Source organism: Streptomyces sp. NPDC049541 (assembly GCF_044465725.1).
Classification (GTDB): Bacteria; Actinomycetota; Actinomycetes; order Streptomycetales; family Streptomycetaceae; genus Streptomyces.
The window spans coordinates 291535-348453 of the sequence record NZ_JBITLY010000010.1; the positions used below are offsets into that span (position 1 = coordinate 291535).

Here is a 56919-nt window from a genome sequence, read left to right on the forward strand (position 1 = left end):
GCCCCCGGCCCCAGCCGCCCGTCAGCCCGCCGACCTCGGCCGCCGTCAGCCCGATGCGCCGGCGGTCCTCGGGCAGCCACTGAGCCAGCGGTGTCGTCACCACCCACGCCCCGCCGGGCGCCAACAGTCCGCGCACGCGCTCGGCGGCCGCCTCCTTGTCCGCCATGAACGCGAAGACCAGCCGCATCGTCACCAGGTCGAACGCCGCACGCGGCAGGCGCGCCGTCGCGTCCTCGAAGTCCAGCCGCGCGACCTCCAGCCGGGGCTCCAGGTCCGCGTACCGGTCCCGCGTCGCCGCCACCGCCGCATCGGCCCAGTCGACGGCGAGCGTGCGGTAGCCGAGGCCGGCGAGTGCGGCGGCGTAGGCGCCCAGGCCGCAGCCGACGTCCAGGGCCCGGGCCCCGTGGCGGGATCGCAGCGCCTCGCCGAGCAGGCGTATCTCGCGGGCGTCGGGGCGGTGGAATCCGTTGCCCGCCGCGAAGTGGTGCTCCCAGTGACCGCGGCCGGCGGGCATCACGGCATCCTGAGGAGCCGGTTCGCGGCCCGCCCGAAGACGTACCGGGCCGCCCGCAGCAGGAGCGGGTCGAAGAAGCCCGGCAGCAGCCGGACCCCGAGCTCTTCCCGCCAGAGCACCCGGCTGCGGCCCCCGGGACCCGGCCGCACCTCGATCTCCGCCCACCCCGTCACCACCCGGCCCCGTTTCTCCAGCCGGCAACGGCCGGGTGCGTCGTCCGTCGGCGGCTGCCACACCGTGACCTCCATCCGGTCGTCGAAGGCGAGCGGCCCGAGTCCCGAACGGGCCACGACGACCGTGCCCTCGTGCGTCGGCGGGGGAGTGGTCACCGTGACGCGGGTCAGCGGGACCACCTGGCCGTGCCGGGGCCATTCGGTCAGGCGGCGCCACGCCTCGTCGAGGGGGAGCGGGGCCGTGCGTTGGACGAGGAAGTTGACCACGTGACGAATCGTAGGGAATCCGGGCTGCTCAGCGGGGTGTTCATCCGCACGCCACGCGCGTGGCCCAGCGGCGCGGCCGCCGGCCGCCGGTTGCACGGCGAGCGCGGAAGCCCTACCGCACTCGCACACCCGTGCGGCACGATGGGCCCGACCCCGCACCACCGCCGGCCGGGAGGGTGTCCCGTGGACCGTGAACTGCACGGCAGACTCGACCAGTTGCAACGCGACCCCTACCCGTACTACGAACGAGCGCGGCGGGCGGAGGGCCTGACCCACGTCGCCGAACTGGACGCCTGGCTGGTCGCCCGGGATGCCGACGTACGGGAAGTCCTGCGCCGGCCCGAGGACTTCTCGTCCGCGAACGCGCTGACTCCCGACGTGCTGCCCGGACCCGCCGCACTCGCCGTCCTCGGCGGCGGATTCGGCGGGCGGCCCGTCGTCGTCACCGCCGACGGCGCAGACCACCAGCGGTTACGGGCGCCGATCGTCCGCGGGCTGTCACCGGCGCGCGTCGCGGCCGTACTGCCGTACGCGGCCGAGCGGGCCGCCGCCCTGGTGGACGGGTTCGTGAAGGACGGGCACGTCGAGCTGATGTCGGCGTACGCCGGCAAGCTTCCCGGCGAGGTCATCGGCTGTGTCGTCGGCCTCGACCCCGCCGACGTGCCCCCCGTCGTGCGCGGCGGCCATCGCGCCGAGGAGCTCCTGTTCCGCCCCCTGCCGGAGGACGAGCAGATCGCCGCGGCCGAGGACGTGGTCGCGATGCAGCGCCTCCTCGACCGGTACGCACGGGAGCGGCACGCCGCGCCCCGCGAGGACCTGTGCACGGAACTCGTCACCTCGGTCGTCGGCGAGGGCGAGCTCACGCTGGAACACCGGCACGAACTCGTCGCCCATCTCCAGAACCTGCTGATCGCCGGGCATCTGACGACGACCGCGCTCATCGGCACGACCGTCCTGCACCTGCTTCGGCACCCCCGCCAGTGGGAGCTGCTGTGTGCCGAACCCGACAGGATCCCGGCGGCCGTCGAGGAGGCCGCCCGCCATGACACCGCCCTGCAGGGGTTCCGCCGTGTCACCACCGGCCCGGTCACCCTCGCGGGCACCGAACTCCCGCCCGGCGCCACGGTGTTCGTGGCCTTCGGCGCGGCCAACCGGGACCCCTCACGGCATTCCCGCCCCGACGAGTTCGACATCACCCGCCCGCCGGAGCGCCACCTCGCCTTCGGCTTCGGCGTGCACGGCTGCCCCGGCTCCCAGCTGGCCCGCGAGCAAATCCGCCTCACCCTGGAGGAGTTGACCCGCAGGCTGCCGGGACTGCGACTGGCGGACGACCGTCCGGTCACCATGCGGCCGACGATGATCCACCGGTCACCGGAGAGCCTGCACCTGACTTGGTGACGCGGGACCGTCCAGCACGCGCGGGCGGCGTCGTGTTCACCCTGGGCCGTGAGTGCGACGGCCGCACCGAACCCGGGCCGGGACCGCCCGCGACCGCATGACAGCCCGTCGACTACCTTGATCGGCCTCTACGTCCACGCCGACGCCCGAGGATCCGTCGTACCGGCCGCCGAGGTGCGGGAAGCAGGAACACCGTATGCCGCTCATCTGCCTCGTCCGCCACGGCCAGGCCTCCTTCGGCACGCAGGACTACGAGGCGCTGCCGGCCCTCGGCCGCGAACAGAGCACTGCGGTCGGCCGGGAACTGGCCCGCCGCGGCCTGCGCGACCCGCAGGTCGTCTCCGGCACGCAGGACTACGAGGCGCTGTCGGCCCTCGGCCGCGAACAGAGCACCGCCGTCGGCCGGGAACTGGCCCGCCGCGGCCTGCGCGACCCGCAGGTCGTCTCCGGCGCGCAGGACTACGAGGCGCTGTCGGCCCTCGGCCGCGAACAGAGCACCGCCGTCGGCCGGGAACTGGCCCGCCGCGGCCTGCGCGACCCGCAGGTCGTCTCCGGCACGCTGATCCGCCAGCGCGACACCGCGAAGCTCCTCGCCGACCCGGCCGGTTTCGACAAGCCCTCACCCGAGGATCCGCGCTGGAACGAGTACGACCACACCGCCCTGATGTCCCGCTACCCCCAGCACCCGGGACCCGAGGACCGGTCGGACTCCCGCGCGGTGCAGGTGGTCCTCGACCAGGCCCTGGAACGGTGGATCGAGGACACCGCCGAGACCGGCCCCACCGGCTGGACGGCGTTCGCGGGCGGCGCGAGGGCGGCACCGGCCGAGTTGACCACCTCCCTCGGCCAGGGCCGCGACGCGGTCGTGGTCACCTCGGGCGGCGTCCGCGCCGCGCTCTGCGGCGCCCTGCTGTCGCTGCCGCCCGCCTCGGTGGTCTCCCTCAACCGCGTCGTCGTGAACGCCTCCGTCACCACCCTCGTCGTGGGCGTCTCCGGGACCAGCCTGCTCACCTTCAACGACCACGCCCACTTCACCGGCGACGGCCCCCGACTGCTCACCTACCGCTGAACTCCCGCCTGCCGGGCCGCTGCTCAGTGACGTGGCGCGGTGCGGTAGAGGTGGTCCAGCACCGAGATGGTCTTGGCCGCGCTGCCCAGCAGCATCGGCGTGGTGCGGTAGCGTCCGGCCACGACCACGGTGGGCATCTCGTTCACCTGGTAGCGCTCACGCAGTGCGGGGGCGGCCTTGACGGCGTCGTCGACCTCCTTCGACGTGTACGCGTGCTTTACCGCCGCCACGTCGAGCCCCTGCCTGACCGCCCACCGCACGACGTTCCGCTCGGTGGTCAGGTCCTTGCCCTCGTCCCGTACGGCCTGGAAGACCGGGATCGCCTCCTTCTCCGCGAGGCCGAGCCGGTCCAGCGTGTAGTAGAGGCGGGCGTAGGCGACCATGTCGGGCTGGTCCTCCCAGGTGGCCGGGATCCGCACCACCTTCACCGGGGGGCTCTGCTGTGCCGCCCACTCCTCCAGCGGCTTCTCCAGCTCGTAGGAGTGCGGGCAGTCGTACCAGAACAGCTCCGCCACCTCCCGCGCGGGCACACCGCTGACCGGGTGCTTGAGACGGAAGTACTCCGTCCCCTCCTTCGGTTCGCCGGAGGCGGCACCGAGCAGGCAGGTCAGGACGGTCGACAGCGCGAACAAGCGCATGATCTTCTTCTTCATGGCGGACACCTTGGCGCTCTGCGTCCCGGCGTACCCCGCTGACACACGCAATGTCCCTCGTTCGGACCGCCCGAGTGCCCGGAACCGTCCTGGAAGAACCTTGGAAGGGGAGAGCGTTGACCGCTGCCGTGGGAACAGGGGAGACAGCCCGCCTCTGGTCGCACCCGGAACTCGGGCTGCACGCCTTCGTGGACGCCGCCGGCTCGGTCAGACTGGGCACCTCCGACCAGGCATGGGCCGTCCTCGTCCCCCTCGTCGAGGTCACCGCCACCGGCCACGGACGGCTGTGGTCGGGCGAGCGCTTCATCGAGACGGCCATCGGCGACCGCCTGGCCTACCGCGGCCACGAGACGGCAAAGGACGCCGGCCGCGAGCGCACCACGATCCGGCTGGCGGACCCGGTGACCGAACTGGCCGCCGACCTCGTCCTGGAGACGGCTCCGGGCGCCGGTTTCCTGCGCGCCCGGGTGCGCCTGGTCAACGAGGGCGGCGCACCGCTCCGGCTGGAGAGCGTGACCACCCTGACCCTCGGCGGCATCACCGGCGCCGACGGCGGCCCGGACGGCCTGACCCTGCACTGGGCCGACAACGACTGGCTCGCCGAATGCCGCTGGCGGCAGGCCGCCTTCCGCAACCAGGCCGTTCCGCTCAGCCGGTCCGCCCACGGACACGAGGGGCGCGGCTGCTTCGAGCGCTCCTCGCAGGGCAGTTGGTCCACCGGCCGCCATCTCCCCGTCGGGGCGCTCACGGACCAGGGCGGTGGCGCCTGGCTGTGGCAGATCGAGTCCAGCGCGGGCTGGCGCTTCGAGAGCGGCGAACGCGAAGGCGCGGCCTACGTCGCCCTGTTCGGCCCCGACGACGCCCACCACCAGTGGCACCACACCCTCGCGCCCGGCGAGGAGTTCCACACCGTGCCCGCCGCCCTCGTCCGGGTCGAGGAGGGCGGTCTGGACGCCGCCTTCGGCCGACTCACCGACCACCGCCGCGCTCTGCGCCGCGACCACCCCGACCACCGCACCCTCCCGGTGATCTACAACGACTACATGAACACCCTCATGGGCGACCCCACCACCGAGAAGCTCATGCCGCTCATCGAGGCGGCGGGCGCGGCCGGCGCCGAGGTCTTCGTCATCGACGCGGGGTGGTACGACGACGACGCCCAGGGCTGGTGGGACGCCGTCGGCGCCTGGCAGCCCGCCCGGGGGCGCTTCCCCGGCGGCATCAAGGAGGTCCTGGACGCCGTGCGGGCCCACGGCATGACACCGGGGCTGTGGCTGGAACCCGAAGTCGTCGGCGTGCGCAGCCCCTTGGCCCACACCCTGCCGCCCGAGGCGTTCTTCCGGCGCGGCGGCGTCCGCGTCACCGAACACGGCCGGCACCACCTGGATCTGCGGCACCCCGCGGCCCGCGCCCATCTCGACGCGGTCGTGGACCGGCTGGCCGGCGAGTGGGGCGTCGGCTACCTCAAGCTCGACTACAACATCAACATCGGCCCCGGTACGGAGAACGGCACCGAGAGCCCGGGCGCCGGACTGCTCGGGCACCACCGCGCCCACCTCGACTGGATGGCCGCCGTCCTCGACCGGCACCCCGGCCTGGTCCTGGAGAACTGCGGCTCGGGCGGGCTGCGCATGGACTACGCCCAACTGGCCGTGGCCCAGCTGCAGTCCACCAGCGACCAGCAGGACCCGCTGCGCTGCCCGCCCATCGCCGCCGCGGCCGCCACCGCCGTCACCCCCGAACAGGCGGCCGTCTGGGCCTACCCGCAGCCCCACCACACCCTCGACGAGATCGCCTTCACCCTCGCCGGGGCACTGCTCGGCAGGATCCACCTCTCCGGCTTCCTCGACCGCATGAACGCCGACCAGTTCGCCCTCGTACGCTCGGCACTCGACGTCTACAAGGACATCCGGCCGGAGATCGCCGAGGCGCACCCCTTCTGGCCGCTGGGCCTGCCGGGCTGGGACGACAGCTGGATCGCCCAGGGACTGCGCGGCCGGCAGTCCACATTCGTCACGGTGTGGCGCAGGGGCTCCGCCGACGGCACGAGCCGCGAGCTCACCATCACGCACCTGCGCGGCGCACAGCTCCAGCCGTCCCTGCTCCACCCCACCGCCTTCGACGGCACCGCGCAGTGGAAAGCGGCGGAAGGAAAACTCACCGTCTCGCTGCCCCGCCCCGACACAGCCGTCCTCCTCCGGCTCAGATGAAGGCCACCTCGGCGCTCGCAGGCCGGGCCTCGCGGGTGGTGGCGATGTGCAGCTGTGCCTGCCCGGCGGAGGGCGTGCGGGAGAGGCGGGCATGGGCTTGATTTCTCAGGTCGGCGCGGCTGTCGGGAAGGTCCCCGCAGTCAGTCGCAGATGAGCGGCCGTGGCCCGCAGTTCCCTCACGCAGGCGCGCACGACGGCGGATCCGGCCAGTTCGGAGGTGGTGACACAGCCGACCCGGCGTGTCGGACGCCGGGGGCCGAGGTCGGCGATCCCGAGCGTGTCCGGTGCTCCGAGCAGCGAGAGCGCGGGCATGATCGCCATTCCGTGGCCTCCGCTCACCAGGGAGAGCACCGCTCCGTCGTCCTCGGCCTCGACGGTCGCCTTCGGGATCCAGTCCTGTGCGGCCCACCAGTCGCGGGTGTACGAGCCGCAGTTCTCGGCCCAGTCGACCAGCGGCAGTGCACGCGGGGCGGCCTGTCCCGCCGCGTGCACCAGGGCGTACGGCTCCTCGAAGAGCCCGCTCGCGACCAGACCCGGCGGCAGCGGTACGGAGCCGCCCAGTGTGGCGATGGCGAGGTCGGCCTTCCCGTCGGCCACTTCGCCCGCGGTGCCGCGTCCCACCTCGCGCACGATCCGCACCCGCGGTTCGATCCCGGGATGCCGGGCGCGCAGCCGCTCGAGGACGGGCGGCAGCAGATGCAGAGCCGCGCTGCGGAAGGCCACGATCCGCAGCGGCCCGACCGCAGCCTGGGACCGGGCCGCACCGCGCGCCTCGGCGGTCAGGACGTCCAGCAGCCGCAGGACACGGCGGGCGTGCGCCACGGCCTTCTCTCCGGCGGGGGTGGGGCGGGCGCCGCCGCGGCCGCGGTCGAAGAGCACGGCACCGATCTTCCGTTCGCTGCCGCGCACCGAGTGGGAGACCGCGGACTGCGTGAGCCCGAGTGCCCGGGCCGCGGCCGAGAAGCCCCCGGTGTCCGCGACCGCCACCAGAACGCGCAGTTCGTGCGGGGCGAGATCGGAGTCGGTCGTACGAGCCACGGGGCGCTCACCTCAACGTATGAGAACTGCTCATGGAACGGGCCGTCGCATGAGCCCAACCGGCTGCCCGCCAGGCGCATTCCCGCCCTACGGTCCGGTCATGAACGAGACCGCGCTCACCGTGCACCAGACCGCCCGCCCGCACGGCTTCCCCACCGCCGAACACTTCGCTTTCGTGGAATCCGCGCGTCCCGAACCCACCCCCGGCAGCGCACTGGTGGAGAACCTCTACTGGTCCGTCGACCCCTACCACCGCGAGATGATGGACGACGTGCCCGGTGGCTTCGCGCTCCACGCACCACTGGAGGGCCGTGCCCTCGGCCGGGTCATCGCCTCGCGCACGCCCCGGCTGGCCGAGGGCGAGATCGTGTTCCACCGGCAGGGCTGGCGCACCCACGCGGTGGTCACGCCCGAGGAGATCCGGCGGCTGCCCAGATTCGACGGCGTGCCCCTTACCGCGTACCTGAGCATCCTCGGCGGCACCGGTCTGACGGCCTATGCGGGCCTGACCCGGATCGCCCGGCTGAAGGAGGGCGAGGACCTGTTCGTGTCGGCCGCGGCGGGCGGGGTCGGCACCGCGACCGGACGGTTCGCCCGGCTGCTCGGCGCCGGACGGCTCGTGGGCAGCGCGGGCTCGGCCGCGAAGGCCGGCCACCTCACGCGGGAGGTCGGCTACGACGCCGTCTTCGACTACCACGACGGGCCCGCCGCAGACCTGCTCGCCGAGGCCGCACCGGACGGCATCGACGTCTTCGTCGACAACGTCGGAGGCGAGCAACTGGCCGCCGCCGTAGGGGCGTTGCGCGAGTTCGGGCGCATCGTCCGCGTCGGCACGATCAGCCAGTACAACACCCCCGACGCGCCTCCACCGCGTTTCGACCACGCGGACCTCGTGGAGAAGAGCCTGCGCATGGAGGGCTTCCTGGTCAGCAACCACCGCGATCTGCAGGAGGAGTTGTACCAGTTCGCCGTACCGCATCTGCAGAGCGGCCGGCTCGCTCTGGACGAGACGGTGGTCGACGGGTTCGAACACATCGTGGACGCGTTCCTGGGGATGCTACGGGGCCGGAACACCGGCAAGATCATCGTGCGGGCGGGTGCGCATCCGGGGCACGGTGCCGTAGCGGCGGGTGCGGAGTGCGTACTGCTCGATCGCCCGCCACAGGTCGCGGCGGTCCGTGTCGGGCCAGCAGGTGTCGAGGAAGAGCAGTTCGGCGTAGGTGGCCTGCCAGGGCAGGAAGTTGGAGGTGCGCTGGTCTCCCCCGGTGCGCAGGAGCAGGTCGACGTCGGGTAGTTCGGGGACGTGCAGATAGCGGGCGAAGGCGTGCTCGGAGACCGCGGCCGGGTCGATTCTCCCGGCCGTGGCGTCGTGGGCGAGTTGCGCCGCGGCGGCGGTGATCTCGGCGCGGCCGCCGTAGTTCACACACGCCGTGACGGTCAGCCCGCTGCAGTCGCGGGTCGCCTGCTCGGCCTCGACCAGGGTGTCGACGACATCCGCGGGCAGCCGGGACCGCTGCCCGGCCCACCGCAGGCGCACGTTCAGGGGTCGACAGTCGTCCAGCAGACGGCGCAGGAACTTCGGGATCTCGTACATCAGTGAGTGCAGTTCGCCGGCGGGACGTTTCCAGTTCTCGGTGGAGAACATGTACACGCTCAGGTACTCGAGGCCGATTTCCAGAGCACCGTGAACGACATCGACCAGAGCGTCGGCGCCGGCGCGGTGGCCGTCGGTTCGGGGCAGGCCGCGCGCGGTGGCCCAGCGGCCGTTGCCGTCCATCACGATCGCGACGTGGCGTGGCATCGCCTGGGCGGGCACCTCCGGTGGACGGGCCCCGGACGGGTGAGGCGTCGGCGCGATGACCGGCCGCCGGGCGGCAGACGGCGTCCTCTCTTCGGCCGGAGCAACGGCCGGGCCGGTCAGCAGCGGCGCGGAGGCGGTCGCCGAGCCCGTCACGACGGTGAAGGGGTACAGGCCGCAGGCCAGTGCGGCGCGTGCGCGGGCGAGCGGCAGCAGCCGCAGGCGGGCGGGCCGGGGCAGGGCGGGCCTGCGGTGCAGCAGCGCGGCGGGATCGCGGGCGAGGGTGGCCAGCCGTACCCGGTACAGGTCGGTGTAGGCGCCGAGTGCGAGGCCGACGGCCGGGTGCAGCACGGGCGGGACGGGGGTGCGGTCGAACCAGCCGCGGGCCCGGTCCGCCAGATCGCGCACCATGCGTTCGTAGGCCGGGGTGCCGTGCCGCTTCAGCAGGTCCGCGCGCCGCACGCCGGCTTCGTCCAAGGCCTCCTGGGGCAGCGGCACATGGCCACGGTCGAGGTCGTCAGCGAGGTCGACGAGCGCGTCGGTGAGGTAGACGGCGTCGACGGCGGTCTGCCAGGCCGCGGCCGCGCCGGGTACGGCGGCGGCCAGGGCTTCGGGTTCGGCGGGCAGGCCCGCGGCCCGCAGCAGCAACGAGCCGGTCCGCAGCACGAGCGGGGTGTTGACGAGGCCGTTGTAACGCCTCCATTCACCCCAGGTGTCGAAGTGCCGGCCGTGGACGTCCTGGCGCAGTGCCTCGAACAGGGTGTGCAGGAACTCCGGCGGCAGATTCCAGGTCAGCATGGTGTCGATCAGGGCGAGCCGGACCGGGTCGCTGCCGGCGCCCTCCCGCAGGTCCGCGTCGAACGCCGCGATCCATGCCTCCAATCGCTCGGCCCGCCCCACGCCGGCGGCAGCCCCCTCGGTCTCGGCGTCGACCGTGTCGACCAGGTCGTCGACGGCTCTCACGGCGCCGTACAGCGCCCAGACGGCGAGCCGCAGCGGCGGGGGCAGCAACAGCGAGACGGCGTACTCGATCTCCCCGGTGGAGCGCGTGGCGCGTCGGCACATGTCGTACCCGTGGCGCAGGGCGGGATCGTGCACACCGCCGCGGCGGTAGACCGATCCCCAACGGGCCCGCGGCGTGGCGGACGGGCTCATCTCACGCCTCCTCTTCCTCGGCGGCGGGCTGCTGCGGGACCCAGGCCAGGGCCAGAGCGCTGCCCACAGCGGTGAGCAGGAAGCCGACCAGGAGGCCGCCTAGATTGGCGGCCATGAGGCTGACCAGGGACAGGACAGCGGACAGTACTCCGGCGAAGTAGCGCAGCGGCGGGTTCTGCCAGGTCGTCAGCCCGGCCACGGCGAACAACGCACCCAAGGTCCACGACGCGGCGCCCGCAGTGCCGGTCAACCGCAGGAACCCCAGACCGCTCCAGGAGACGCAGATCATCTCCAGCCCGCCCAGAGTCAGCAACAGCCCCGCGGCGAACGGGCGGCCGCCTCGCCATTCCCGCCACCTCGACCATCGGTGCGTGACGACTGCGGCGGTCACCGGTGCCCCTCCCGCGCGCAGCCGCCCTCGCCCTGGTGAAGGTCGATGGTGACTCCACTGGCTGCGATCGTCCCGGCGGTGAAGGCCCGTGGCTCGGTGCTGACTTCGCGGCCGCTGACCTTGCGCGCGCCGATGCTGAACAGACCCGTGGGCCGGGCCGGGGACACCTGCGGGGTGCTGAACTCGGCGCCGGAGACGGACACGGTTCGCGCGGTGGCTTTGCCCGCCTCCACGGTCAGCCCCGTGGCCGAGGCGCGGTCGATGTGGACGACTGCCGTCACCGCTCCGACGAGGGGCAGTCGCGCGGTGGACGTGACACAGGCGTCCTCCACCCGAGCGTGTTCCAGCCGTGTCGCCAGTGCCGGCAGCAGCCCGCCACGGCCGGATCCCGCAGGGGAGGCCGTCAGGTCGGAACCGGAGACCCGCGCCGCGTGCACGGTGACCGGTACCTGGCCCGCGAAGGCCACCGATACGGCACCTTGCGCGCTCCCGGCCAGCAGGGCGGTGCCGCCGACGGACAGGGGCGTAAGGGCCAGGGCGAATCGGAGCTTGCTCGTGCGCCCCGTCATTCTGGTCGGACGATCGACATTTCTGATCACGTCCTGCCCCAACGATCACGGCGCTACCAGGTGGCGCCCATCGGATTGATCGGACCATCACACGGGCCGCGGCTTCGTCGTCCGCGCAACAACACCGGGCTGTCTTCCTCCTCCTCGGTGACGGACCGGGACCGGCATCGTTGGAGGGGCATGCATGGAGGTCAGGGCAACTGGCGCCCGGTGCGCAGGGGTTGGAAGGAAGGCGCCGCCACCGGTCCGTCGCCGGTCGCCGTCGTCACCGGAGCGGCACGCGGGGTGGGGTACGCCATCGCCGGGCGGCTCGCGGGCGACGGCTACCGGCTCGTGCTCGGCGACGTCGACGGACAGCGGCTGCACCGAGCCGCGGCCGAACTCGGCGGAGAACCAGTCCTGATGGAGGCGGACATCGCCCGTGCGGAAGCCGCGGAGCAACTCGCCGGAGCCGCCGAGGCACACTTCGGGCGGCTCGATGTGTGGGTGAACAACGCCGGGGTCGTGCCCCTGGGGCGGCTGGACGCTCAGGAAGCCGGTCTGCTGGCCCATGCCTGCCTGGTCAACCTCACCGGAACCGTGCACGGTTGCCGCGCCGCCGCGCTGCGGATGCTTCCCCAGGGGGGGCGGCCACATCGTGAACATCGCCAGTGTGCTCGCCGTCAAGCCACTGCCCGGCTTCGCGGCCTACAGCGCGACCAAGGCCGGCGTGCTGGCCCTCTCCCGGAGTCTGCACCGCGAACTGCGCGTCGACGGCATCCACGTCACCGCCATCCTGCCGTACATGGTGCAGACCGCTGCCGCCGCCGGTATCCGCCCCCGTGTACTGCCCGCCCTGCGGCCCGAGCAGGTGGCCGACGCGGTCGCCGGTGCCCTCCGACGACCTCGCCCGCAGGTGTTCGTACCGAGCGCGGCACGGCTGCTGTCCCTCACCGCCCTGCTGCCCCGGTGGGCCGACGACATGATCGACGCGCTGCTGGGCACGGATGCCATCGCCCGGGACGCGGACGCCGCCGTCCGCGGCCCGTACGAGAACGAACTGCGGGACAGGGGGACGAGATGACGCCGGCACCGCACGCAATTCCCCCCTCTCCGTGGCACCTGACCGGCGACATGATCAGCTCGGTGTGGCAGGTCCCGCAGGCCGAGCTGCCGTCCTGGCCGCTCCCGCGCGGGGTCCGGCCGTGGGTGGCCGGCAAGCGCTGCACGCTGCTCACCTTCTGGGTCGACTACCAGCCGGGCGGCGTCCTCGCCTACCGGGAGTTCCTCATCGCCCTGGCCGTCCGGCACGGGCGCCGCCTGGCCGCCAGCACGGTCGCCGCCTGGGTCGACGACGAACGGGCCCTGGTCGGCGGACGCACCCTGTGGGGAATCCCCAAGCAGATGGGCACCATCACTCTGGAAAGGGAAGCGGACAGCACCCGTTCCGAACTGACCGGCACCGGGACCACGGCTGCGGTGCGCGCCGTGCACCGTGACATGCTCCGTCTCCCCTTTCGCCTGCCGGCCCGCGCGCAGCTGGTCCAGGAGTTGCCTGACGGAACCACCTGCCGTGTCCCCTTGCGCATCCGGGGCCGGCCGGCGGTGACCCGCACCCGGGTGGAGACCGCGCCGACACCCGCCCTGTCCTTCCTCACCCACCGCCGGCCCCTGCTGTCGCTGGCCGTCCGGGGCTTTCACGGCACGGTCGGACACTCGTAAGCCCTCCGCCTGCTGCCGCTGGGGAGCACGTGAGACTTGCGGACAGCAGGTGTCCGCAAGCACGGCTAGCGTGCGGGGCATGACGAAGACGACAGCGACAGCTCCGGTGCTCGGTACCCGCGCGCTCAACCGCGCGACCCTGGAACGGCAGCTGCTCCTGCGCCGGTCCCCGCTCCCGGCCAAGGCCGCCGTCGAGCATCTCCTCGGGCTGCAGGCGCAGAACGTCAAGCCGCCGTACTACGCGCTCGCCGCCCGCCTCGACGGCTTCACCCCCGAGGAGCTGTCCGGGCTGATGGCGGACCGCGAGGTCGTCCGTATCGTCACCATGCGCTCGACCATCCACACCCACACCGCCGCCGACGCCCTCACCCTGCGTCCACTCGTCCAGCCGGCCCGGGACCGTGAACTCACCACCTTCCGCAAGGGGCTTGTGGGCGTGGACCTCGACCGGCTCGCCGCCCTCGCCCGCGAGCTCGTCGAGGCCGAGCCGCGCACCATGAAGCAGCTGCGCGAGGCCCTGCAGACCGAGTGGCCGGACGCCGACCCGCAGGCCCTTGCCATCGCAGCCCGCTGCAAGCTCCCCCTCGTCCAGGTCACCCCACGCGGCCTGTGGGGCAAGAGCGGCCAGGTCGCCCTGACCACAGCGGAACACTGGCTGCGCGGCGCCCCGGCACCCCGCCCGACGCCACCGGCCACGAGCGCGCCAAGCGCTGCAGCGCCGGGGGCGGCTTCGCCGAGCGGGACGTCGACGGCTGCCGCTGCGCCTGGGGCGGTTGCCCCCGCCGCGACTGCACATGGCTCGGCTTCCTCGGCTGCGGCTTCGCCGAGCGCGGCAGCACCGGGCGCGGGTTTGCCGTCTGCGACTGCCCCGGCCGCGGGTGCGCCCGCCGCGTCTGCAGACGGTGCGGCTTCGTCGAGTGTGTCCGCACGGGGCGCGTCTTCGTCGACCGCGGCTGCGGGTCGCTCGGCTTCGCACGCCGCCGCGCCGGGCGTGACTCCGGTGAGTGCGACCGCCCCGAGCGTGGCCTCGTCGGACGGTCCGGCCTCGGCCTCCGCCGAAACCGCCCCGTCCCCCGACGCCACCGTCCTGCGCTACCTCGCCGCCTTCGGGCCCGCGTCCGTCAAGGACATGCAGACCTGGGCCGGGCTGACCCGGTTGCGTGAGGTCTTCGAGCGGCTTCGGCCGCAGCTCGTCACCTTTCGGGACGAGGGTGGGGTCGAGCTCTTCGATCTGCCGGACGCGCCGCGGCCCGACGCGGAGACTCCGGCGCCGCCCCGTTTCCTGCCCGAGTTCGACAACCTGCTCCTCTCCCATGCCGACCGCACCCGGGTCGTCCCGGCCGAGTACTGGGGCCGTAGCTGGGTGGGCAATCAGGTCTACTGCACGTTCCTCGTCGACGGCTTCCTGGCGGGGGTGTGGAGGCTGGGGGAGGGCGCGCTCGTCGTCGAGCCGTTCGGCACCCTCGGCAAGGCGCAGCGTGCGGAACTGGAGGAACAAGCGGTGCGGATGCTCGACACCATGCACCCGGGGACGTCGTACGACATCCGGTTCGGGACCGTGATGCCGTGAGCCTCAGTCCGCGTGGTCCACGAGCACGCGGCCGATGACGAACAGCGCGCCGGCCGCCCGCCCGGCCCCTCTAGAGTCGGCCCATGGAACTGCGGCAGCTCACCTATTTCGTGACCGTCGCCGAGGAACTGCACTTCGGGCGGGCGGCCGAACGGCTGCACATCGTGCAGTCCGCGGTGAGCATGCAGATACAGCGCCTGGAGCGGGAACTCGGCGCCGAGCTGTTCGACCGGACGCCGCGCCGGGTGCGGCTCACGGCGGCGGGGGAGCGGCTGCTGCCCGAGGCGCGCGAGGTACTGGCGGCGGCCGACCGGGCGCGTGCCGCCGTCGCCCCGCCGCCCGGCCTGCGGATCGGCACCAGCACGGGCCTGGGTACGCATCTCGACCGGGTGCTCGCCGCGTTCGCGCGCCGCGCGCCGGACGTGCCCGTCGAACTGTTCTCGCTGCCGGTCGCCGAACGCCTGGCCCGGGTCGCGGGCGGCCAGTTGGACGCCGCGTTCGTACGGGCCGTCGAGCCGGTGCCCGGCGTACGCGTGCTGCCCCTGTGGCCCGACCCGTTGGTGGCTGCCCTCCCCGCCGCGCACCCCCTGGCCGGCCGCGCGGAGATCGGTATCGAGGAGCTGGCCGAGGTGCCCCTCGCCCTGACCGAGCGCCGTAACAACCCCGCCCTGGTCGACCTGGTCGTCGGCGCCTGCCACGAGGCCGGGTTCGAGCCGCTGCCCGGACCGTCGAGCGGCTCCCTCCAGGACACCCTCGCCACCATCGGCAGCCGCCCGGTGTGGACCGTCGTGTACGCGTCCCACGCGCGCGTGTTGCACAGCCCCCGCGTCGCCTTCGTACCGTTCCGCGCGCCGGGCCTCGCCCTGTCCACGGGCCTCGCCGTGCCCGTCAGTGCCCCGCCCCCGCACCTGGACACCCTGCTGCTGGCCTGCGGCGATCACGAGAACTGATCGCTGCGGTCGCACTCTGCCTGTTGGTCGCGGGCGTCCGAGGCGATGGACTGTACGCACCGAAAGGGGCCGCATCCGGCCCCGACAGGCAGCGCATTCAAGGGAGTTCAGTCATGCCGATCGTCACCGTCCAGCAGGGTCCCCGCGACACCGAGCTCAAGCGGGACCTCGTCAAGCGCATCACCGACGCCTTCGTCGACGCGTACAAGGTCCCGGCCGAGACCGTTCAGGTGTGGATCCACGAGGTGCCGGCGGACAGCTGGGGCGCGGCGGGCAGGCTCACCGCCGACAAGTAGCGCCGCACACGCGACAGGCAGCGCATGGAAAGGGGGCGCTGCGAGCTGCTCGTGGTAGCCCGCAACGCCCCCTTGTCTCTCACCTGAGGGGTGCTCAGGAGGTCTTCTGGAGCACTCGTCCTACGAGTTGACCTGTGCGGTCACCAGGCTGGAGAAGGTGGTCAGCCGGGTGTAGACACCCGGGTACCCCGCCTCCGCACAGCCGTTGCCCCAAGAAGTGATCCCTGCCAGGACGCCCCCGATGAGCAGGGGACCGCCGCTGTCGCCCTGGCAGGTGTCTACGCCGCCGGATGTGTATCCGGCGCAAACCATGTCGGTCTGTACGAAGTCAGAACCGTAGGAGCTCTTGCAGCTGGCGTCGGCCACGATCGGCACGGTCGCGGTCCGCAGCTGGTTGGAGGAGCTGCCGTTCTCCGAGGTGGTGCCCCATCCGAGGATGCGGGCGGTGGTGCCGGCCGCGTACACCGACGTGTCCGAGGACTTCACGTACGACGCCGTCGTGTACGGCATCGACGTCGCCAGCGTCAGTACCGCCACGTCGTCGCCGTTGGTGGCGTCCGTGTAGTTCGGGTTGATCCAGATCTTGCTGACCTTGCTGACCGTGCCGTTGGTGCCGTTCAGATAGGTGCGGCCGCCGACGACTCTGACGCCGGCGGTGCTCTCCCCGACCATGCAGTGAGCGGCGGTGATCACCTTGGTGGCCGAGACGAGGGTGCCGCCGCAGAACTGGTTCTGCGACGCGTCCGTGATCTGCATGACGAACGGGTAGGCCGTGGTCGTGGTAGTGGTGCCGCCCACGATGGGCTGGGGCGCGGCTGCCGCGGAGGGCGCGCCGAGCAGTGCGGTGGCGGCCGCTGCAGCGGCCGCCGTGAGTACCGCGGCGGTCTTCCTGGCACGGTTGGACCCGAACATGAGTCTCCTCAGTGGGGGTTGCCGGTGGGGGGTCGCGCGGGTGTGGGGGGTTGAGCACGGGGGTCGCGGGACCGACCCCCGTATGCCCGGGCGAGCGGCACGTCCTCAAGCTAGGACGCGGAACCCCCGGCTCCCAATGAGGGAACCCCCTAGGGGGTTGTGTAAGGGAAAACCCTCGGTCGGGTTCAGTTAACCTGGCGCGCCGTCACTTCGCTCGCCGTGCCGCCGCCAAACGGACGATATCCACGCGCGAGCGGATCCCCAGCTTGCGGTAGACCCGGGTCAGTGTTGCCTCGACCGTCTTCACGCTGATGAACAGCCGCGCGGCGATCTCCCGGTTGGTCGCGCCCTCCATGACGAGCGCGGCGACCTGGCGTTCCATCGCGGCCAGCCCTTCCAGGCCCTCCGACGTGGCAGAGGGGGCGATCGGTTCCACCGGGCTCGCCACGGCCGCCGCCTCCACCTGGCGCAGCCAGGGCAGCGCCCGGCAACGGCGGAACAGCCGGGCCGCCTCGTCGTAGGACGCGCGCCCCGTACGGCCGGGACGCAGCGACGCCAGCGCGAACGCGGCGCGTGCCTCCTCCAGGCCGTAACCCAGCTTGGCGAGCCGGTGCTGGGCCGACGTCAGCTGGGCGAGCGCGGCCTCGTGCTCGCCGCGTGCGGCCCGTACCAGCGCCTCGGCCCTGTCCAGCACGGCCAGCACGCCCTCGCGCCCGAGCCGCACGGCGTGTTCGCGCGCCACGTCGAGGAGTTGCTGCGCCTCGTCCGTCTCGCCGATGCGGACGAGGGCCTCGGCGAGGTCGCCGTGCCAGCGGCCGCGCGCGGGGTCGGTGATGCCCAGCCCGTTCTCCAGGTCCCGCACCCGGCGCAGCGAGCGGACCGCGCCCTCGGCGTCCCCGGCGACCAGTTGGGCGTGCCCGAGCGCCGTCAGCCCCCGCGAGATGTACATCTGGTCGCCGGCCCGCTCGGCCAGCTCCACCGCCTCGCGGCCCAGCGTCAGCGCCCGCTCCACGTCCCCGCCGGAGGCCTCCGCGAGGGAGGCGAGCACGGCGGAGGACGCCTCGCCGATCCCCGAGTCACGGGCCAGCCGCATGCTCTCCCGGGCCAGGTCGAGGGCCCGGCCGCAGTGCCCGGAGCGCAGTTCGGTCTCGGCGAGCAGACGCACGAAGTGCACCTCGCTCTCGACCATGCCGCGCCGGCGCGCCTCGCGCAGCAGCGAGCTGACGGTGGAGCGGGCCTCGGGCAGCTGGTCGCTCATGATCAGCCATCGGTAGCGGGTCGCGCCCGCCCCGTTGTGGTGGCAGGCCACGTCGGGGAGCTGAGGTTCCTTCAGCGCACGTTTGATGGTCGCGGGGGCGTCCGGATGGCCCATCAGGGTCTCGGTGGTCGCCTGGAAGGCCAGCGCGAGGAGTTCGGTGCGCCGGTCGCCGGCCCGGGCGGCGAGCTCGGCGGCGTGCGCGGCCTCCTCCCGGCCGATGGCGAAGTCGCCCTCCACGACCAGTCCGCGCCAGGCCAGCTGGTAGTGGACCTGGGCCAGCAGCCCCGGGTCGTCGCCGGCGTCGGCCAGGGCCTGCGGGTAGACGGTGTCGACCTCGCCGAGGGCCTGCCCGGCGGCCTCGATGACCACCATCCAGGCCCGCACCCGGTCCGCGGGCTCGGCGGCCCGGGTCAGCACGTCGCGGGCGATGTCCCGGGCGAGGTCCACCTCGCCGGCGGTGATCGCGTCCTCGGCGGCCTGCAGCCGGTGCTCGTCCGGGCCCGGCTCGCCGTCGGCCGGGGTGTGCCGGGCGGCGAGCAGTCCGAGCGAGGCGGCGACCGAGGGTGCTCCGCGGTCCCGGGCCGTGGCGGCGGCCTCGGCGAGCCGGGCCGCGGCCTCCGGGTCGGTGCCGGTGGTCGCGAGGGCGAGGTGGCGGGCCCGCTCGATCGGGTCGGAGGCCGCCGTGGACAGGGCGGCGTGCGCGGCCCGCCGGTCCTGCGCGGGCGCCTCCGCGTACAGCGCGGCCGAGATCAGCGGGTGCGCGAAGCGTACGGCGGGGCCCTCCGGCTCGGTCGCCAGCAGCCCGAGTTCGGCCGCCTGCGCGGTCTCGGCCTCGGCGTTGTCCCGGCCCGCGTCGTGCAGCAGGGACAGGGTGGGGCGGGCGCCGACACTGGCCACCAGCAGGGTGCGGCGGGCCTCGACGGAGAGCATGTCGAGCCGGTTCAGGACGAGGGCGCGCAGCGAGGTGGGCACCGGCAGCGGCTCGCCCGGCCGCGGCGGGGTCGGGCTCTCGGCCAGGGCGCGGCCCAGTTCGAGGGCGAAGAACGGGTTGCCGCCGCTGGTGCGGTGGATGTCCCGGACGGTGGACCGCGGCAGGCCGGTGTAGCCGCGGTGGTCGAGCAGCGCGGACACCTGGGCGCGGGAGAGCCCGCCGAGCCGCACGGCCAGGGTGTCGGGCGGGGAGGCGCTGAGGTGGCGGTCGTACTCCTGGCCCTCGGTGCGGACCGCGCACAGCAGCTGCACCGGGGTGTCGCCCAGGCGGCGGGCGGCGAAGCCGAGGAGTTCCGAGCTCGCCGGGTCCAGCCACTGCAGGTCGTCCGCCACGACGAGGACGGGACCCTGCTCGGCGAGCGCGCGCAGCGCCGACAGGACGGCGAGGCGCAGCGCGAGGCCGTCGCGCTGGAGGGTGGACTCGCCGCGGCCGGTGAGCGCCGACTCCAGTGCCGTGCGCTGGGCGGCGGGCAGCTTGTCGTACACCTGGTCCACGACCAGGCCGAGCAGGTCGGCGAGGGCCAGGAAGGGGAGGTGCGATTCGGACTCGGTCGCCGAGCAGCGCAGCACGGTGCGCGCGGCCGTCCCGTATTCGGATGCCAAAGCCCGCAGAGCGGTCGACTTTCCTATTCCGGCGGGGCCGTGGAGCAGCACGCTGCCGCCCCGCCCGAGCTGCTCGCGTGCCGCGCTGAGCAGCTCGTCCCGGCCGATGACCAGGTCGGGGTGGCGTCTGGCAGGCTCCCTCAAGTCCCCTCGCACGGTCGCCGCTCCCCTCCGAGTGTCGTGTTCGGGCCAAATTCTAGGCAATCTCTCTTTGAATTTCGGACGGATGCCGTGGTGAGGGATATAACAACGGTCAAGCATGGAGAAATTCAAGGCTCCGGTGAACGAATAAGGCGCTACGGCAGCAGCCCCGCCCGGCGCGCCGCGGCCACCGCCTCGCCGCGCGTGTGAGCACCCAGTTTCCGCATCGCCGACCGCAGGTAGCCCTTGACCGTCTCAGCACGCAGCCCGAGCCGCTCGGCGGCCACCGCGTTCGTGGCCCCCGCCGCCACACAGGCCAGTACGTCCAGCTCGCGGGGGGCCAGGTCGACCCGGTGAGCCGGTGTCCTCGGGGTCAGCAGCCCGCACACGCCGAGCAGCTCCGCCCGCAGCGCCGGGTCGGCGATCCGCGGTGCCAGTGCCCGCAGCGCCGCATGGGCCTCCCGCACCTGCTCCCAGGCGGCACCCGCCGCCGGACCCCTCTCCGGCTCGCCGCGGGCGGCCGCCGCCAGCAGCCCGCGCGCCTCGTCCCCCACGGCCAGCGCCTGCTCCACGTCCCGCGCGGCCTCCATCGCCGCGCCCAGCGTCCGGTCACCGAGCGGCTGCGCCGTGCGCAGCGCGCCGTAGAGCACACCCCGTACCCGGCGGCGTACGACCACCGGCACCGCGAGGATCGAATGCAGCCCCTCGGTGGCGACCGGGATGTCGTACTCGTGGCTGATCTGCCGCGAGGAGGAGTAGTCCGTCACCGCGCACGGCCGGGCGAGCGCCACCGCCCGGCCGCCCAGGCCGTTGCCGGAGGTCACCGGCAGCCCGCTCAGCGCGGGTGTCTCGGTGCCGCTGAGTTCGCTGATGCGCATGTGCCGGCGCCCCGGCTCCACCAGGCCGCCGAAGGCGACCGGCAGCCCGGTCGTGCGCCGGAGCCGTACCAGCGCATTGCGTATCTCGACCGCCCCGGCCGCGTCTGCTGTCACCTGCTTGCCCTCTCCCTGCAGCGCACACCCCCGTTCGGGGGTAGTGAGACCTGCATCACGGATTACACGATGGCAGAGAGCCGCCCGGCAATGGTCCGGTACCGGAGTGAGCCGAAGGGGCGCGCCGGCAGAGAGCGCCCCGGAGGTGAACGACCAAAGAAAGCGTGGAGGAACGACGATGACGACGGCGACGGAGCTCTTCCGCAGTGCGCGGGACTTCCTGCTGGAGCACCGCGAGGACTACGCGAAGGCGTACGAGGGTTTCAGCTGGCCCCGGCCCGAGCGTTTGAACTGGGCCCTCGACTGGTTCGACGTCATCGCCGACGGCAACGACCGGACCGCCCTGCACATCGTCGAGGAGGACGGGAGCGAGGTCCGGGTCTCGTTCGCGGAGATGTCCGACCGCTCCGACCGGGTGGCGAACTGGCTGCGCGACCGCGGTGTCCGTGCCGAGGACCGGGTCCTCGTCATGCTGGGCAACCAGGCCGAGCTGTGGGAGACGGCCCTCGCGGCGATGAAGCTGCGCGCCGTGGTCATCCCGGCCACCCCGCTGCTCGGTCCCGCCGACCTGCGCGACCGCGTCGAGCGGGGTCGAGTGAAGCACGTGATCGTACGGGCCGAGGACACCGCCAAGTTCGACGACGTCCCCGGCGCCTACACCCGTATCTCCGTCGGTGGTCTGCCGGCGGAGGGCTGGGAGCCGTTCGAGGACGCGTACGCCCTCGCCCCCGCCGAGTTCCTCCCCGACGGCCCCACGCTCGCGGACGACCCGCTGATGCTGTACTTCACCTCCGGCACCACCGCCCGCCCCAAGCTGGTCGAGCACACCCACACCTCGTACCCGATCGGCCATCTGGCGACGATGTACTGGGTCGGGCTCAAGCCCGGCGACGTGCACCTGAACATCTCCTCGCCCGGCTGGGCCAAGCACGCCTGGTCGAACCTGTTCGCCCCGTGGAACGCGGAGGCGACCGTCTTCATCCACAACTACACCCGCTTCGACGCGGGCCGGCTGATGGCCGAGATGGACCGGGCAGGGGTGACCACCTTCTGCGCCCCGCCCACCGTGTGGCGGATGCTCATCCAGGCGGACCTGACCCAGCTGCGCACCCCGCCGCGCGAGGTCGTGGCGGCGGGCGAGCCCCTGAACCCCGAGGTCATCGAGCAGGTCCGGCGCGCCTGGGGTGTCACCATCCGGGACGGCTTCGGACAGACCGAGACGGCCGTGCAGGTCGCCAACAGCCCGGGGCAGGAGCTCAAGACCGGCTCGATGGGACGGCCGAGCCCGGGCTACAAGGTCGAGCTCCTCGACCCGGTGACCGGCGCCCCCGGAGCCGCCGAGGGCGAGATCGCCCTCGACCTGTCCGCCCGGCCCGTCGGCCTGATGACCGGCTACCACGGCGACCCCGACCGTACGGCGGAGGCGATGGCCGGCGGCTACTACCGCACCGGCGACATCGGCTCCCGTGACGCCGACGGCTACATCACCTACGTGGGCCGCGCCGACGACGTCTTCAAGGCCTCCGACTACAAGATCAGCCCCTTCGAGCTGGAGAGCGCGCTGCTCGAGCACGAGGCGGTGGCCGAGGCGGCCGTCGTGCCCGCCCCGGACGAGCTGCGCCTCGCCGTCCCCAAGGCGTACGTGGTCCTCGCCGAGGGCTGGCAGCCGGGCCCCGACACCGCGAAGGTGCTGTTCGAGCACTCCCGCGAGGTCCTCGCCCCCTACAAGCGCATCCGCCGCCTGGAGTTCGCGCCGCTGCCCAAGACCGTCTCCGGCAAGATCCGCCGGATCGAGCTGCGCGAGGCGACCGCAGCGGGGTCGGCCGACGAGTACCGCGAGGAGGACTTCCGGTGACCGCACTGTCGTACACGCACGGGACGAGCCCGACCGTCCTGCTCGGGGACACCATCGGCGCCAACCTGGACCGGGCCGTGGCGACCTGGCCGGACCGCGAGGCACTGGTCGACGTGCCGTCAGGGCGGCGCTGGACGTACGCCCGGTTCGGTGCGGACGTCGAGGAGCTGGCGCGGGCGCTGGTCGCGAGCGGGGTCGCCAAGGGCGACCGGGTGGGCATCTGGGCGGTCAACTGTGCCGAGTGGGTGCTGGTCCAGTACGCCACCGCCCGCATCGGCGCGATCATGGTGAACATCAACCCGGCCTACCGCACCCACGAGGTCGAGTACGTCCTCAAGCAGGCCGGCATCTCGCTGCTCTTCGCCTCCCTCAGCCACAAGACGAGCGACTACCGGGCGATGGTCGAGGAGGTGCGGGGCAGGTGCCCCGAGCTGCGCGAGGTCGTGTACCTCGGCGACCCGAGCTGGCAGGCGCTGCTCGGCCGCGGGACCGCCGAGGCCTCGTACGAGGAGCTGTCCTGCGACGACCCCATCAACATCCAGTACACCTCGGGCACGACGGGCTTCCCCAAGGGGGCCACGCTCTCCCACCACAACATCCTCAACAATGGTTATTTCGTGGGTGAGTTGATCGCCTACACCGAGCAGGACCGCATCTGCATCCCCGTGCCCTTCTACCACTGCTTCGGCATGGTGATGGGCAACCTCGCGGCGACCTCGCACGGCGCGTGCATGGTGATCCCGGGCCCCTCCTTCGACCCGAAGGCCACGCTGGAGGCCGTCCAGCAGGAGCGCTGCACATCCCTCTACGGCGTCCCGACCATGTTCATCGCGGAGCTGAACCTCCCCGACTTCGCGAGCTACGACCTCTCCACCCTGCGCACCGGCATCATGGCGGGCTCCCCCTGCCCGGTCGAGGTGATGAAGCGAGTGGTCGCCGAGATGCACATGGAGGAGGTCTCCATCTGCTACGGCATGACGGAGACCTCCCCGGTCTCCCTGCAGACCCGCAGGGACGACGACCTGGAACACCGCACCGGGACGGTCGGCCGGGTCCTCCCGCACATCGAGGTGAAGGTCGTCGACCCGGCGACCGGAGTGACCCGACCGCGCGGTGTCCCGGGCGAGTTGTGCACCCGCGGCTACAGCGTGATGCTCGGCTACTGGAACGAGCCCGAGAAGACCGCCGAGGCCGTCGACCCCGGCCGCTGGATGCACACCGGCGACCTGGCGGTGATGCGCGAGGACGGCTATGTCGAGATCGTCGGCCGCATCAAGGACATGATCATCCGGGGTGGCGAGAACATCTACCCGCGCGAGATCGAGGAGTTCCTCTACGGCCACCCGAAGATCCAGGACGTCCAGGTCGTCGGCGTACCGCACGAGCGCTACGGCGAGGAGGTCCTCGCCTGCGTCATCCCGCGAGACCCGGCAAACCCGCCGTCCCTGGAGGAGGTACGCGCCTTCTGCGAGGGCCGGCTGGCCCACTACAAGGTGCCGAGCCGGCTGCAGATCCTGGAGGCCTTCCCGATGACGGTCTCAGGGAAGGTGCGCAAGGTCGAGCTGCGGGAGAAGTACGCCCTGTAGCCGGGCGGCCGGAATCAGCCGGGCGGATCAGGCGGCCGGCTGGAGCAGCACGCAGCACCGTCCGTCCCGGGGGGCGAGACAGGCCTCGTAGCCGGTCTCGCCCCCCAGGCCGTGCAGCACACCGCGCAGCAGATGGAGGTTCATCCCGCACACTGTCTCCGTGTGCTCGCGGGCCAGCGCGTGGAAGGGGCAGTTGGCCAGGGCGATCGTGTCGTCCTCGCGCCGCGGTTCGAAGCCGTGACGCTCCAGCAGATCGACGAGGCCGGTGCCGTCGCTCTGTCCGCCCAGGTGCGAGCCGAGTTCCTCCGCCTTGCGGTGCAGCACCTCACGCACCGGCTCACCTGTGGTGCCGGACTCCTCGACCGCCTGGGCCAGCAGCCGTCCCGCCAGTTCGTAACGCCGGTCCGGCAGGGTGACGGCGACCTGCCGCGTGGAGCGCCGGTAGAGCTTGGCCGGCCTGCCCGCGCCCGGGCCGGTCCGTCCGCTGCGCCGTTCGTAGACCACGTCGAGCAGGGACTCCTCGGCGAGCCGGTCCAGATGGAATGCCGCGGTCTGCCGCGCGAGCCCGAGCGCCTCGGCCGCCTCGTCCCGGCCGACCGGGCCCGGCTGGCGCACCACATGCTCGTACAGCCTCCGGCGCGTCGGCTCGTCGAGCGAGGCGACGGCCGAGACGTCGGCGGCCCGTACGTCTGCGTCGGGTACTTCCTTCGAGGCATCCACGAACACCAGTGTAAAACCCGCGGCCATTGACTAAAGAAGGAGCGCGGGCTTCTATAGGTAATGAACGTTGTCTATAGAAGGAGTCGTCATGGCCTCCTCCGCAACCACCGGTCCCGCACCCGTCGCATCCCGGCATGCGGCGCTCGCCGACCCCGGCTACCAGGCCTTCCTGATCCTGCGCATCGGTTTCACCGTGGCGCCGATCCTGTTCGGTCTGGACAAGTTCGCCAACCTGCTCGTCGACTGGCCCGGCTACCTCGCGCCCTGGATCGACGACATCGTTCCGGGCAGCGCCCAGGCGGCCATGTACGCGGTGGGAGTGGTCGAGATCGTGGCCGGTGTCGTGGTCGCCCTGGCCCCGCGCTTCGGCGGCTGGCTGGTGGCCGGCTGGCTGGCGGGCATCATCGTCGACCTGCTCACCATCCCCGGCTACTACGACATCGCGCTGCGGGACTTCGGGCTGCTTCTCGGCGCGGTGGCGCTCGCGCGGCTCGCGGTGCGGTACCGCGGCGCGCGGGAGGAGTGAACCCGCCGTTCCGTGAACACCGCCCGAGCGGGGGTGCCCAGGGCGCCCCCGCTCTTTGCGTGCGGAACTACCGCACCCCGGTGGCGTCCAGCTCGTCGGCGGGGCTGTTGACCGGCTGCGGGGTGCCCGTGAGGTCGAGGACGAACAGGGGGACGCCGAGGGTGTCCGCGCGGGTGCGGGCGTCGGTGGCGTAGCCGGCCAGGGAGAAGTAGGCGCAGGCCGCCGACTCCGTCATGGCGGTCAGCCACAGGCACTCCACGTCCCGCAGTGAGGCCGGGCGTACGGCCGGGTCGACCTGGGCCAGCAGGCCGCGCGCGGCGATGCCGATGCCGGACGGGGGCCGCTGGTCGGCCCGGCGGATGTCCCGGTAGCCGAGCCAGCGCAGATACACGGCGGCGGCCGTCACCGCGTCCCGGGCGGTGCGGATGGTGACGGGCTGGAAGGGCCGGCGGCGCTTGGCGGGGGCGGGCGCGGCCTCGGCGCTCGCCTGTGCCGTGGCGGTCTGCCCGGCCACCGCGATCCGCAGCACCGTCCCGCACTCACAGCCCAGCTCCGGGCGCGGCCACTGGTCGCGGCGGCCGCAGGAGCCGCACTGCAGCGTGACCCAGTCCTCCGCCCAGGCCCGATGGGTGACGGCCGTCGCCGTCCCGTCCGGGTCCAGCGGCGGGGCGACCGGCGCCCCGCAGGTGCACGGGTACGACGGCGCCGCATAGAGGTGCTCGCGCCGGCAGGCCGGACAGCGCACCGAGACGCTCTCTGACATGGCTCACATCGTCCTCCAGCGGGCCCCCGCTTGTCCGTCTCTTGACGGCCTTCCCCCGCCCACTTACATTGCTTCCAGATAGTAGAAAATAGTTTCCGCAATGTGGAAACTATGGACGGAAGTCGATTACGGAAGAGCTCACCGCGGGGCGCGACGGGAGGGCTGGTCCGACAGCCGAACCAGGAGTACTCGATGGCACGTATGACCGCTGCCCGCGCGGCAGTTGAGATCCTCAAACGCGAGGGCGTCACCAACGCGTTCGGTGTGCCCGGCGCGGCGATCAACCCGTTCTACGCGGCGCTCAAGGCCTCCGGCGGCATCAACCACACCCTCGCCCGCCATGTCGAGGGCGCCTCGCACATGGCCGAGGGCTACACCCGCACCCACGCGGGCAACATCGGTGTCTGCATCGGCACTTCGGGGCCCGCGGGGACCGACATGATCACCGGCCTGTACTCGGCGACCGGGGACTCCATCCCGATCCTGTGCATCACGGGCCAGGCCCCGACCGCCGTGATCCACAAAGAGGACTTCCAGGCCGTCGACATCGCCTCGATCGCCAAGCCGGTCGCGAAGATGGCGGTCACGGTCCTCGAGGCCGCCCAGGTGCCCGGCGTCTTCCAGCAGGCCTTCCACCTGATGCGCTCCGCCCGTCCCGGCCCGGTCCTCATCGACCTGCCGATCGATGTCCAGTTGACGGAGATCGAGTTCGACCCGGAGACGTACGAGCCGCTCCCGGTCTACAAGCCGGCCGCGACCCGCGCCCAGATCGAGAAGGCGATCGGGCTGTTGAACGATTCGGCGCGGCCGCTGATCGTCGCGGGCGGCGGTGTCATCAACGCCGACGCTGCCGAACTGCTCGTCGAGTTCGCCGAGTTGACCGGCACCCCGGTGGTCCCGACCCTGATGGGCTGGGGCGTCCTGCCCGACGACCACGAGCTGAACGCCGGCATGGTGGGCCTGCAGACCTCGCACCGCTACGGCAACGCGACCTTCCTGGAGTCCGACTTCGTCCTCGGCATCGGCAACCGCTGGGCCAACCGCCACACCGGCAAGCTGGACGTCTACACGGCCGGCCGCAAGTTCGTCCACGTCGACGTCGAACCCACCCAGATCGGCAAGATCTTCGCCCCGGACTACGGCATCGCGTCCGACGCCAAGGCGGCCCTGGAGCTCTTCGTCGAGGTGGCGCGGGAGCTGAAGGCGGCGGGCAGGCTGCCCGACCGCTCCGCGTGGGCGGCCTCGGCACAGGAGAAGAAGGCGACTCTCCAGCGCCGTACGCACTTCGACGACATCCCGATCAAGCCGCAGCGCGTCTACGAGGAGATGAACAAGGCGTTCGGACCCGAGACCCGCTACGTCTCCACGATCGGCCTCTCCCAGATCGCCGGCGCCCAGATGCTGCACGTCTTCAAGCCGCGGCACTGGATCAACTGCGGCCAGGCGGGACCCCTCGGCTGGACCATCCCGGCCGCGCTGGGCGTCGCGAAGGCGGACCCGGAGGCGCAGGTCGTCGCCCTGTCCGGCGACTACGACTTCCAGTTCATGATCGAGGAACTGGCCGTCGGCGCGCAGCACAGGATCCCGTACGTCCATGTCCTGGTGAACAACTCCTACCTGGGCCTGATCCGGCAGGCGCAGCGGGCGTTCGACATCGACTTCCAGGTCAAGCTGGAGTTCGAGAACATCAACTCGCCCGAACTCGGCGTCTACGGCGTCGACCACGTCAAGGTCGTCGAGGGGCTGGGCTGCAAGGCGATCCGGGTGACCGACCCGAACGAGCTGGGTGCGGCCCTGGAGCAGGCCAAGAAGCTCGCCGCCGAGTTCCAGGTGCCGGTCGTCGTCGAGGCGATCCTGGAGCGCGTCACCAACATCGCCATGTCGACCACCAACGACATCAGCAACGTCGTGGAGTTCGAAGAGCTCGCGACGGAGCCGGGGCACGCCCCGACGTCGATCAGGACCCTGAAGGTCTGACCCGGAAGACAGCTGAGGGGCGGTCCGACCTGCCGGTTGGACCGCCCCTTTCGCATGCCCGGCCCCCAGGAGCCGGCCCCCGTTTCCCCCGTGAGATCCCCCGTTTCCCCCGTGCGATCTCCCGTTTCCCCCGTCATGGAGCCCGCCGCCCCCGTGTCGGCGGGCCCCATGTGACGTGAATATGCCCTCGGGCGGGTGCGGCTGAAGCTTCTTGAACCATGTTCAGAGCTGGATTTGAGGTTTGCGTAGACGTCCTACGTTCCAGGGCGTAGGCGTACACATGTGCTCACGGCCCCTCGTGGTGTTCCGACAGCCCCGGCCAGTCGTCCGGGCCGCCGCCCTGCCACTCGATGAGGTCGCTCTCCTCGACGTCCGTGACGTACAGGTCGGCCAGGCGCAGGATCTCGCTGACGTCGTCGACGTGCGTGGCGATCCCCAGCGTCTCGTCGCCCTCCGTGACCCGCCGGGAGCCGTCCAGGGCCGGCGAGTGCACCACGATGTGCGGATGCTCCGTTGGATGTGCCATGCCTTCAGCGTCCTGCGGGCCGCGTCGATCCGCACCCCCACGAACGCCGAAAGGCGCCGGATGCGGGACCGTCCGCATCCGGCGCCGCGCGCTTTCATGCGCGGTTCGCCTCCGGGGTGCCAAAGCCGGTGTCGAGCCTGCGACCGTGCTCAGCCCTTCGGGCCTCCGCGCGCTCGCAGGCTCGACACCGGCGCACCCCTTCGGCTCACTCGCGTGCCGGTGAGGTCTTCGGTTGTGGCCGTCCGGCGGTGCGAGGCTGGGCGCGACAGAACGTTCGCGCCGCCGGACGGAGTCTGGGGTGGAGCAGAAAGCGGCTGGGACCGCGACGGGTGCGACGGAGCCGCGGCGCTGCTTCCCTCAGGTCGAAGAAGCGGCGCCCGGACCTTCACCACCGCACTGGCTCGCACGCCGCCGCGGTCCTCGCCTCGCCCGCCACCGCCGGCCGGCCACCCCTCATCCGGGCCGTCCGGCGGTCGCGGGCCGCCTGTGGGTCAGTCCTCGCGCAGGGCGCGGACCGCCTCCTCCACGCGCCGGCCGTACTCCGGGTCGGCGGCGTGGAAGTGGGCCAGGTTCTTCTCGATCACATCGTCGCGTGAGACCTGGGAGAGGCCGCCGGCGATGTTGGCGATCAGCCGGGACTTCTCGTCCGCGGACATCAGCCGGTACAGCTCGCCCGCCTGGAAGAAGTCGTCGTCCTTGGTGTGCAGCGGGGCCTCGTGGGTGCCGGTGTGGCCGGTCACCGCCAGCGGGGCGGACAGGGGGCGGCCGGTCTCCACCGGGCCGTCGTACGAGTTCGGCTCGTAGTTCTTCGCGCCGCGGCCCTGCGCGTTGACCGCCATGAAGCCGTCGCGGCCGTAGTTCTGCGCGGTCGTCGCCTTCGGGGCGTTCACCGCGAGCAGGGTGTGGTTGACGCCCAGACGGTAGCGGTGGGCGTCCGCGTAGGCGAAGAGGCGGCCCTGGAGCATCTTGTCCGGCGAGGGGCCGATGCCCGGCACGAAGTTGTTCGGGGAGAACGCGGCCTGCTCGACCTCGGCGAAGACGTTGTCCGGGTTGCGGTCCAGGACCAGGCGGCCCACGCGCTGCAACGGGTAGTCCTTGTGCGGCCACACCTTGGTGAGGTCGAAGGGGTTGAAGCGGTAGTCCGCCGCCTCGGCCGCCGGCATGATCTGGACGTAGAGGGTCCAGGAGGGGTTCACCCCGCGCTCGATGGCCTGCAGCAGGTCCGTCTGGTGCGAGTTCGGGTCCCTGCCCGCGATCTCGGCGGCCTGCTCGCTGCTCAGCGATCGGACACCCTGGTTGGTCTTGAAGTGGTACTTGACGAAGAACGCCTCGCCGTCGGCGTTCGTCCACTGGTAGGTGTGCGAGCCGTAGCCGTTCATGTGGCGGTACGAGGCCGGGATGCCCCGGTCGCCCATCAGCCAGGTCACCTGGTGGGTGGCCTCGGGGGAGTGCGCCCAGAAGTCCCAGACGTTGTCCGGCTCCTGACGGCCCGTGAACGGGTCGCGCTTCTGCGAGTGGATGAAGTCCGGGAACTTGATCGGGTCCTTGATGAAGAACACCGGGGTGTTGTTCCCGACGAGGTCGTAATTGCCCTCTTCGGTATAGAACTTGACGGCGAAACCGCGCGGGTCGCGGACCGCGTCCGCACCGCCCAGCGAGTCGGCCACCGTCGAGAAGCGCAGGAAGACCTCGGTGCGCTTGCCGACCGTGCTCAGGAAGTCGGCGTACGTGAACCCGGTGACGTCGTCGGTCACCTCGAAGTAGCCGTAGGCGCCCGAACCGCGGGCGTGCACCACGCGCTCCGGGATGCGCTCGCGGTTGAAGCGCGCCAGCTTCTCCAGGAGGTGCTGGTCCTGGAGGAGGAGCGGGCCGCCGATGCCGGCGGAGGCGGAATGCTGGTTGTCTGCGACCGGGGCGCCGGACTCCGTAGTGAGAGTTCTCGCCGTGAGCACGCGCTTCGACATCGTGGACCTTCCGTGCGGGTGTCAGCGGAAACTTGTTTCCGCTTTGTGGAGCCTAAGAGTGGGCGGGTCGAGCGTCAACAGTTTGTTGAAGTTGATTCCGGGTCGCGGCACCGCCTGGGCGCGACAGGACAGGTGTCAGCGGCGCCGCGACCCGGAAGTCTCAGACCTGAGCGCCCGAGAGGCGCTCGACCGCCCGCAGCAGGGCCGAGTGGTCCAGGCCGCCGTCGCCCTGCGCGCGCAGGCTTGCGACCAGCTGGGCGACCACGGCACCGACGGGCAGGGCGGCGCCGACATTGCGGGCGGCGTCGGTGACGATGCCCATGTCCTTGTGGTGCAGGTCGATGCGGAAGCCCGGCTTGAAGTCGCGGGCGAGGAAGTTGTCCTTCTTCCGCGTGAGCACGGTCGAGCCCGCCAGGCCGCCGTTGAGGACGTCCAGCGCCGCCTTGAGGTCCACGCCGGACTTCTCCAGGAAGACCACGGCCTCGGCGCACGCCTGGATGTTGACGGCGACGATCAGCTGGTTGGCGGCCTTCACGGTCTGACCCGAGCCGTGCGGACCGCACAGCACGATGGTCTTGCCGAGCGCCTCCAGGATCGGCTTCGCGAGGTCGAAGTCGGCCTGCTCGCCGCCGACCATGATCGACAGTACGGCCTCGATGGCACCGGCCTCACCGCCGGACACCGGCGCGTCCAGCACCCGGATGCCCTTGTCCGCGGCGGCCTTCGCCAGGTCCACGGAGGTCTGCGGCGTGATGGACGACATGTCGATCAGCAGCGCGCCCGATCGTGCGTTCTCCAGGATGCCGTCGGGGCCGTAGGAAATGGCCTCGACCTGCGGCGACGCGGGCACCATCGTGATGATCACGTCGGCGTCCCGCACGGCCTCGGCGATGGACCCGGCCGCGGTGCCGCCGGCGGCCGCCAGCCGGTCCAGCTTGTCCTGTTCCAGGGTGAACCCGGTGACGTCGTAACCCGCCTTGATCAGGTTCTCGGACATGGGGGAGCCCATGATGCCGAGGCCGATCCAGGCGATCTTGGGGAGGGCTGTGGTCATGATTGGGGTACCTCTCTGAACTGCTTTGCTACGTCTGTGAATTGAGGCGGAGCCGCTACTTCGCGGGTCGGCACTTCTTGGCGCGGCCGGCGAAATTCAGCCCGTCCGGCGTTTGAGGACGAGGCCGTTCAGGCCGAAAGCGGGGGCTGGGGGCGGCAGCCCCCAGCCGACGACGCCGTCAGCGAGCGGCGCGGTACTCCACCGGCAGCCAGCCGAAGGCCTCCGCACTGGGCCGGTCGCCCGGCTTGTACTCCAGGCCGACCCAGCCCTCGTATCCGGCCTTCTCGAGCTGGTCGAGGAGCTCCTCCAGCGGGAGCGCGCCGGTGCCGGGGGCGCCACGGCCGGGGTTGTCGGCGATCTGCACATGGCCGGTCTCGGCGGCATACCGCTCGATCACCGAGGGCAGGTCCTCGCCGTTCATGGACAGGTGGTACAGGTCCATGAGGAACCTCGCGTTGCCGAGCCCCGTCGCGGCGTTGACCTTGTCGACGATGCCGATGCCGGCCGGTGCGGACACCAGCGGGTACAGCGGCGACTCGGGCTGGTTGAGCGTCTCGATCAGCAGGATCGCGCCGATCCGGTCGGCGGCACGGGCCGCGAGGACCAGGTTCTCCAGGGCCAGCGCGTCCTGCTCGGCCGGGTCCACGCCTTCGACGCGGTTGCCGTACAGCGCGTTGAGCGCCTTGGTGCCGAGCGATCGGGCGAATTCCGCGGCCACCTCGATGTTGGCGCGGAACTTCTCCGACTCCTCGCCGGGGATCGACAGGGCGCCGCGGTCGGGTCCGGGAAGCTGCCCGGCGTAGAAGTTCAGGCCCGTGAGCTGGACGCCCGCGTCCTCGATGGCCTTCTTCAGGGCGTCGAGCTCGGACTGCTCGGGGGTGGGGGAGTCGACCCAGGGCCACCACAGCTCGACCGCGGTGAAGCCGGCCGCGGCCGCGGCCGCGGGGCGCTCCAGGAGCGGGAGTTCCGTGAAGAGGATCGACAGGTTGACGTTGAAGCGCTGCTCTGCAAATCCCATGGGGGCCGGCGCTCCCTTCCGTGGCGACTGTGACTGCTTCGGTTATTCCGTATAGCGGAAGTTGATTTCTGCTTAATGGAAGACTGCCTGTGGACAGTGAGGACTGTCAAGAGCGCCCGGCGAAGCCCGGACAAAAAGTGCCCCCGCGCACAAGGCGCGGGGGCACGGTGAAGCGGCTGATCACAGGGCGTCCACGGCGCTCACCTTCCAGCCCTCGGAGGTACGGTTCATCGTCATCCGCACCCGGTTGAGGTCCAGCCGGGAGCCCGAGACCTGGGTGCTCTGCGTGACCTGGTTGACGAAGAGCAGGACCGTGACCTTGTCCGGCGAGGCCGAGGCGACGGAGGCCGCGGGGACGGTCGCCTTCACCACCCCGTGGTACTTCCGCGCCGTCGGCCCCACCACCGTGGTCGTGGTCTTCCCGTACTGGTCCTTGAAGTGCCCGGTCAGCAGCGTGCGGGCGCGGGTGAAGTCCCGGTCCAGATGCCGGTAGTCGTACGACAGGACGACCGGTGCCGCCTTCTTCGCGGCCGCGAGCGCCTGCGAACGTGCGCTCTCCGCCTGCCGTCCCTGCGCGTACTGCCACCCGAGCAGCGAGGCGGCGACGAGGGCCGCGACCAGCAGGACGCCGAGCACGGCGGGGAGCAGCCGCCGCCCGGAGCGGGGCGGCGGGGGCGCGCTCCCCTCCGGCTCCACCAAGGTGTCCGGGTCCTGTTCCAGCGGCTCCGGCGACGGCTCCGGCGGGTCGTCCCAGCTGTCCGGGGCCGGCGGCTCGGGCCGCTGCCGGTGCTCCACCCGCTTGGCGCGCTTGGCCGCCGCACGGGCGGCCGCGCTCATCGTGCGGCTCCGGGTGGTCGGGTTCGCCATGGTCGTACTCCTCACTGGGGGCCCGTCAGCCCACGAACTCGACGTCGGAGGTCAGCCAGCGCCCGCCCCGGTACACCAGGTCGAGCTGCAGCCGGTAGGTGCGCGCCTGCCCCTGGGGCGCGGCGGTGTTGGTGACCTTGCTGTCGGCGACCACCAGGACGCGGCCCGAGTGCGCGTCGGAGCGGACGATGCCGGCGTCCAGGACCTGCCCCTCGGAGACCGACTTGTTCTCGGCCACCAGCTTGGTCAGCTGTGCCGTCTGCGCGGTGAACTGCTTCTTGAAGTCACCGGTGGCGCCCTTGAGGACGTTCGCGCTGTCCCGGTCGTAGTGCCGGTAGTCGAGCGAGGTGAAGTTCAGCGCGGACTGACGGGCAGCGGCCAGGAGGTCCTGCCGCCGCTGCTCCGCCTGGTGCCGGTCGTGCACCGTGAAGCCGAACCAGCCGGCGACCGCGGCGGTGAGGACGGTCGCCGCGACCAGCCCCACCGTCAGGACCCTGTTCATGCCATCGGGCCGACGAGCAGCCATTGCCACGACTCCTTTCCGAACACCGTCTGCTGGCCGCCCGTCGAGCCGATCTCGACGGGCCTTCCGTCCGGACCGGTCGCGGTGCCGGTGTCCGGGTCGTACGGCGTGATGTACGCCGCCTGGTTCGCGCCGCCGGACGTCGCGCCCGGCGCGTTCTGCGCGCCCCGCACCGAGGTCTTGCCGCCGCGCGGGGCGGTGCAGTGCGCGCCGGTGTCGGCCGCGCGGGTGCTGGTGTCCGAGGGGTCGCGCCAGGTGGTGCCGTATCCCTTGGTGCACGGCGGCGGGTCGCCCGCGTTCACCACCAGCCCGAAGTGGGTGGTGCCGTCGCCGGGGACCACCGTGTAGCTGCCCGCGACCAGCGCCGGGAAGGTGACGAGGGCCTGCTCCAGGCCGGGCAGCTGCGCCCGGGTGACCTGGCCGCCGCTGATCAGGTTGGCGAGCAGGACCGAGAGGCCGGGGCCGGTCGACTTCAGCAGCGAGTCGACCTGCTGCGCGGCCGGTGTCGCGTTGCCGATCACCTTGCGCAGGTCCCCGTCGCTGGACTTCAACTGCGCGCTGAGCGCCGCCAGATCGTGCGCGAACGACTTGATGGACGAGCCCTGGTCGGCCTGTGTCTTGAGGACCTTCCGCGAGTTCTCGATCAGCGAGATCGTCTCGGGCAGGGACTGGGACGCGGACTCGACGAGCGCGTTGCCGGAGTCCACCAGACGGCTCAGGTTCGGGCCGGTGCCGTCGAAGGCCTTGCCCAGCTCGTCCACGGTGACGCGCAGATCGTTCTTGCCGACCGAGTTCACCAGCCGGTCCAGGCTCAGGACCAGGTCCGTCGTGGGCAGCGGCACGCGCGTGCTGCCGCGCGGGATGGCGCTGCCGTCGAGCAGGTACGGGCCGCGGGAGGTGCGCGGCTGCAGATCGACGTACTGCTCGCCCACCGCCGAGCGGTCCGCCACCACCGCGAGGGTGTCCGCCGGGATGCGCGGCGCCCCGTCCTTGATGTCGAGGGCGACCGAGACTCCCCCGGAGCCGCTCAGCCGCAGCGCGCCGACCTTGCCCACGGGCACCCCGCGATAGGTGACCTCCGCGCCGGGGAAGATGCCCCCGGAGTCGGCGAAGTCGGCCTGCACGGTGTAGCCGCGGCTCAGCACCTCGTCCACCAGGCCGGTGTACCGGGCGCCGACGTAGGACACCCCGACCGCGGTGACGGCGGCGAAGGCCACCAGCTGGGCCTTGACCGTACGAGTGATCACGGCTGGACCCCCTTCAGCATCAGCTCGGCGAGCGCGAGGTCGACGCCCTCGGGCGGCCTTGCTCCGGTCGTGTAGCCGCCGGTGGTGTAGCTGCTCGTGCACACCGGCGGGCACAGCGGCCCACCGCCGCCCGACGGTGACGACGGCACGGACGGCGACGACGGCAGGCTCGGCGTGCCGGGCAGCGGCACCGGCGTCGGGACGCCCGGCACATGTGGGAGGCCCGGTGCGGGGGAGCCGCCCGGCGTCGGCGAACCGCCGTTGCGGTGGCCGGAGTTGCCGCCCGTCACGTTCCCGTACAGATCCGCCAGATCGAGGTCCGCGGTGATGTGCAGGTTGACGTAGTCGCCCTTGACGGCGTCCACGGCGTTGCGCGGGAACGGGTAAGTCGTCAGCAGCTCGAGGGAGTTGGGCAGGTCGTTGCCCGACTTGTTCAGCTGCTGCAGGATCGGCCGGAGCTCCTTGAGGTTGGCGACCGTGTCGTCGTGCGAGGCATGGACGACTTTGGTGCCCGCCTTGCCGAGCTTCGACAGGGCGGTGAGCATCTTCGTCAGATTGCGCCGCTGGTCGGCGAGGACCTTCAGGGCGGGCGGCATCGTGTCGACGGCCTCGGCGATGGTCTTCTTCTCCTTGCCCAGCCGCCCGGCGAGCCGGTCGACGGCCTTGATCGCGCGGATGATGTCGGCCTTCTGCTTGTCGAGTCCGCCGACGAACGTGTCCAGCTCCTTCAGCAGTGATCTGACGCGGTTCTCCCGGCCGTCCAGGGCCTTGTTCAGCTCCACGGTGATCGTCTTCAGCTGGGCGACCCCACCGCCGTTGAGCAGGGCGGACAGTGCGGAGAGCACCTCCTCGACCTCCGGGTTGCGGCCACTGCGGGAGAGCGGGATGCGGTCGCCGTCGCGGAGCCGGCCCACGGGGGCGGTGCCGCTCGGGGCGGCGAGCGCCACGTACTTCTCGCCGAGCAGGCTGGTCTGCCGCAGCTCGGCGACCGCGTTCGCGGGCAGCTTCACCGAGTCGGCGACCCGCAGCCGTACGCGCGCGTGCCAGCCGTCCAGCTCCACCTTCTCCACCGCGCCCACGGTGACGTCGTCGACCTTCACCGCGGACTGCGGCACCAGGTCGAGGACGTCACGGAAGTCGACGGTGACGTGGTAGGCGTGTCCGTCGTCGGCCGCGCCGCCGGGCAGCGGGACGTCGTACCAGCCGTTGAACTCGCAGCCCGACAGCAGCAGCGAACCGGCCGCCGCCCAGGCGAGCGCCCCGGCCCTGCGTCGTGTGCTCATGCGCTCGCCCCCAGGATCCCGCCGAGGGTCTTGTCGACCGTGCCGGTCACCGCGGTGCCCTGGGTGGGCAGTTCGGGCAGTGAGTCGAAGAGCTTCTTCAGCTGCGTGCAGTCGGGGTTCTTGCCGCCCTCGTCGCCGGTCGTGCGCAGGATCGAACACAGCAGCGAGGCGGGGTCCTGTGCCTGCTGGGCGTTGTTGCGGGTGTCGAGGGTGCCGGAGGACGGGTTGTAGGCGTTGTTGAGGTTCGACAGACCCGTGGGGGCGACCCGCAACAGCTCGTCCAGGGCGGCCCGTTGGGTGACGAGCACCTTGGTCACCTTGCTGAGGCCCTTCACGTCCGAGGTCAGCGACTTCTTGTTGTCCTTGACGAACGCGGACACGTCGGCGAGCGCCGTCCCCAGGTTCGTCAGGGCGTCCGCCAGGTCCTGACGCTCACCCGAGAGTTGCTGTGCGACGTCGGCGAGACTGGTGTTGAAGGACCGCACGCTCTTGTCGTCGGCCGCGAGGGCCGCCGTGAACACCTGGAGGTTCCGCACCGTCCCGAACAGGTCCTTGCGCCCGTCGGACAGGGTGGTGACTGCCTGCGACAGGTCCTGGACGGTCCGATTGAGGTTCGCGCCCTGCCCGTCGAGGTTGTCCGCGCTCACCCCGAGCAGCCGGGAGAGGGAGCCGTCCTTGTTGGCGCCCTTGGGGCCCAGGGCCTCGGCCGTGGTGTGCAGGCTGTCGAAGATCCGGTCCAGTTCCACGGGTACGGCGGTGCGGTTCTCGGGGATGACGGCACCGCTGTGCATGACCGGACCCTTCCGGTACACCGGCAGCAACTGCACATAACGGTCGCTGACCACCGAGGAGTTGATGATCGCGGCCCGGGCGTCGGCGGGCACCTTACGCCCGTGGTCGTACTCCAGCTCCACCCGCACCCGCTCGCCCTCGGGCGTGATCTTCTTGACCTCGCCGATGCGGACGCCGAGGACGCGGACGTCCGAGCCGGGGTAGATGCCGACCGTGCGCGGGAAGTACGCGGTGACGCGCACCGGCTCGGGGCTCGGCCACAGCACATAGGTGAGGGCGGCGACCAGGGCGAGTGCGGTGAGCACCGCCAGGCGTGTCTTCAGGCGCCTCACTGTGAACCTCCCGTCCGAGGTGTCACCGGGGCGGCGACCAGGTTCTGGACGTAGGAGTCGAACCATCGGCCGTTGCCCAGGGCGTTGGTGAAGACCCGCACATACGGCGCGAGCAACTGCGCGCTGCGGTCGAGGCTTGCCTGGTTGCGTTCGAGCATCTGCACCACTCGCTTCAGGCCCTCGAGCGCGGGCCCGATCTCCTTCTCGTTGTCCTGGACCAGCCCGGAGAGCTCGATGCCGAGCGCGGCGGAGGTCTTCAGCAGTTTGTGGATCGCCTCCCGCCGCCTGCTGATCTCCCTGAACAGCTGGTCGCCGTCCTTGACCAGCGCGGTGAAGTCCTTGGAGCGGTCGGCGAGCACACCGGTCGTGCCGTTGGCGTGGTCGAGGAGCTCACCGAGGGCCCGGTCGCGGGAGGCCACCGTGCGGGAGATCTCCGACAGGCCCTTGATGGACGCGCGCACCTCGGCGGGCGAGTCCTGGAAGGTGGCGGAGATGGTGTCCAGGGCCTTCGCCAGCCGCCCGGTGTCGACCTTCTCCGTGGTGGTGGTCAGGTCGCTGAACGCCTGCACGACGTCGTACGCCGGCACGGTGCGCCGCAGTGGGATCTCGCTGCCCGCCCGCAACTGACCCGGCCCCTCGGGCTGCAGCGCGAGGTACTTCGCGCCGAGGATCGTCTTGATCCGGATCGATGCGCCGGTGTCGGTGCCGAGGCCGGGATCGCCCTTGACCTTGAAGGTGACCTTGACGTGGTCGCCGTCCAGGTCGACGGTCTCCACCTTGCCGACCTTGACCCCGGCGATCCGCACCTCGTCACCGGGCTTGAGGCCGCCGGCCTCCGAGAAGGCCGCGCTGTACGTGTCGCCGCCGCCGATGAAGGGCAGGCTGTCGGCGTTGAACGCGGCCACGGTCAGCAGGGCGAGGACGGTGAGGCCGACGGCCCCGATGACCACCGGGTTGCGTTCGCGGAACGGGATCAGGCGGGGCCGCCCTATCCGTATGCGCGGCAGCCTGGGCGGGTCGATGCGCACCTTCATCATGGGCTGCGGGCGCGGTGCCGCCGGGCGCGGCAGCGGCTGTGGCTGCGGCTTCGGGCGCCGCAGGCGAGGCGGGTCGATGCGCACCTTCATCAGCGGTTCCGGCTTTTGCGGCCGGGGCGCACGCCGGGGCAGCCGTGGCCTCGGCAGCTTCGGCCGGTCGATGCGGACCTTCATCAGCGGTTCCGGGCGGGTCTTCCGGCTCACGATCCGCACCTCGCCCTCGCCACGTGCAGATCGGGGGTGAGCGCCTGCTTGGTCTTCGGCAGCACGATCCGGCCGTCGAAGTCGCAGAGATAGAAGTTGAACCAGGAGCCGTAGGACGCGGTCCCCGTCAGTGCGTTGAGCTTGTTCGGCAGCCGCTGCAGGACGCCCTCCACGGTCTTCTCGTTGTCGTTCAGCGTGCCGGTGAGATCGGTCAGCCGGGCGATGTCGTCCTTCAGTGGCGGCCGCGCGTCCTTCAGCAGCCCCGAGGTGGCGTCCGTCAGATCGCCGATGCTCGCCAGCGACTGGCCGATGGGCTTCCGGTCGGCGGACAGCCCGGAGATCACCCGCCGCAGCTGCCCGATCAGTTCGGAGAAACGGGAGCCGCGCTTGTCCAGCGTCTTCAGCACGGTGTTGAGGTTGTCGATCACCGAGCCGATCAGCTTGTCCCGGCCGGCCAGGGTCGTGGTGAGCGAAGCGGTGTGCGCCAGCAGACTGTTGACCGTGCCGCCCTCGCCCTGCAGGGTCTTGATGATCTCGGTGGCGAGCTGGTTGACGTCCTGCGGGCTGAGCGCGGCGAACAGCGGCTTGAAGCCGTTGAGCAGGGCGTTGAGGTCCAGCGCCGGCTGCGTCCGCCGCAGCGGGATGGTGCCGCCGGGCTTCAGCGGGGTGCCGTCACCCGCGCCCTCGGTCAGAGCCACGTAACGCTGCCCGACCAGGTTGCGGTAGCGGATGACGGCGTGGGTGCTGGTGAGCAGCGGCCGGTCGGCGCCGACGCTGAAGGTGATCTCCGCCAGCGTACGGTCCTTGATCCGGATGCCCTGCACCTGCCCGACCCGCACTCCGGCGACCCTGATGTCGTCGCCCTTCTCCAGCCCGGTGACATCGCTGAAGACGGCACGGTAGGTGCGGTCGGGAGTGAAGGAGAGGTTGACGATGGTGGCGGCGAGCAGGGCCGTCGCCACGATCGTCACCAGCGCGAAGAGGCTGAACTTGATGAGGGGAGCGGCGGTCTGCCGCGCTGCCGAGGTCCTCATACGACGCTCACCGCCGTCCCGCGTGCCATCGGCCCGAACAGCAGCGTCGCGACCGGCGGGACCTCGTCGGCGGGCACCCCCAGCACGGGCGACACCAGCGAGCCGACCGCCTGCTGTTCGGCCCGGGTGGCGGAGACACCGAGCGGACCGGACGAACCGCCGTGCCGGGAGCCGTCGTTGAAGTGGAACCCCGGTGCGGGCACCGAAGGATGCGGCAGATCCCGGCAGTTCGGTCCGGACCGGTCGGCGTAGCGCGGTTCCTCGCCGGGCTGGTACGCCCCCTGCTGCCGTACGACCTCGAGCGTGATGTGCATCTTGCCGCCCCGGAACGCCTGCTCGGAGGCCTGCTCCTCGTGGACCAGGCCTGCGAAGAGGCACGGGTACTCGGGGGAGTAGCGGGCGAAGAGTTCGAGGGTCGGGCGGGAGACCTGCCCCAGGGTGATCAACCGGTCGCCGTTCTCGTCGAGGAAGTCCTGTGCGGTGCCGGCGGCACCCGCCGTCGTGGTGAGGGCCGACGCCAGCCGGTCCCGCTCCGCGACCAGCGTGCGGCTGGTGGTCACGGTGTTGCGGAGGATCTCCATCAGGTCCGGCGCCGCGTCGCCGTACACCTGGGCGACATCGGCCAGCCGGGCGAAGTCCTCGGTGAGGGACGGCAGATGGGGATTGAGGCGGTGCAGATACTCCTCCACGCGCGTGAGGTTCTCGCCGATCCGGTCGCCGCGGCCCTCCAGGGCGGTGGCGAACGCGGAGAGCGTGGCGTTGAGCTTGCCGGGCTGCACGGTCCGCAGCAGCGGCAGCAGGTCGTTCATCACCTGCTGCAGCTCGATGCCGACACGGGTGCGGTCCTGCGTGATGACGTCACCGGCGCGGATGGGCCGGGCCGAGGAACGGGCGGGGGCGACCAGGTCGACGTACTTCTCGCCGAACAGCGTCTTGGGCAGCAGCCGGGCCCGTACGTCCGACGGGATGTCGGCTGCGTACTCCGGCTTGAGCGCGATGTCGAGTGTCGCCTTCCGCCCGTCGGCGTGCACCGAGCGCACCTCGCCGACCTGCAGGCCGCGCAGTTTGACGTCGGCGCGCGGGTCGAGCTGGTTGCCGAGGCTGTCGGCTTCCAGCCTGATCCGTACGACCGGCGTGAACGCCTGCCGGTACACGGCGACGGACAGCGACAGCAGCAGGGCGAGCACGGCGAGGAACACCACGCCGTACAACCGCAGTCTCCACACCCTCATACGGTTCACCCCGCAATCCGTACGGTCGTGTTGGCGCCCCAGATGGCCAACGAGAGGAAGAAATCAAGGACGTTGATGGCGACGATCGAGGTGCGCACGGCACGGCCCACCGCGACGCCGACCCCTGCCGGGCCGCCGCTCGCGTAGTAGCCGTAGAAGCAGTGCACGAGGATGATCAGGACGGCGAAGACCAGCACCTTCCCGAAGGACCACAGCACGTCGACCGGTGGCAGGTACTGCTGGAAGTAGTGGTCGTAGGTGCCCGCCGACTGCCCGTAGTAGCCGGTGGTGATCGTGCGGGCGGCGAGGTAGGAGGACAGCAGCCCGATCACGTACAGCGGGATCACGGCCACGAACCCGGCGATCATCCGCGTGGTCACCAGGAACGGCAGCGAGGGCACGCCCATGACCTCCAGGGCGTCGGTCTCCTCGCTGATCCGCATCGCGCCGAGCTGGGCGGTGAAGCCCGCGCCGACGGTCGCGGACAGCGCGAGTCCGGCGACCAGCGGGGCGATCTCACGGGTGTTGAAGTACGCGGAGAGGAACGCCACGAAGTTGGAGGTGCCGAGCTGGTTGAGCGCCGCGTACCCCTGGAGTCCCACCTCGGTGCCGGTGAAGAACGACAGGAAGGCGATCACGCCGACCGTGCCGCCGACGACGGCGAGGGCGCCGCGGCCGAAGCTCACCTCGGCGAGCAGCCGCAGGATCTCCTTCTTGTACCGGCGCACGGTACGGCCCGTCCACGCCAACGACCGTCCGTAGAAGGAGAGTTGACGGCCGAGCTCCTCCAGACTGCTGAACAGCGCCATGCCTCAACCCCTCTGCGGGACGACCTGGAAATACACCGCGGTCATCACGAAGTTCGTCACGAACAGCAACATGAAGGTGATCACCACCGACTGGTTCACGGCATCGCCCACACCCTTCGGGCCGCCCTTCGCGGTCAGTCCCTTGTACGAGGCGACGATCGCCGCGATCGCCCCGAAGACCAGCGCCTTGATCTCCGCCGCCCACAGGTCGGAGAGCTGGGCGAGGGTGGTGAAGGAGGCGAGGTAGGCGCCCGGGGTGCCGTTCTGCAGGACGACGTTGAAGAAATAGCCGCCGGCGACGCCGACCACCGACACCAGCCCGTTGAGCAGCACCGCCACCACCATCGAGGCCAGCACCCGCGGCACCACCAGCCGGTGGATGGGATCGATGCCGAGGACCTGCATGGCGTCGATCTCCTCGCGGATCTTCCGGGCCCCGAGGTCCGCGCAGATGGCGGTGCCGCCTGCGCCCGCGATCAGCAGCGCGGTGACGATCGGCGAGGCCTCGCGCAGCACCGCCAGGACGGAGGCGGCCCCGGAGAAGGACTGGGCGCCGAGCTGCCGGGTGAGGCTGCCGATCTGCAGGGCGATGACCGCCCCGAAGGGGATGGACACGAGGGCGGTCGGCAGGATGGTGACGCTGGCGACGAACCAGGCCTGCTGGATGAACTCCCTTGCCTGGAACGGCCGTCGGGGCATCGTCCGGACGACGTCCAGCGCCATCGCGAACAGGTTCCCCGACTGCCGCAGCGCTCCGGTCGGCGACAGTCTCATACGTCCGCCACCGCCTTCCGGCGCCGCAGTTCCGCCTCCCGCCGGGCGATCGCCTCCCAGCGTGGTGGCCGGGTGATGCCCGGCCCCGGCAGCAGGCGGGGAGTGAGAGCCTGGCTGCCGGGTGTCTGTGCGGTCTCGCTGCCGCTCAGCGCGGCCAGCTCCTGCTCGACCTGGGCGGCGTCCTTCTCCTCCGCCATGCCGATCGGGCCCTGCATCCGCCCGTTCAGGAACTGTCTGACGACCGGCTCGTCACTGGTCAGCAGCTCCTCGCGCGGCCCGAACATGACCAGCTCGCGGCGGAACAGCAGCCCGATGTTGTCCGGCACCTGGCGGGCGGAGGCGATGTCGTGGGTGACGATCAGGAAGGTCGCGTCGATCTGGGCGTTGAGGTCGACGATGAGCTGGTTGAGATAGGCGACGCGGACGGGGTCGAGACCGGAGTCGGGCTCGTCGAAGAGAATGATCTCGGGATCGAGGACGAGGGCGCGGGCGAGCCCGGCCCGTTTCCGCATGCCACCGGATATCTCACCGGGCAGCTTCGCCTCCGAGCCGATGAGCCCGACCATGTCCATCTTCTCCAGCACGATGCGCCGGATCTCGCTCTCGGACTTACGGGTGTGCTCGCGCAGCGGGAACGCGATGTTGTCGTAGAGGTTCATGGAGCCGAACAGCGCGCCGTCCTGGAACAGCACGCCGAACAGCTTCCGCACCTCGTACAGCTCGTGCTCGCGCAGCCGGGTGATGTCCCGCCCCGCGATCTTCACACTGCCCCGCTCCGGCTTCAGCAGCCCGACGAGCGTCTTGAGGAACACCGACTTGCCGGTGCCTGAGGGGCCGAGCATGACGGACACCTCCCCGGCGGGCAGCGTCAGCGAGACGTCCTGCCAGATGACCTGGTGACCGAAGGACTTGGTCAGCCCTTCCACACAGATCTCGACACCCATCCGGTCCACCTCTCGGCCCGTGGAGCAGCTCCGACATCTGCTCTACGGGGAGGGGCGGGGGGTCCGTCGCGGGGAGGCGGATTTTTTTCTCAGGGGTGTACGGGGTGCCTGCGGCGGCTTGGGGGGCGGGTGCGGTGCGAGGCGCTTGGGGGCTGGGGGGCCGAAGGTTGGGCGTCGGGGTGGGGGCCCGCGTGGGACGGTGCCGCTTTCAGTGGGACGGGTGCCGCCCCAGCGGCACGACTGCCCGCAGCTGCGGCGGGAGGGGCGGCGCCGGTGGTGTGAGTGGTCGCAGCTAGGGCGGGGTGGGGGTGCCGGTGGTGTGAGTGGTCGCAGCTAGGGCGGGGTGGGGGTGCCGGTGGTGTGAGTGGTCGCAGCCAGGGCGGGGTGGGGGGTGCCGGTGGTGTGAGTGGTCGCAGCCAGGGCGGGAAGGGCGGTGCTGGCGGTGCGACTGGTCGCAGCTGGAGCAGCATGCGACGGCGCCGGTCACGAGTGCTCGCAGTTACGGCGGCACGGCCTGCGCCGGGCGGCGCGACCGCAGTTACCTCGGCGCCGGGCGGCGCGGCTTCCCGCAGTTACCTCGGCACGTTAGGCGCCGGCGGTGCGGCTGCCGCTGTTACGGCAGTCCGGTTGGCGTCGGTGCCGGGAGTGAGACCGGCGGGATGGCCGGGGCCTTCGGGAGGCTGGGCAAGGTCGTCGCCGGGGTGGGGACGTTCGGCAGGGCGGGGGTGCTCGGTAGGTTCGGGACCTCGGGGACCGCCGGGACCGGGGTCAGTGAGGCCTTCGGGAGGGGCGGGACCGAGAGCGGGAGCAGGGAGCCCTTGTGGGGGGCGGTCGACGGGGTCGATGCCGACGTCGACCTTTCGCGGGCCTTCGCGGTGGGCGTGTGGCCGGCGCTTGCGGGGCGTACCATCTCGGCGGCCTTCCCGGGGGCGGGGGACGCGGCCGGCGGGGGAGTCGTGGCCGGATGGCCGCCGTCCAGGGCGTACGGCAGGACGAAGCCCGCCACCACCAGCGTGGCGGCCGTCGATGTGACCGCCACCGCCTGCGCCTTGCCACCCGCCCGCAGCCGCCCCCGCCCGAACAGGAACAGCACGAACCCGAGCGTCCCGGCGAGCGAGGCCCGCAGCGTCCGCCGGGCCCTGGCCAGCAGCGACTCGACGGTCCGGTAGCTGAGCCCCATCCGCACCGCGACCTGGCTCACGTCCAGGTCCTCGGACTTCAGCCGCAGCGCCTCCGCCTGCCGGGCCGGCAGCTCACCGCTGCGCACCGCCAGCCACCTGGCCTCCGCCCGGTCGCACACGGCCTCCTCCACCGGCACCGGCCCGGGCGCGATCAGCGTCGGGCTGGTGTGGACCTCGGCCTCCCGGTTGACCTGCCGGTAGCGGTCGACGCACAACCGCATGGTCACCGTCGTCAGCCACGCCCCGAGCCGGTCGTCGTCCAGATCCGGCCGCTCGGCAGCCCGCAGCATCGCCTCGTGCACCGCGTCCTCGGCGTCCTCCTGGCTCATGGACCTGCGCCGGGCCACCCTGAGCAGCTGCTCACGGTGGCTCCACATGCGTCGCCACCGCTCGTCGGCAGCTCTTGCCTCCGCAGGCATCTCCGTCGCCATGAGGGCCCCTTTGCGCTCACCGCCCGTGTCGTGTCACCGGCCGGATCGGCGCACGACACCCGGCACGCACGCTCGCCGCGTTGCGATCGCACGCACCGGACGCCGTCCGCCGATCCGGCCGGTGACATGGCACAGGCGCACCCACCGGTCTCGTCCCAGCCCGGCGGAGGGCGACATTACCGCCCGGTAGGGGCGGTTGTGGAGGGGGGAGCGGGCATCGAGTCCGCGCCGTTACTGGTCAGCCGCCGGTCAGTGGGAGGCCGCTGGGCAGCACGTTCCCGGTCGGCAGGGCGATGGACGGGGTGGGCATCGGGGTGAGGGGTTCGGGTGAAGTACCGGCTGTCGGGTGGGAGTTGGACGGGGACGGAGAGGCGGGCAGGGACGGGGTGGAGGCCGGCCGGGGGGACGGCTTCGGCGTCGGTTTCGGGGTCGCGGCCGGTTTCGCGGGATGCGAGGGTCCGGGACGCGTCGAAGGCCGTACCGACGAGCCCGTGGAGCCGTCCGGCACCACCGTGTGCCCCTCCAGGAAGTACGCGTACCAGGCCTTCACCGTGCGCAGATAGGCCTGAGAGTGGTTGTAGCCGAGGATCGCCCGGTCCAGCCCCGTCTGCTCGGACAGGTCCCCGCCGGCCGCGCACAGATACCGCCCGGCGGCGAGCGCCGCGTCGAAGACGTTGTTCGGATCGGCCCGCCCGTCGCCGTTGCCGTCCGCTCCCCAGCGCGCCCAGGTGGACGGAATGAACTGCATCGGGCCCACCGCACGGTCGTACACCGTGTCCCCGTCGTACGCACCACCGTCCGTGTCCGCTACGACGGCAAACGCACCGCCGTCCAGACGCGGACCCAGGATCGGCGTCACGGTCGTGCCGTCCCCGCTCACCCGGCCGCCGTCCGCCTGCCCCGACTCCACCTGCCCGATCGCGGCCAGCAGCTGCCAGCGCAGCCCGCAGCCGGGGGCGGTACGCGCGAGCTGCGCCTCCGCACGGCGGTACGCGGCGAAGACCGTCGTGGGCACCGCGCCGCCCGCGACCGCCGGTGCCCCGTCCTCGTGGCCCTCGTGCTTCCGTGTGAGCGGGGGAAGCTCCGTGCGGTACGGGGCGTCGCCGGACACGCTGGGCCCGTGCCCGGCGGGCTGCGCCACCGGCGCGTCCGCCCGTGCCGGGATCGCCCCCGGCGCCTGCGAGGCGGTCAGCGCCGCCATCGCCGCCGCTGCCACCGCCGTACCCCTGACCCGCCTGACCCTGCGCCCTGTCACCTTGCGGTCCCCTCCCTGAGAACTCCTGTCATCTGCTCTACGGGGGAGGACGGCACGTCCGTCGCGGCATGCCTACCCTGAAGATGTGGCCCGGTCCAACGACGAGGTCGCCGCGCTGCTCCAGGAGTACGCGGACCTGATCTCGATCACGGGAGGAGACGCGTTCAAGGCACGCGTCTACGAGAAGGCTGCCCGGTCGGTCGGCGGCCACCACGCCGACGTCGCCACGCTCGACCTCAAGGGTCTCCAGCAGATCCCGAACGTCGGCAGGTCGATCGCCCAGAAGGTGCTGGAGTACTTCGACCACGGCAGCGTCTCCGCCGTCGAGGAGCTGCGGGCGAAGATCCCCGCCGGGGTGCGCCGGCTGACCGCCATCCCCACGCTCGGCCCGAAGAAGGCCCTGACGGTCTACGAGGAGCTGGGCATCTCCTCGGTCGAGGAACTGGCCGACGCCATCCACGAGGAGCGGCTGCGCGACCTGAAGGGCTTCGGACCGAAGACGGAGGAGAACATCCTCCACGGCATCTCGCTCCTGCAGTCCGCCGGGGGCCGCGTCCAGATCGACCTGGCCATGGACCTCGCCGACGACATCGTGACCTGCCTGTCCGCCGCGCCGGGCTGTCTGCGCTGCGCCTACGCGGGGTCGCTGCGCCGGATGCGCGAGACGATCGGCGACATCGACATCCTCGCCGCGGCCACGAAACCGGCCCCGATCATGCGGGCGTTCACCGAGCTGCCGTATGTCACCGAGGTGATCGGCACGGGTGAGAAGAAGACGTCCGTGCGCACCAGCAAGGGCCTCAACGTCGATCTGCGGGTCGTACCGCCGGATTCCTGGGGCGCGGCCCTGCAGTACTTCACCGGCTCCAAGGCGCACAACATCCGCACCCGCGAACTGGCCGTGCACCAGAAGCTGAAGCTCTCAGAGTACGGGCTCTTCGACGTCGAGAGCGGCAAGAAGATCGTCTCCGAGACCGAGGAGGAGGTGTACGCCCGGCTCGGGCTGCCCTGGATCCCGCCGACGCTGCGCGAGGACCGCGGGGAGATCGAGGACGGGCTGCACGGCGAACTCCCCGACCTGGTGACGGAGGCGGACCTGCGCGGCGATCTGCACTCCCACACCGACCTCACCGACGGCCTCGCCCCGCTGGAGGAGATGGTGCAGGCCGCCGCCGAGCGCGGCTGGGCCTACTACGCGATCACCGACCACGGCCCGGACATGGCCATGCAGCGCATGACCGACGAGCGGATGCTGGCCCAGCGCGAGCGGGTGCGCGAGCTCGACGGGACGTACGCGACCCGCGGCAGGCGCGGCGGACTGCGGCTGCTGCACGGCGTCGAGCTGAACATCGGCCCGGACGGCGAGGTGGACTGGCCCGGGGAGTTCCTGGCCGGCTTCGACCTGTGCGTGGCCTCCGTGCACTCGCACTTCAACCAGGGGCGCGAGGCCCTGACCCGGCGGATCGTACGGGCCTGCGAGAACCCGTACGTCAACATCATCGGCCACCCCACCACCCGCATCATCGGCAAGCGGCCCGGCATCGACGCCGACCTCGACGCGATCTTCGCCGCCTGCGCCCGCACCGGCACCGCCCTGGAGATCAACGCCCACCCGGACCGCCTCGACCTGCGCGACGAGGACATCCTGCGGGCCGGACGGCACGGCGTGAAGTTCGCCGTCGACAGCGACGCCCACGCCGTCCCCCACCTGGCCAACATGCGCTACGGCATCGGCACGGCCCAGCGCGGCCGCCTCACCGGGGAGGACGTCATCAACACCTGGCCGGAGCGCCGGCTGCGAGGCTTCCTGCGGAAGGGCCGGCAGACGGCGCGGTGAGGACAGCCCCTGAACGATCCGTAGGTGGCAGGTTCTGGTCAAGGCTTGGCCAAAAAGCGGACGTCTTCCACCGCTCGTGATCGGGTCTCCTGCGACGGCTGTACGACCACCCGTTCGGGAGGATCTGGTGTCAGCACCAACCCGCAAGAGACGATGGTTCACGATCTGTGCCATCACCGCATCCGCCGCACTCGTCGCGACACCCGCAGGCGCCGCGTCCGGCAGGGCGAAGGCTCCGTTCGGTGCCCGCACCCTCGCTCAACTGGCCGCCGAGCGCACGCAGTCGGTCGGCACCATGAGCCCGCGGCTGAAGGGCGAGGACGGCGACGACGGCAATGAGGCGGACGAGATAGCCGAGGGCGCGGACCAGTACGCCGAGGCCCGCACCTCGCCCGGCATCGTCGCCCCCGGCGCCTACGGCGCCGCCTGGACAAGCCTGACCAAGCTGCCGAGCACCGGCGGCAGTTGGCGCAACATCACCGATCTGCCGTACAACTCCGACGACTCGCGCTACCGCGACATCGACTCCAACTCCAGTGGCGGCTCGGGCAATGTCACCGGCCGGATGGCCGCGCTCGCCGCCGACGACGACGGGTATGTGTACGCGGGCAGCGCGGGCGGCGGTGTCTGGCGGTCCAAGCGGGGCGGCGGGAACTGGAAGCCCATCAGCGACGAGCTGCCCTCGCAGTCCACCGGCGCGCTCGCCCTGGACGGCGGCGGACGACTGTGGCTGGGCACCGGCGAGGCGACCACCAACGCGGACGCGTACCTCGGCAGCGGCGTCTACGTCCTGTCCCACCCGCATCACGGCACCTTCTCCACCAGCAGCCGGGTCGGCGGCGCCGAGCTGGAGTCCACCACCATCCACGAGCTGCGCTTCGGCGGTGGCAAGGTGTGGGCGGCGACCAGCAAGGGCGTGTGGAGCCACTCCACGAAGACGCTGAAGGGCGCCTGGAAGCTGGAGTACGCGCCCAACCCCGACTACCTCCCGGGTGGTTCGAAGGCGAGCGACCCTTCGGCCCCGTACAAGAACATCGCCAACGACATCGCGATCGACCCCAAGGACCCGTCCAAGGTGGTCCTGGCGGTCGGCTGGCGCAGCGGTGACGACTACAACGGCTTCTACACCAAGGACTCGAGCGGCGCCTGGACGCGGATCACCAGCGGCTTCGGCGATCTGCCGACCGACGCGGACAACGTCGGCAACGTCACCTTCGCCCGCTCCGCGGACGGCTCGCGCTACTACGCCATCGACCAGTCGCCCGAGCAGCTGAACACCAACCCGGACAGCGGCCTGGAGGGCATCTACAGTGCCGCCTCGCCGTTCGGCCCCTGGACGAAGATCGCCGACTACAAGGGCCTGGCCGCCGACGGCTCCGCGCTGACCACCAGCGGCTACATGCCCGGCGTACAGGCCTGGTACAACCAGTTCCTGACCGTGGACCCGAGCGACCCCAAGCACGTCTACGCGGGCCTGGAGGAGGTCTACGAGACCAAGGACGGCGGCAGCACCTGGTCGACCGTCGGCCCGTACTGGAACTTCAACTTCTCCTGCTGGTCCATCGACCCGGCCAAGCAGACCGGTGACTGCAACCAGACCACCCACTCCGACCAGCACGGCGTCGCGATCGGCAGCTACCACGGCAAGAGCTTCGTGTACGTCGGCAACGACGGCGGCGTCTACAGGCGCCCGGTCGACGGCTCGCAGGACGCCTCCGGCCACGCCACCGACTGGACCTCCCTCAACGACGGCACCATCGACACCCTCCAGTACTACTCGGTGGGCATCGGCAAGGACCTGGCCTACGGCGGGGTCTCGGTCACCGGCGGCCTCCAGGACAACGGCCAGTCCGTGCTGCGCAGCAACGACAAGGTGATGGGCTCCAACTTCGGCGGCGACGGCGGCGACACCCTCACCGATCCCGCCAACGGGTGCAACATCGCCGAGGAGTACGTCTACCTCGCGATCCAGGTGACCCAGAACTGCGCTGTGAACGACGGCAGTTGGATCACCGATGCCACCAAGGCCACCTCGTACAACGTCGCCCCGGCCGACAACGCCACCAGCGAGGCCCGCTTCATCGCCCCGCTGGCGGCCGACCTGAAGAGCTCCTCGACGTGGATCGCGGGCGGCCGGCACGTGTGGGTGCAGACCCATGGCTACGCCATCCGCAGCGGCAAGGAGTGGACGAGCCTGTACGACCTCGGCGCCGGCCGCACCGCGACCGCCGTGGCGGCATCGGGCGGCAAGGTGTACGCGGCCTGGTGCGGCCCCTGCAACAACCAGGGCTTCGCCCGCGGCATCTCCGTCGGCAACGCGGACGGCACCGGCTGGCACGACATCACCCTGCCCGCCGACGGGACCGTGCCGAACCGCTACCTCAGCGGCTTCGCCATCGACCCGAAGAACGCCGACCACGTCTTCCTCGCCGTCAACGGCTTCTCCCGGCACTGGACGGAGGGCCCCGGGGCCGGCGTAGGCCATGTCTTCGAGTCCACCGACGGCGGCACCACCTGGAAGGACATCTCCGCGAACCTCCCCGACGTGCCGACCAACTCGGCGATCGTCACGCCGAACGGCGGCCTCGCCGTCGCCACCGACCTGGGCGTCGTCTACCGCGCCCCGGGTCACACCAAGTGGCAGCGGGTCGGAGACCTCCCGGCCGTCGCCGTGCTCCAGCTGAAGCTCGGCCCCGACGGCAGCACCCTGTACGCGGCCACCCACGGCCGCGGCATCTACACGATCAAGGTGCGCGACTGCGACTGACGCACGACGCATGGTGAGAGGGGTGCCCCCCGGCTTCTGGGGGGCACCCCTCCCGCGTTTCGGAGCGCCGGCCGATCGCGTTCCGTTCTGGGGCGGAGGGATGCCCTGGTCGGTTAGGGTCGTCTCGTGGCGGACGAACCGGCTCCGGCGCAGTGATCTTGTCGGCCCGTGGTGGTGCTCTGGGGGCACAGTGCGATTGAGAGTGGAGTTCACGACCGAGCCCTTCGACCTCGACGAGGCGCCCGCGCACGCGGTGGTCGCCCGCCAGGTCATCGAGGCGGCCGAGCTGGACGAGGTGGACGTCGGCCCGTTCGGCAACACGGCGGAGGGCGCCGCCGACGCCGTGCTGGGTGCCGTGGACGCGCTGCTCCGCCAGACGCTCCAGGCCGGTGCCACCCGCGTCTCGCTGCAGGTCAACGTGGTCGCCGCGGCCGGGGAGGGCGCGCAGTGACCGGCACCGGGGACGAGCCGTTCATCACGGCCGTGAAACCACTGGTCGACGCCATGGGCGGCGAGCTGCTCCCGCCCGACGAGGCCGGCCCCGAGGACGTCGTGCTCGCCTGGGAGGGCGCCGACGTGGTCGCCGTACGCCTGCCCCAGCTCGCCGACTCCCTCGACCACATCCTCGCCGCCATGGAGCGCAAGCAGGGCAAGCCCCTGGCCGACCTGGACCGCAAGGCCAAGCAGGAGGTCGTACGGATACTCGAGGCGCGCGGCGCCTTCTCCGTACGGCACGGCGTGGAGACCGTCGCGGGCGCACTCGGCGTCAGCCGGTTCACGGTCTACAACTACCTGAACCGTGAGAAGGAGGGCTGAGGGGGCTCCGGGGCTTCTGGGGGCGCGCCGCCCGGACGGGTTTGTTACCCCGAATTTTCAACAAAGTGTTGACGCGATGTTGCGTGAGGGCGTTAGCTAACGGCAGCCAGTTCAGCACGAAGGCCGTTCTCGCGGCCACGGAGGCACCCGTGACGTCGACTTCCACGCCCCCGGGCCTGGCCCGGTTCAACGTACTGGAGGAGCACGCGGCCCTCGCCGCCCTCCGCGAGGCGTGTGCCTCCACCACCTGGGCGCGCCGGCTGCTCGCCGCCCGCCCCTACGCCACCGCCGAGGACCTCTTCGCCGCCAGCGACGCCGCCATGGCCGAGCTGAGCGCCGAGGACCTGGCCGAGGCGATGGCCGGGCACCCGCCGATCGGCCGCCCCAAGCCGGGGGACCCCACCTCGGCCAGGGAGCAGCGCGGTATGGCCGGCGCCTCCGAGGAACTGAAGTCGGAGATGCTCGAACTGAACCTGGCCTACCAGGAGCGGTTCGGCCATGTCTTCCTCATCTGCGCCACGGGCCGGACCGGCGAGCAGATGCGGGACGCGGTCAAGGAGCGGATCGGCAACTCGCCGGAGCAGGAGCGGGAGATCGTCCGCACCGAGCTGGGCAAGATCAACCGCATCCGGCTGGCCCGACTCGTCGAAGAGGAAGCCTGACACCATGAGCACCAGCACCACCGCCTCCGTGTCCACGCACATCCTGGACACCAGCATCGGCCGCCCCGCCGAAGGCGTCGCCATCGAGCTCTCCGCCCGTGCCGGCCGGGACGCCGCGTGGCAGGCGCTAGGCGGTTCCGCGACCGACGCGGACGGACGGTGCAAGGACCTGCCGGCCCTGCCGGAAGGGACGACCCACGTACGGCTCGACTTCGCCGTCGAACCGTACTTCGAGAAGAAGCAAGCCGATGCGCAGCAGGACGCCCCCGCGAATCGGGACAGCGGTGCCGTGTTCTTCCCCGAGGTGGCGATCACCTTCGCCGTCAAGCCCGGGGAGCATTACCACGTACCGTTGCTGCTCAACCCGTTCGGCTACTCCGTTTACCGAGGGAGCTAGCTAGATGCCGACCATCCTGGGACAGAACCAGTACGGCAAGGCCGAGAACCGAGTCGTAAAGATCACGCGGGACGGCGCCACCCACCACATCAAGGACCTGAACGTGTCCGTCGCGCTGAGCGGCGACATGGACGAGGTCCACTACTCCGGCTCCAACGCCAACGTGCTGCCCACCGACACCACCAAGAACACGGTGTACGCGTTCGCCAAGGAGCACGGCATCGAGTCGGCCGAGCAGTTCGGCATCCACCTGGCCAGGCACTTCGTGACCAGCCAGGAGCCGATCAAGACCGCCCGGATCCGTATCGAGGAGTACGCATGGGAGCGGATCGCCGCGTCCGACGCGAACTCCCAGTTCATCGGCGCGGACGAGGTCAAGCACTCCTTCGTCCGCAAGGGCCAGGAGACCCGGCTGACCCAGATCACCTACGACGGCTCGTCGTGGGAGGTCGTCTCCGGTCTCAAGGACCTGACGGTGATGAACTCGACCAACTCCGAGTTCTGGGGCTACGTCAAGGACAAGTACACGACGCTGCAGGAGGCGTACGACCGCATCCTGGCCACCTCGGTGTCGGCCCGCTGGCGGTTCAACTGGACCGACGACGAGCAGCGGATGCCCAACTGGGAGAAGTCCTACGAGCAGACCAAGAAGCACATGCTCCAGGCCTTCGCGGAGACATACTCGCTCTCCCTCCAGCAGACCCTGTACCAGATGGGTTCGCGGATCATCAACAACCGCAGCGAGATCGACGAGGTCCGCTTCTCGCTGCCGAACAAGCACCACTTCCTCGTCGACCTGGAGCCCTTCGGGCTGAAGAACGACAACGAGGTGTACTTCGCCGCCGACCGCCCGTACGGCCTGATCGAGGCGACGATCCTGCGGGACGGCTGCGAGCCGAGGATCCCGGTGGACCTCACCAACCTCTGAGCACCTTCCGGGCAGCTCGATATTCGGCACCCGTGACCGGGGGAAGCGCCTCCCCGCATCCCCGGTCACGGCACTCAAAACTCCTAGGGTCCTGCCGTGCCCTCTCCACAAAAGTCCACTGAGCGAAAAGGACGAATCATGGCAGCAGCCCAGCGCATCGTCATCGAGAACTGTTCGATCGCAACGGTCGACGCCGACGACACCGAGTACGCCGACGGATACGTCGTCATCGCCGGCAACCGCATCGAGGCGCTCGGCGCGGGCAGGGCCCCCGAGGGCCTGGAGAACGTCGTACGCCGTATCGACGCATCCGGGCATCTGGTGACCCCCGGCCTGGTCAACACCCACCACCACTTCTACCAGTGGATCACCCGGGGCCTGGCCACCGACCACAACCTGTTCAACTGGCTGGTCGCGCTGTACCCGACCTGGGCGCGCATCGACGAGCCGATGGTGTACGCGGCCGCCCAGGGGTCCCTCGCGATGATGGCCCGCGGTGGCGTGACCACCGCCATGGACCACCACTACGTCTTCCCGAAGGACTCCGGCGACCTGTCCGGCGCCATCATCCGCGCCGCCCGCGAGATGGGCGTCCGCTTCACCCTCGCCCGCGGCTCCATGGACCGCAGCGAGAAGGACGGCGGCCTGCCCCCGGACTTCGCCGTCGAGACCCTCGAAGGCGCCCTCGCCGCGACCGAGGCCACCGTCAAGGAGCACCACGACGCCTCCTTCGACGCGATGACCCAGGTGGCCGTCGCGCCCTGCTCGCCCTTCTCCGTCTCCACCGAACTCCTGCGCGAGGGCGCCCAGTTGGCGCGCCGTCTCGGTGTGCGCCTGCACACCCACGGCTCGGAGACCGTCGAGGAGGAGCAGTTCTGCAAGGAACTGTTCGGGATGGGCCCGACCGACTACTTCGAGTCCACCGGCTGGCTCGGCGAGGACGTGTGGATGGCGCACTGCGTCCACATGAACGACTCCGACATCGCCGCCTTCGCCCGTACGCAGACCGGTGTCGCCCACTGCCCCTCGTCCAACGCCCGTCTCGCGGCCGGTATCGCGCGGGTCCCCGACATGCTGGCGGCCGGCGTCCCGGTCGGCCTCGGCGTCGACGGCACGGCGTCCAACGAGTCCGGGGAGCTGCACACCGAACTGCGCAACGCCCTGCTCATCAACCGCCTCGGCGCCCACCGCGAGGCCGCCCTGAACGCCCGCCAGGCGCTGCGCCTCGGCACCTACGGCGGCGCCCAGGTCCTCGGCCGCAGCGCCGAGATCGGCTCCCTGGAGCCCGGCAAGCTCGCCGACCTCGTGCTGTGGAAGCTGGACACCCTCGCCCACGCCTCCATCGCCGACCCGGTCACCGCGCTGGTCTTCGGCGCGGCAGCCCCGGTCACCGCCTCCTTCGTGAACGGCCGGCAGATCGTCGAGGCGGGCCGTCTGCTGCACGTCGACGAGGACGCCGTCGCCCGCTCCACGCGGGCCGAGGCCCAGCGCCTGGCGCAGATCGCCGCGCAGGCCTGAGCGGTCGAAGATCTCCGGTCGAGGGGGACGGCCCTCGACCGGTGGCCGTGGACCCCAGTGGTTCCACGGCGGCCGTCTCCGGGGCGCGCATGGACGTGCGCGCCCCGGAACGGTCACCGTCCCCTTCCTCAAAGGCATCCCCGGTCCCGCACGACCGCGCACCACCTCCAAGAAACCCACGTCAGAGCCGACGTGTTAGCTGACCCGGAGGAACCGCCGTGACCGCCCACCCCGTCGACGAAAAACTCCCCGCACTCAAAATGGCCACCACCGGCCTGCAACACGTGGCCGCCATGTACGCGGGGGTCGTCGCCCCGCCCCTGATCGTCGGCGCGGCCATCGGCCTGACCGGCACCGAACTCACCTTCCTCACCGGCGCCTGCCTCTTCACCGCGGGCCTCGCCACCTTCCTGCAGACGCTCGGCATCTGGAAGATCGGCGCCCGGCTGCCCTTCGTCAACGGCGTCACCTTCGCCGGCGTCGCCCCCATGACCGCGGTGGTGGCCTCCACCAAGGACAAGTCCGATGCCCTGCCGATCATCTTCGGCGCGGTCATCGTCGCGGGCCTGCTCGGCTTCATCGCCGCCCCGTTCTTCAGCAAGGCGGTCCGCTTCTTCCCACCGGTCGTCACCGGCACCGTCATCACCCTCATAGGCGTGTCCCTGCTGCCGGTCGCCTTCGGCTGGGCGCAGGGACCCAATCCCACCGCGGGCGACTACGGCTCCACGACCCACCTCGGGCTGGCAGCCGCAACGCTCCTGATCGTGCTGGTGCTTCGCCGCTTCACCCACGGCTTCGTCAAACAGATCGCCGTGCTGCTCGGCCTGATCGCCGGCACACTCCTCGCGATCCCCTTCGGCGCGACGGACTTCGGGCCCGTCACGGATGCGGCCGTCATCGGCTTCCCCACCCCGTTCCACTTCGGGGCGCCCCGGTTCCAGCTCGCCGCGATCCTCTCCCTGTGCGTGGTGATGGTGGTCTCGATGACCGAATCCACCGCGGACATGCTGGCGCTCGGCGAGATCGTCGAACGCCCGGCGGACGAGAAGACCATCGCCGCGGGCCTGCGCGCCGACACCCTCGGCTCGGCGCTGAGCCCCCTGTTCAACGGCTTCATGTGCAGCGCCTTCGCCCAGAACATCGGCCTGGTCGCGATGACCAGGATCCGCAGCCGCTACGTCGTCGCCACCGGCGGCGGCTTCCTGGTCCTGATGGGCCTGTGCCCGATGGCCGCCTCGCTCATCGCCGTCGTACCGCGCCCGGTGCTCGGCGGCGCGGGCGTGGTCCTGTTCGGCTCGGTCGCGGCCAGCGGTATCCAGACCCTCGTCAAGGCCGGACTGGACAAGGACAACAACGTCCTGATCGTCGCCGTGTCGCTGGCCGTCGGCATGATCCCGATCACCGCGCCGGAC

Annotated in this window: 50 protein-coding genes and 2 pseudogenes (1 of these 52 only partly in view); 23 read left to right on the plus strand and 29 right to left on the minus strand. The window is 71.4% G+C overall.

The features are described from left to right. Positions 1-514, minus strand: a 514-nt coding sequence (locus ACIBW9_RS33040) for a class I SAM-dependent methyltransferase (RefSeq protein ID WP_398960691.1), incomplete at its 3' end; no start/stop codon positions are given. Continuing rightward, complete coding sequence (locus ACIBW9_RS33045) at positions 514-954, minus strand: SRPBCC family protein (protein ID WP_398960692.1); 441 nt, start codon at positions 952-954, stop codon at positions 514-516. The genes ACIBW9_RS33040 and ACIBW9_RS33045, both read right to left, overlap by 1 nt. Before the next feature lie 183 nt (positions 955-1137). On the opposite strand from ACIBW9_RS33045, the gene ACIBW9_RS33050 reads away from it, so the two are divergent. After that, positions 1138-2352 (plus strand): cytochrome P450, encoded by a 1215-nt coding sequence (locus tag ACIBW9_RS33050; RefSeq protein ID WP_398960693.1) that lies wholly within the window; start codon positions 1138-1140, stop codon positions 2350-2352. A gap of 196 nt (positions 2353-2548) precedes the next feature. Then, on the plus strand, positions 2549-3421 hold the full coding sequence (locus tag ACIBW9_RS33055) for a histidine phosphatase family protein (RefSeq protein WP_398960694.1): 873 nt from the start codon (positions 2549-2551) through the stop codon (positions 3419-3421). Between the two features lie 23 nt (positions 3422-3444). Here the strand turns inward: ACIBW9_RS33055 and ACIBW9_RS33060 are convergent, their stop codons facing one another. Then, the gene (locus ACIBW9_RS33060) at positions 3445-4074 is read right to left on the minus strand and encodes a thiol:disulfide interchange protein DsbA/DsbL (protein WP_398960695.1); all 630 of its coding nucleotides are present in this window, start codon (positions 4072-4074) and stop codon (positions 3445-3447) included. Between the two features lie 116 nt (positions 4075-4190). Here ACIBW9_RS33060 and ACIBW9_RS33065 point away from each other — a divergent pair, with 116 nt between their 5' ends. Further along, entirely contained in the window at positions 4191-6284 is a 2094-nt protein-coding gene (locus ACIBW9_RS33065; protein ID WP_398960696.1) for an alpha-galactosidase, read from the plus strand. Positions 6285-6389: 105 nt separating this feature from the next. Here ACIBW9_RS33065 and ACIBW9_RS33070 read toward each other — a convergent pair whose 3' ends face one another. Then, on the minus strand, positions 6390-7322 hold the full coding sequence (locus ACIBW9_RS33070) for a LysR family transcriptional regulator (protein ID WP_398960697.1): 933 nt from the start codon (positions 7320-7322) through the stop codon (positions 6390-6392). 100 nt (positions 7323-7422) lie between these two features. On the opposite strand from ACIBW9_RS33070, the pseudogene ACIBW9_RS33075 reads away from it, so the two are divergent. Beyond that, a pseudogene (locus tag ACIBW9_RS33075) lies at positions 7423-8418 on the plus strand (NADP-dependent oxidoreductase); the annotation flags it as partial. On the opposite strand, the gene uppS reads toward ACIBW9_RS33075, so the two are convergent. The 3 genes from uppS to ACIBW9_RS33090 are packed head-to-tail and all read right to left on the minus strand — an operon-like array spanning position 8380 to position 11235. Next, positions 8380-10275, minus strand: coding sequence for a polyprenyl diphosphate synthase (gene uppS / locus ACIBW9_RS33080; RefSeq protein WP_398960698.1), 1896 nt, complete (start codon positions 10273-10275; stop codon positions 8380-8382). The pseudogene ACIBW9_RS33075 and the gene uppS sit on opposite strands and share 39 nt — an antisense overlap. Position 10276: 1 nt before the next feature. Then, positions 10277-10666, minus strand: a complete 390-nt coding sequence (locus ACIBW9_RS33085; RefSeq protein WP_398960699.1) for a DUF6114 domain-containing protein — start codon at positions 10664-10666, stop codon at positions 10277-10279. Then, on the minus strand, positions 10663-11235 hold the full coding sequence (locus ACIBW9_RS33090) for a DUF6230 family protein (RefSeq protein ID WP_398960700.1): 573 nt from the start codon (positions 11233-11235) through the stop codon (positions 10663-10665). The genes ACIBW9_RS33085 and ACIBW9_RS33090 overlap by 4 nt, the downstream gene beginning before the upstream one ends. 180 nt (positions 11236-11415) lie before the next feature. On the opposite strand from ACIBW9_RS33090, the pseudogene ACIBW9_RS33095 reads away from it, so the two are divergent. The 6 genes and pseudogenes from ACIBW9_RS33095 to dmpI form a co-directional block, all read left to right on the plus strand. Then, positions 11416-11841: pseudogene (locus ACIBW9_RS33095) on the plus strand (SDR family oxidoreductase); the annotation flags it as partial. Beyond that, a complete protein-coding gene (locus ACIBW9_RS33100; RefSeq protein WP_398960701.1) occupies positions 11786-12298 on the plus strand; it encodes an SDR family NAD(P)-dependent oxidoreductase in 513 nt (170 codons plus the stop codon). The pseudogene ACIBW9_RS33095 and the gene ACIBW9_RS33100, both read left to right, overlap by 56 nt. A 50-nt stretch (positions 12299-12348) precedes the next feature. After that, positions 12349-12936: an acetoacetate decarboxylase family protein gene (locus ACIBW9_RS33105; RefSeq protein WP_398960767.1), complete on the plus strand. Its 588-nt coding sequence runs from the start codon at positions 12349-12351 to the stop codon at positions 12934-12936. Positions 12937-13015: 79 nt separating this feature from the next. Then, a complete protein-coding gene (locus ACIBW9_RS33110) occupies positions 13016-14506 on the plus strand; it encodes a winged helix DNA-binding domain-containing protein (protein ID WP_398960702.1) in 1491 nt (496 codons plus the stop codon). 83 nt (positions 14507-14589) lie between these two features. After that, a complete protein-coding gene (locus tag ACIBW9_RS33115) occupies positions 14590-15456 on the plus strand; it encodes a LysR substrate-binding domain-containing protein (RefSeq protein ID WP_398960703.1) in 867 nt (288 codons plus the stop codon). 113 nt (positions 15457-15569) lie between these two features. Continuing rightward, positions 15570-15752 (plus strand): 4-oxalocrotonate tautomerase DmpI, encoded by a 183-nt coding sequence (gene dmpI / locus ACIBW9_RS33120; protein WP_398960704.1) that lies wholly within the window; start codon positions 15570-15572, stop codon positions 15750-15752. A 120-nt stretch (positions 15753-15872) separates the two neighbouring features. Here dmpI and ACIBW9_RS33125 read toward each other — a convergent pair whose 3' ends face one another. The 3 genes from ACIBW9_RS33125 to ACIBW9_RS33135 form a co-directional block, all read right to left on the minus strand. Next, positions 15873-16664: a S1 family peptidase gene (locus tag ACIBW9_RS33125; RefSeq protein WP_398960705.1), complete on the minus strand. Its 792-nt coding sequence runs from the start codon at positions 16662-16664 to the stop codon at positions 15873-15875. Between the two features lie 205 nt (positions 16665-16869). Continuing rightward, the gene (locus ACIBW9_RS33130; protein WP_398960706.1) at positions 16870-19671 is read right to left on the minus strand and encodes an AAA family ATPase; all 2802 of its coding nucleotides are present in this window, start codon (positions 19669-19671) and stop codon (positions 16870-16872) included. 140 nt (positions 19672-19811) lie between these two features. After that, positions 19812-20648: a response regulator transcription factor gene (locus ACIBW9_RS33135; RefSeq protein ID WP_398960707.1), complete on the minus strand. Its 837-nt coding sequence runs from the start codon at positions 20646-20648 to the stop codon at positions 19812-19814. 178 nt (positions 20649-20826) lie between these two features. Between ACIBW9_RS33135 and ACIBW9_RS33140 the strand changes: the two genes are divergently transcribed. Both ACIBW9_RS33140 and ACIBW9_RS33145 read left to right on the plus strand, forming a co-directional pair. After that, the gene (locus ACIBW9_RS33140) at positions 20827-22503 is read left to right on the plus strand and encodes an AMP-binding protein (protein ID WP_398960708.1); all 1677 of its coding nucleotides are present in this window, start codon (positions 20827-20829) and stop codon (positions 22501-22503) included. Then, on the plus strand, positions 22500-24089 hold the full coding sequence (locus tag ACIBW9_RS33145) for an AMP-binding protein (RefSeq protein WP_398960709.1): 1590 nt from the start codon (positions 22500-22502) through the stop codon (positions 24087-24089). The genes ACIBW9_RS33140 and ACIBW9_RS33145 overlap by 4 nt, the downstream gene beginning before the upstream one ends. 27 nt (positions 24090-24116) lie before the next feature. On the opposite strand, the gene ACIBW9_RS33150 is transcribed toward ACIBW9_RS33145, so the two are convergent. After that, positions 24117-24815 carry a helix-turn-helix transcriptional regulator gene (locus tag ACIBW9_RS33150; protein ID WP_398960768.1) on the minus strand — a complete coding sequence of 233 codons (699 nt, stop codon included), beginning with the start codon at positions 24813-24815 and terminating at the stop codon, positions 24117-24119. 82 nt (positions 24816-24897) lie between these two features. Between ACIBW9_RS33150 and ACIBW9_RS33155 the strand changes: the two genes are divergently transcribed. Further along, the gene (locus tag ACIBW9_RS33155) at positions 24898-25335 is read left to right on the plus strand and encodes a hypothetical protein (protein ID WP_398960710.1); all 438 of its coding nucleotides are present in this window, start codon (positions 24898-24900) and stop codon (positions 25333-25335) included. Between the two features lie 67 nt (positions 25336-25402). Here the strand turns inward: ACIBW9_RS33155 and ACIBW9_RS33160 are convergent, their stop codons facing one another. Then, complete coding sequence (locus ACIBW9_RS33160) at positions 25403-26098, minus strand: hypothetical protein (protein WP_398960711.1); 696 nt, start codon at positions 26096-26098, stop codon at positions 25403-25405. A 192-nt stretch (positions 26099-26290) separates the two neighbouring features. Between ACIBW9_RS33160 and gcl the strand changes: the two genes are divergently transcribed. Continuing rightward, a complete protein-coding gene (gene gcl / locus ACIBW9_RS33165; protein WP_398960712.1) occupies positions 26291-28075 on the plus strand; it encodes a glyoxylate carboligase in 1785 nt (594 codons plus the stop codon). Between the two features lie 286 nt (positions 28076-28361). Here the strand turns inward: gcl and ACIBW9_RS33170 are convergent, their stop codons facing one another. From ACIBW9_RS33170 to ACIBW9_RS33250, 17 genes are all read right to left on the minus strand, one after another. Then, on the minus strand, positions 28362-28601 hold the full coding sequence (locus tag ACIBW9_RS33170; protein ID WP_030940469.1) for a hypothetical protein: 240 nt from the start codon (positions 28599-28601) through the stop codon (positions 28362-28364). A gap of 491 nt (positions 28602-29092) precedes the next feature. After that, positions 29093-30565: a catalase gene (locus tag ACIBW9_RS33175; protein ID WP_398960713.1), complete on the minus strand. Its 1473-nt coding sequence runs from the start codon at positions 30563-30565 to the stop codon at positions 29093-29095. 160 nt (positions 30566-30725) lie between these two features. After that, complete coding sequence (locus ACIBW9_RS33180; RefSeq protein ID WP_398960714.1) at positions 30726-31619, minus strand: 2-hydroxy-3-oxopropionate reductase; 894 nt, start codon at positions 31617-31619, stop codon at positions 30726-30728. A 178-nt stretch (positions 31620-31797) separates the two neighbouring features. Then, a complete protein-coding gene (locus ACIBW9_RS33185; protein ID WP_398960715.1) occupies positions 31798-32637 on the minus strand; it encodes a TIM barrel protein in 840 nt (279 codons plus the stop codon). 180 nt (positions 32638-32817) lie between these two features. Continuing rightward, entirely contained in the window at positions 32818-33504 is a 687-nt protein-coding gene (locus tag ACIBW9_RS33190) for a hypothetical protein (RefSeq protein ID WP_398960716.1), read from the minus strand. Between the two features lie 25 nt (positions 33505-33529). Then, positions 33530-34030 carry a hypothetical protein gene (locus ACIBW9_RS33195; protein WP_398960717.1) on the minus strand — a complete coding sequence of 167 codons (501 nt, stop codon included), beginning with the start codon at positions 34028-34030 and terminating at the stop codon, positions 33530-33532. Then, on the minus strand, positions 34003-35274 hold the full coding sequence (locus ACIBW9_RS33200; protein WP_398960718.1) for an MCE family protein: 1272 nt from the start codon (positions 35272-35274) through the stop codon (positions 34003-34005). The genes ACIBW9_RS33195 and ACIBW9_RS33200 overlap by 28 nt, the downstream gene beginning before the upstream one ends. Then, on the minus strand, positions 35271-36557 hold the full coding sequence (locus ACIBW9_RS33205) for an MCE family protein (RefSeq protein ID WP_398960719.1): 1287 nt from the start codon (positions 36555-36557) through the stop codon (positions 35271-35273). Before ACIBW9_RS33205 ends, ACIBW9_RS33200 begins: the two co-directional genes overlap by 4 nt. Next, complete coding sequence (locus ACIBW9_RS33210; protein WP_398960769.1) at positions 36554-37660, minus strand: MCE family protein; 1107 nt, start codon at positions 37658-37660, stop codon at positions 36554-36556. The genes ACIBW9_RS33205 and ACIBW9_RS33210 overlap by 4 nt, the downstream gene beginning before the upstream one ends. Before the next feature lie 17 nt (positions 37661-37677). Further along, positions 37678-38658: an MCE family protein gene (locus ACIBW9_RS33215; protein ID WP_398960770.1), complete on the minus strand. Its 981-nt coding sequence runs from the start codon at positions 38656-38658 to the stop codon at positions 37678-37680. A 260-nt stretch (positions 38659-38918) separates the two neighbouring features. Continuing rightward, the gene (locus ACIBW9_RS33220; RefSeq protein WP_398960720.1) at positions 38919-39956 is read right to left on the minus strand and encodes an MCE family protein; all 1038 of its coding nucleotides are present in this window, start codon (positions 39954-39956) and stop codon (positions 38919-38921) included. Continuing rightward, positions 39953-41188, minus strand: coding sequence for an MCE family protein (locus ACIBW9_RS33225; RefSeq protein WP_398960721.1), 1236 nt, complete (start codon positions 41186-41188; stop codon positions 39953-39955). Before ACIBW9_RS33225 ends, ACIBW9_RS33220 begins: the two co-directional genes overlap by 4 nt. A gap of 5 nt (positions 41189-41193) precedes the next feature. After that, the gene (locus ACIBW9_RS33230) at positions 41194-41997 is read right to left on the minus strand and encodes an ABC transporter permease (RefSeq protein ID WP_115909980.1); all 804 of its coding nucleotides are present in this window, start codon (positions 41995-41997) and stop codon (positions 41194-41196) included. A 3-nt stretch (positions 41998-42000) separates the two neighbouring features. Next, the gene (locus tag ACIBW9_RS33235; protein WP_099932182.1) at positions 42001-42771 is read right to left on the minus strand and encodes an ABC transporter permease; all 771 of its coding nucleotides are present in this window, start codon (positions 42769-42771) and stop codon (positions 42001-42003) included. After that, the gene (locus tag ACIBW9_RS33240) at positions 42768-43715 is read right to left on the minus strand and encodes an ABC transporter ATP-binding protein (protein WP_351467125.1); all 948 of its coding nucleotides are present in this window, start codon (positions 43713-43715) and stop codon (positions 42768-42770) included. The genes ACIBW9_RS33235 and ACIBW9_RS33240 overlap by 4 nt, the downstream gene beginning before the upstream one ends. Before the next feature lie 613 nt (positions 43716-44328). Further along, complete coding sequence (locus ACIBW9_RS33245; protein WP_398960722.1) at positions 44329-45327, minus strand: sigma-70 family RNA polymerase sigma factor; 999 nt, start codon at positions 45325-45327, stop codon at positions 44329-44331. A 238-nt stretch (positions 45328-45565) separates the two neighbouring features. Continuing rightward, the gene (locus ACIBW9_RS33250) at positions 45566-46582 is read right to left on the minus strand and encodes a lytic transglycosylase domain-containing protein (RefSeq protein ID WP_398960723.1); all 1017 of its coding nucleotides are present in this window, start codon (positions 46580-46582) and stop codon (positions 45566-45568) included. Positions 46583-46667: 85 nt separating this feature from the next. Here ACIBW9_RS33250 and polX point away from each other — a divergent pair, with 85 nt between their 5' ends. The 9 genes from polX to ACIBW9_RS33295 form a co-directional block, all read left to right on the plus strand. Next, positions 46668-48419, plus strand: coding sequence for a DNA polymerase/3'-5' exonuclease PolX (gene polX, locus ACIBW9_RS33255; RefSeq protein ID WP_398960724.1), 1752 nt, complete (start codon positions 46668-46670; stop codon positions 48417-48419). Between the two features lie 127 nt (positions 48420-48546). Beyond that, entirely contained in the window at positions 48547-51186 is a 2640-nt protein-coding gene (locus ACIBW9_RS33260; RefSeq protein WP_398960725.1) for a glycosyl hydrolase, read from the plus strand. Positions 51187-51376: 190 nt separating this feature from the next. Beyond that, positions 51377-51637 (plus strand): hypothetical protein, encoded by a 261-nt coding sequence (locus ACIBW9_RS33265; RefSeq protein WP_398960726.1) that lies wholly within the window; start codon positions 51377-51379, stop codon positions 51635-51637. Next, positions 51634-52002: a helix-turn-helix domain-containing protein gene (locus tag ACIBW9_RS33270; RefSeq protein ID WP_115909993.1), complete on the plus strand. Its 369-nt coding sequence runs from the start codon at positions 51634-51636 to the stop codon at positions 52000-52002. Before ACIBW9_RS33265 ends, ACIBW9_RS33270 begins: the two co-directional genes overlap by 4 nt. A gap of 149 nt (positions 52003-52151) precedes the next feature. Then, the gene (gene uraD / locus ACIBW9_RS33275; protein ID WP_398960727.1) at positions 52152-52664 is read left to right on the plus strand and encodes a 2-oxo-4-hydroxy-4-carboxy-5-ureidoimidazoline decarboxylase; all 513 of its coding nucleotides are present in this window, start codon (positions 52152-52154) and stop codon (positions 52662-52664) included. Positions 52665-52668: 4 nt separating this feature from the next. Next, positions 52669-53061 (plus strand): hydroxyisourate hydrolase, encoded by a 393-nt coding sequence (gene uraH, locus ACIBW9_RS33280; RefSeq protein ID WP_398960728.1) that lies wholly within the window; start codon positions 52669-52671, stop codon positions 53059-53061. A 4-nt stretch (positions 53062-53065) separates the two neighbouring features. Beyond that, complete coding sequence (gene pucL / locus ACIBW9_RS33285; RefSeq protein WP_398960729.1) at positions 53066-53989, plus strand: factor-independent urate hydroxylase; 924 nt, start codon at positions 53066-53068, stop codon at positions 53987-53989. Between the two features lie 138 nt (positions 53990-54127). Beyond that, positions 54128-55507 carry an 8-oxoguanine deaminase gene (locus ACIBW9_RS33290; RefSeq protein ID WP_398960730.1) on the plus strand — a complete coding sequence of 460 codons (1380 nt, stop codon included), beginning with the start codon at positions 54128-54130 and terminating at the stop codon, positions 55505-55507. A gap of 218 nt (positions 55508-55725) precedes the next feature. Further along, positions 55726-56919, plus strand: the 5' portion of a protein-coding gene (locus ACIBW9_RS33295) for a nucleobase:cation symporter-2 family protein (RefSeq protein ID WP_398960731.1). 174 nt of this gene lie beyond the right edge of the window; the window shows 1194 of its 1368 coding nt (coding positions 1-1194); it begins with the start codon at positions 55726-55728; its stop codon lies beyond the right edge, outside the window.

What these genes read in the sequence shown, in the direction of transcription:
- ACIBW9_RS33225 (WP_398960721.1), bottom strand. Translation starts at nt 41,188, where the DNA reads ATGAGGGTGTGGAGACTGCGGTTGTACGGCGTGGTGTTCCTCGCCGTG.
- ACIBW9_RS33060 (WP_398960695.1), bottom strand. Translation starts at nt 4,074, where the DNA reads ATGAAGAAGAAGATCATGCGCTTGTTCGCGCTGTCGACCGTCCTGACC.
- ACIBW9_RS33205 (WP_398960719.1), bottom strand. Translation starts at nt 36,557, where the DNA reads ATGAGCACACGACGCAGGGCCGGGGCGCTCGCCTGGGCGGCGGCCGGT.
- ACIBW9_RS33235 (WP_099932182.1), bottom strand. Translation starts at nt 42,771, where the DNA reads ATGAGACTGTCGCCGACCGGAGCGCTGCGGCAGTCGGGGAACCTGTTC.
- ACIBW9_RS33115 (WP_398960703.1), top strand. Translation starts at nt 14,590, where the DNA reads ATGGAACTGCGGCAGCTCACCTATTTCGTGACCGTCGCCGAGGAACTG.
- ACIBW9_RS33245 (WP_398960722.1), bottom strand. Translation starts at nt 45,327, where the DNA reads ATGGCGACGGAGATGCCTGCGGAGGCAAGAGCTGCCGACGAGCGGTGG.
- ACIBW9_RS33160 (WP_398960711.1), bottom strand. Translation starts at nt 26,098, where the DNA reads ATGTCAGAGAGCGTCTCGGTGCGCTGTCCGGCCTGCCGGCGCGAGCAC.
- ACIBW9_RS33190 (WP_398960716.1), bottom strand. Translation starts at nt 33,504, where the DNA reads ATGGCGAACCCGACCACCCGGAGCCGCACGATGAGCGCGGCCGCCCGT.
- ACIBW9_RS33100 (WP_398960701.1), top strand. Translation starts at nt 11,786, where the DNA reads ATGCCTGCCTGGTCAACCTCACCGGAACCGTGCACGGTTGCCGCGCCG.
- ACIBW9_RS33185 (WP_398960715.1), bottom strand. Translation starts at nt 32,637, where the DNA reads ATGGGATTTGCAGAGCAGCGCTTCAACGTCAACCTGTCGATCCTCTTC.
- ACIBW9_RS33055 (WP_398960694.1), top strand. Translation starts at nt 2,549, where the DNA reads ATGCCGCTCATCTGCCTCGTCCGCCACGGCCAGGCCTCCTTCGGCACG.
- ACIBW9_RS33155 (WP_398960710.1), top strand. Translation starts at nt 24,898, where the DNA reads ATGGCCTCCTCCGCAACCACCGGTCCCGCACCCGTCGCATCCCGGCAT.
- ACIBW9_RS33170 (WP_030940469.1), bottom strand. Translation starts at nt 28,601, where the DNA reads ATGGCACATCCAACGGAGCATCCGCACATCGTGGTGCACTCGCCGGCC.
- uppS (WP_398960698.1), bottom strand. Translation starts at nt 10,275, where the DNA reads ATGAGCCCGTCCGCCACGCCGCGGGCCCGTTGGGGATCGGTCTACCGC.
- uraH (WP_398960728.1), top strand. Translation starts at nt 52,669, where the DNA reads ATGAGCACCAGCACCACCGCCTCCGTGTCCACGCACATCCTGGACACC.
- ACIBW9_RS33175 (WP_398960713.1), bottom strand. Translation starts at nt 30,565, where the DNA reads ATGTCGAAGCGCGTGCTCACGGCGAGAACTCTCACTACGGAGTCCGGC.
- gcl (WP_398960712.1), top strand. Translation starts at nt 26,291, where the DNA reads ATGGCACGTATGACCGCTGCCCGCGCGGCAGTTGAGATCCTCAAACGC.
- ACIBW9_RS33230 (WP_115909980.1), bottom strand. Translation starts at nt 41,997, where the DNA reads ATGGCGCTGTTCAGCAGTCTGGAGGAGCTCGGCCGTCAACTCTCCTTC.
- ACIBW9_RS33180 (WP_398960714.1), bottom strand. Translation starts at nt 31,619, where the DNA reads ATGACCACAGCCCTCCCCAAGATCGCCTGGATCGGCCTCGGCATCATG.
- ACIBW9_RS33090 (WP_398960700.1), bottom strand. Translation starts at nt 11,235, where the DNA reads ATGACGGGGCGCACGAGCAAGCTCCGATTCGCCCTGGCCCTTACGCCC.
- ACIBW9_RS33240 (WP_351467125.1), bottom strand. Translation starts at nt 43,715, where the DNA reads ATGGGTGTCGAGATCTGTGTGGAAGGGCTGACCAAGTCCTTCGGTCAC.
- ACIBW9_RS33290 (WP_398960730.1), top strand. Translation starts at nt 54,128, where the DNA reads ATGGCAGCAGCCCAGCGCATCGTCATCGAGAACTGTTCGATCGCAACG.
- dmpI (WP_398960704.1), top strand. Translation starts at nt 15,570, where the DNA reads ATGCCGATCGTCACCGTCCAGCAGGGTCCCCGCGACACCGAGCTCAAG.
- pucL (WP_398960729.1), top strand. Translation starts at nt 53,066, where the DNA reads ATGCCGACCATCCTGGGACAGAACCAGTACGGCAAGGCCGAGAACCGA.
- ACIBW9_RS33195 (WP_398960717.1), bottom strand. Translation starts at nt 34,030, where the DNA reads ATGGCTGCTCGTCGGCCCGATGGCATGAACAGGGTCCTGACGGTGGGG.
- ACIBW9_RS33105 (WP_398960767.1), top strand. Translation starts at nt 12,349, where the DNA reads ATGATCAGCTCGGTGTGGCAGGTCCCGCAGGCCGAGCTGCCGTCCTGG.
- ACIBW9_RS33220 (WP_398960720.1), bottom strand. Translation starts at nt 39,956, where the DNA reads ATGAGGACCTCGGCAGCGCGGCAGACCGCCGCTCCCCTCATCAAGTTC.
- ACIBW9_RS33125 (WP_398960705.1), bottom strand. Translation starts at nt 16,664, where the DNA reads ATGTTCGGGTCCAACCGTGCCAGGAAGACCGCCGCGGTACTCACGGCG.
- ACIBW9_RS33140 (WP_398960708.1), top strand. Translation starts at nt 20,827, where the DNA reads ATGACGACGGCGACGGAGCTCTTCCGCAGTGCGCGGGACTTCCTGCTG.
- ACIBW9_RS33110 (WP_398960702.1), top strand. Translation starts at nt 13,016, where the DNA reads ATGACGAAGACGACAGCGACAGCTCCGGTGCTCGGTACCCGCGCGCTC.